The organism is Arthrobacter terrae (genome assembly GCF_015708085.1).
GTDB classification, from domain to species: Bacteria; Actinomycetota; Actinomycetes; order Actinomycetales; family Micrococcaceae; genus Arthrobacter_M; species Arthrobacter_M terrae.
Window position 1 is genome coordinate 230,509 of the sequence record NZ_JADNYM010000001.1, and the last position, 52,337, is coordinate 282,845.

Consider the following 52,337-nt stretch of genomic DNA (forward strand, 5'->3'; position numbering starts at 1 on the left):
TGTGCTTGGCCTGACGTCCTACGTTCCCACCTTCCTCGAAGGTGCCCTGTCGACCTCGCCCATTCTCGCCGGCCTGGCTCTGGCTGCGCTGACCCTCGGCTGGCCGATCAGCGCCTCACAGGCGGGGCGCTTTTACCTGCGGATCGGGTTCCGCCGGACGGCTCTGATTGGCATCAGTCTGACAGTCCTTGGGGCCGCTGCACTTGTCCTCACTGCGCCCCGGCCCAGTGTCCTCCTCGTGGCCATCAGCTGCTTCATCGTCGGACTGGGCCTGGGCCTCGTGGCCACACCTACGCTCATCGCCGCCCAGGCGAGCGTGGAATGGAATGAACGCGGAGTAGTCACCGGTGCTAACCTGTTCGCCCGGTCCGTCGGCAGCGCCCTGGGGGTCGCCGTCTTTGGCGCGGTAGCGAACGCGATCTACGCCGGAAAACCCTACGGCAGCATAAGCCCGGATACCATCATCTCAGCTTCCACCGCAGTGTTCGTGGCCGTATTGATAAGTGCCGTACTGACCGTCATCGCCGTCTTCGCCATGCCCATCAGCAAAAGCGGGCCCGCCACTTCGACGACCCAAACCCAAGCCCGGGGAACCACCCCGTAAGGATCACCAGAGCAGCTGCACCCCGCCGGCACAACCAACCCGGATGGTGCGCAGCCGCAGGGAGGCGCTGGGCGGATTCAGTAGGTGTAGAAGCCTTCGCCCGTGGAGATCCCCAGCTTGCCCTTGTCGATGTAGTTGTCCTTGAGGTACTTAGCGAAGGCCAGCGACCCCACGTCCGTGGAGGACGCGGCGATGTTGTACGCCGTTGTCAGGCCAACGACGTCGTAGATCTGGAATGGTCCGCTCGGCGCTCCGGTGGCAATGCGCCATGTTTTGTCGATCGTTTCCGGGCTGGCGACACCCTGCAGGAGCAGGCTGGCTGCGGCATTCAGCAGCGGGACCAGCAGCGAGTTCAGGACGTAACCGGCTTTTTCCTTCTTGATTTCGATCGGCTCCAGCCCGCTGTTTCCGGCGAACTCGACGACGGCGTCGAACACGGTCGGATCGGTTTCGCTCGTGCCCATCACCTCGGCGATGTTCTGCACCCAGATGTTATTGGCGTAATGAATGGCGAGGAAGCGATCGGGGCGGCCGGTGGAGTCTTTGAGGTCACTCGGCAGCAGAGTTGACGAGTTTGTGGCGAAGATGGTCTTGGCGGGGGCCAGATCGCTGAGCCTGCGGAAAAGGTCCCGCTTAAGCTCAAGCAGTTCGGGTACGGCCTCAATCACGAGGTCTGCGTCGGCGACGGCGTCACCGAGGTCGGCGGTTAGGTGCAGATTCTGCAGAGCCGCTTCTGCTTTGCCACCCTCGGCACCGGCTACCTGCTGTGCCTGGTAGATGCCTGCGAGGTGGGCGAAGCGGGACCGGGCCTTTTCGAGGGCCTGGTCGTCAATGTCGTAGGCGGTGACAGCGAATCCGTGAAACGCGGCCTGGTAGGCGATTTGCGATCCGAGCACTCCGGTACCGAGCACGGTCAGCGTCCTGATTTCGGTCATTCGGGTTTTTCCTTTCGATGGGGTGGTTACAGGCGTCCGGGGTGGACGGACCCGTAGATACTGCGGATCCAGATGGTTGCCAACACCTCCAAGGCACGGGACTCCGCGATGGCGGGGCTCTCCTGGTTGATGACTGCGGTGATCACCCGCTCGTTCATCAGGTTCAGGCTTACTGCCAGGTCGTAGGCGTCGATGCCGTCGGGCGCGGCGCCCCGCGCCCGCTCGGAACGGATCACCTCGGTTGAGAAGTCGGCCCAGGACTGCATCGACTTCGACCAGAGCGCACGCACCTCATCGTTGCGCGCGCGCGCGGCGATGGCCGCGGTGGAGACGCCGCGGTGGGATGCGAACACGTCGACGAACATGCCGATTGAACGAGTCCAGGAGCCTGCGGGATCGCTGTGGAACTCCCGCGGCAACGCGGCGATCCGGTGTTCCACCTCGGTGATGACACGGTCCAGAAGAGCCAGCAGCACCTCGTCTTTGGAGGAAAAGTAGAAGTAGAACGTGGGCCGTGAGATGCCGGCTCCCGCGGCTAGATCCTCGATCGAAATATCATCGAAGACCCGCTCGCCAAGGAGCGCCTCGGCCGTAAGAAGGATCGCGTCCTGGCGCTCATCGCCCGAGACCCGTGCGGTACGTCTTCCTCGTTGAACCATGCGCCTATCCTAGCCCGAACACTCAACACGGTGTTGACTGCGCCGACACGAAGTCGATAACTTGGCCTCATGAACGAACACGTAGATGTGCTGATTGTCGGCGCCGGGCTAAGCGGTATAGGTTTTGCCAGCCGCCTCAAACGCGAACTACCCGGGAAGAGCTTCACAATCCTCGAGTCCCGCGCAGCAGTGGGAGGCACCTGGGATCTTTTTAGATACCCGGGCATCCGCTCTGATAGCGACATGTACACGCTCGGCTACTCCTTCCGGCCCTGGGCCGGTGCCAAGGCGATCGCCGACGGCGGATCTATCCGTGAATACATCGAGGCGACGGTCGTAGACGAAGACCTCGCATCGCGGATCAGGCTGCACCACCGGGTCGTGTCGGCCCAGTGGTCCAGCGAAACTGCGCTGTGGACGGTTACGTCAGTCATCACGTCAGAGGGTGAATATCGCCGCGACGATGCTGCGTCGTCCGCCGGGCAGCGCGTGAATTTCACCTGCTCGTTCCTGTCGGTCTGCTCGGGCTATTACCGCTATGACGAAGGCTTCACCCCGGCCATCGAAGGTGCCGGGACCTTCACCGGATCGATCGTCCACCCGCAGCACTGGCCTGCTGATCTTGCTTACGATGGCAAGCAGGTGGTGATCATTGGCAGCGGTGCCACCGCGGTGACACTCGTGCCGTCGATGGCCGGCTCGGCTGCCAAAGTCACCATGCTGCAGCGCTCCCCCACCTACATCGCCTCCGTGCCGTTACGGGACCCCCTGGCCGAGCGGCTCCGAGGCAAGATGCCGGCGCAACTGGCTTACGGCGTCGTACGGGGGAAGAACATTCTTTTTTCGATGTTTACGTACCAGCTCAGCCGACGCCGGCCGGAAACGATGAAGGCAATCCTGCGCAGGCGCGCCATCGCGGGGCTGCCGGCGGGCTTTCCCGTCGACACACACCTGGCCCCGTCCTATGCACCATGGGACCAGCGGCTCTGCGCAATCCCCAATGATGACCTCTACCGCGCCATCAGTGCAGGCACTGCCGACATCGTCACCGACCAGATCTCGCGGATCACCCCGCGCGGGATTGACCTGGTCTCGGGCAGATCAATCCCGGCCGACGTGATCGTCATGGCGACAGGACTGAACCTGCTCGTGATCGGCGGGATGACCCTCGCCGTCGACGGCGAGCCGGTGGAGGTAGGCAAAACCTTGACCTACAAAGGCATGATGCTCGACGGCGTTCCCAACTTTTCGCTGACCATCGGCTACACGAACGCGTCGTGGACCCTCAAGGCGGACCTGGTTGCAGGCTACATCTGCAGGCTGCTGAAGTACCTCGACCGTAAGGACCTGCAATCGGTCACACCGATTGCAGACGCCGGCGCCGCGAATGCTGAGCTGACCTCCCTGATCGACCTGAAGGCCGGTTACATACTTCGCGACGCCGGTGACCTGCCCAGGCAAAGCACCGGTTCGCCCTGGCGCCTGCACCAAAACTACGTGCGGGACTTCGCCTTGCTCAGAGTCGGCAGAATGACGGACCACGTTCGTTTCGGCCGGGACGGGAAGCAGGGGAGCACACCGGCGCGGACACCGTCAGCGGCCCGCCCGGATCCCTTCGACCTCCCGGGAACAGGACACATCGAAGTCGCCGACAGGCGCCTGCGCTACCGAAAGACCGGCACCGGAGACCCTGTGCTCCTCCTGCACGGCATCGGCCAGAGCCTGGATGACTGGAGCGAACAACACCAGCGGCTCGCAGCACATCGCACCGTTTACAGCATTGACTTACCCGGCTTTGCGTACTCCGAACGGGCCCCCGGTCCCGCGACTTTGGCGAAGCTGGCGGACGTCCTGCCCGGTTTCCTCGACGCCGTCGGGGTGCACGAGCCGATACCTATCATTGGCAACTCGCTCGGAGGTGCCGTCGCCATGAAGTTCGCTGCCGACCACCCCCGCCGCGTCTCAGCCCTCATTCTTGTCAACAGCGCCGGATTCGGGCAGGATGTGGCACTGGTGCTGCGCCTGCTCACCTTGAGGCCCCTCGCGGCTGCGCTCATGCGTCCCAACGCGGCAGCTTCACTGCGCACCGTCCAGTCGATCTTCTATAACAAAGAGCTGGTCACCGAAGCCCGCGTCAACCACGCCTTCGCTTTGTCCCAGCGCGCCAGCCACCGCCAGACAGTGCTGGACATCGCGCGGGATCTTGGTACGATTTCGGGCATCAGGGCACAGTGGCGGACGGACCTCATCGAGGCGTTGGTGCACTCGGACATTCCAATGCTGTTGGTCTGGGGCGACCACGACCGCATCCTCCCCTACGCCCATCTGTCGGCAGCGACGGCAGCACTGCCACGCGCCGAGTCATACGTCTTTCCGGACACCGGACACATGCCCCAGATCGAACGCCCCGAAGAGTTCGCCGCAGTGGTTGGAGACTTTCTCGCCCGGGTCTCGGCGGGCCGCCAGGCGGCAAGCAGCTGACGCCTATCACCGGACCGGAACGGGCCGGAGCACCCAGGATCCTTGTGTTCGCCGGCAGCGCCGGCAGGCCTCGCCGGGCACGCTGCGCGCCGTCAGTTGGACACACCCCCCGGTCCGCCTGACACGATTGAGGTATGACTGACCTGTTCTCTGCCCTCGCGCCGGTACTGGCCGTACTGCTCGCGGCTATCGCCGCTCTGGTTGCAGCCGCCGTACTCCGTTTCATTCTGAACCGGGTTTTCCGGCGCGTTGCGGGTATCCGCGGGCAGACCACCCGCGCACGGAACCCCTTCCGGGTAACCGTTGCCCTCGTCGGTGTGCATATCGGCCTTGGCATCACATCGGCGGGCGAGCAGTGGTTTGCGCCGGTGGACTTCGTCGTGATGATCGGGGTGATCGCCGCGGTGTGCTGGCTGGCCATTGTCCTGCTGCTGGTCGGTGAAGCACTCCTCCTGACCCGGTTCCGGACCCCAGCGCAGGACACGCGGCGCACGCGCCGGCTCGAGACCCAGGTGACGCTCGGCCGCCGCGTCGCCGTTGCCCTGATCGTCACCCTGGCGGTGGCCGGCCTACTGCTGACGATTCCCGAGGTACGGGCATTGGGGACCGGCATTCTGGCCTCTGCAGGGCTGATCTCCATCGTGGCCGGCCTGGCGGTGCAAAGCTCGCTGACCAACGTCTTTGCCGGCGTGCAGCTGGCGTTCACCGACGCAATCCGGATCGACGACGTCGTCGTGGTCGAAAAGCTGTGGGGAAAGATCGAGGAAATCACTATGACCTACGTGGTGGTCCGGGTCTGGGACGAGCGGATGTTGATCCTGCCGTCGACCTACTTCACCACGACACCGTTTGAGAACTGGACCCGCACCAACTCCAAGATCATGGGCACCGTGGAGCTCGATCTTGACTGGCGGGTGCCCGTCGAGGAATTGCGCGCGCAACTGGCCTTACTGCTCAACGGCACCGATCTGTGGGATGGCCGGACCGGTGCTCTGCAGGTGACGGACGCCACCGGCGACTTCGTTCGCCTGCGCATTCTGGTCAGCGCCGCGGACAGCGGCTCCCTCTGGGACCTGCGCTGCCTGGTGCGTGAATCCATGGTGGCCTACCTGCAGACGACGCACCCCGGCGCGCTGCCCCGGCACCGCTGGCAGTCGGTCCAGACCAGCCCGGACGACGACGGCGGCGCACCTACCGCCGAACGTGCCGTGGCGGGCAATGGAGACCACGCCGGCCCCGGCGGATCCGCCGTCGGGAATGCGCGGCACGGCGGCATCTACGGCGGTTCCACCAGTGCCGAACAACGCAAACAGCAATTTTCCGGTCCCGGTGAAAGCGCCTTTGAGGAGCGGGAACGCCGTTCAGTGGGCAACCCCGCGTAAAACAGCCGGGCCAAATGTTCTCAGGTTGTACGTCGAATGTGCCCGCCTAACTATGGTCTCGGATCCGGACCCAAATGGAGTGCACGGTTTCCCGGACCCGGGCGATCAAGGTGTCTGTGCGGGCAGGTAGTGGTTGCCCGCGTCGCAGCAGGGTGCCGTGTTGTTCATCGATATGGGCGGTGCGCTGCCTGAGATCACTTGATGTGGTGTCCCGTGGGGGAAGTTGGAGCTGGGTTTCAGCGGGGATACCGGCTTGGAGTTCGCGGCCGCGTTCGAGTTCGGTGTTGAGTTCGGCGCCGAGGAGCAGCGACATATTGACGATGAATACCCAGATCAGGAAGATGATGACTCCGGCCAGAGTGCCGAAGGTTTGGTTGTAAGGGGAAAAGTTTCCGACGTAGTACGCGAATCCGGCTGATGCTGCGGCGAGGAGCACAATAGCCACGATGGCGCCGAGGCTGAGCCAGCGGAATCGTGGTTGTTGGATGTTCGGGGTTGTGGCGTAGAGAACGGCTACAAGCACCACAACGGCGGCGGTAAGGACCGGCCATTTTGCGACGTCCCACACGCTGACAGCAGTGTTCCCGATGCCGAGCGCTTCACCGATGGCGTGCAGGATTGGGCCCGACACCACCACAATCGTGGCGCTGAGGAGAACCAGGGCGACGAGCAGGACGGTGACTGCGAGTTGGGCAGGTTTCCGTTTCCAATAGGGGCGGCCTTCGTCGACCTCGTAGATGCGGTTCATCGCCCGGCCGAATGCGCTGACGAACGCCGAGGCGGACCACAATGCTGCCAGCACACCGATCACAAAGGTGAGGCTTGCGGTGGAGGCTGTCGCCATATCGTCCAAGGGTTGCCGGAGGACCTCGGTGACGGCTTCGGGCGCGACTTGATTCAGTAGCGACAGAAGCCGGTCAACTGTGGCCGGCCCGTCGCCGATAACACCAATGAGCGACACGATCGCTAAGGCTGCAGGAAACACCGACAGGACGGCGAAGAATGTCAGCCCCGCAGCGGCGTCAATGCCGCCGTCTTGACCGAATTCATGGATCGTCCGACGAAGCAAATACACCCAGGTCTGTTTGTGGATCTGGGTCGGCCATGATGCTTTCGCCGCATCGTCCGGTGGCGGCGGGTTCGTGGGCATGATTCACTGTATCCCGCCCGCGGGATGTGCCTACCGAAGGTGGATGCAAGCAGAGCATTCGGATACTGCACCCGTGTGTGAGTCAGCTCCTGGTGGTGATTGCTGCGCGGGCGAGCACGGCGGCACCTACGACCCCGGCATCGTCTTCCAGCTCGGAGACAACGAATTTGAGGTCGGGGTTAGGCTGCAGCATCCATGGTCTAGCCGCGTTGAATAGCCGCTTGGCAAGGTCTTGACCGAGCTTCTCAGCCAGGCCGCCACCGATAACGACCCGGTCCAGATCGAGGAGGTTGATCGTGGAGCCAACCGCGATGCCGAGGGTCTCGATCGCTGAATCGAACAGTTTCGCGGCGAGCTGGTCTCCGTCCTCGAGCGCTTGGGCCCAGACCTTAGAGGTCAGCTTCGATTTCCCTTCGTCGTCGCGGGTCGTGAATAAGGATGTCTTCCAGCCGGCATCGACCATCACCGTGGCGACGCCGCGCATCGATCGACGTCCGGCATAGGCCTCTGCGCACCCGCGGCGACCGCAGGTGCAGAGCGCACCGCCGGCCAGGACAATGACGTGGCCGATCTCGCCGGCTGCTCCCCGGCTTCCGACGTAGGGCCGGCCGTCGAGGATGAGGCCGCCGCCGATCCCGGTTCCCATCCAGAGACCGAGGATATTCCGTCCGCCTCGTGCCGCGCCCGCGGTCCATTCACCGAGCAGACCGACGTTGGCGTCGTTTCCAAGCGTGACAGGTACGCCAAGTTGATCCGATAGTGGTCCGATTAGGTCGACGTCTTCGGTCCAACCGACGAGGTTGGGCACGGTGAGGGCCCGCCCTTCGTGGACGACGCCGGGGATACCGACTCCTACGGCGATGGGCTGCGCGTCCAGGGATCCAACGAGTTCGGTGATGACCTGGAGGACATCCTCGGGCCCACCTTCAGGAGTGGCGGCTTTAGCCCGCTGGAGTACTTGATGACGTTCGTCGACTGAACCGACCTCAATGTTGGTGCCGCCAACGTCGACCCCAACGACCACCGAATCTTTTTCACTCATCCCATATCGTTGCACTAATTCGCCTGCAGAGCAGCTTTACCGCAGGCTCGACACACTGCTCACCGATATCGCCGGCCTCTTCGCTGGTCACCGAACCAACCCGGCGCACCCGCTGGGTTGTCACCGTCGAAGGCGAGCGTACGGACCCTGTAGAAGTAGCCATTTAACGGGTGTAAACATCAGTCAACAACCCTTGTCGACACCCCGGGACTGCGGTGTATTCTTTCGCTTAAAAGCTATTGCGGTTCCGTTCAGTTTCGGCACGGGAGCATGAGGACAATGACAACTCCAAGTGGGCAGGTCTCATCGTCGGCAGGGCAACTGATCATTGCCCGGCTCGAGCGCCTCCAGGTGTGGTCGCTGTCCTGGGTTTTCATAGGCATCATAGGCTTGGGCTTCCTGTTCACGTTCTACGACATTTTCGACATTAATGTCTCCTTCATCCAGACCTGTGTGGCGCTCAAGCCCGGTTGCACGCCCGTCAACGCACTGGATGCGCTGCCGCTGCCGGTGCTGCTGAATCTGGCGGGCTATGTGGTCGGCACCCTGGTGCTCAGCCCGGTGGCGGACAAAATCGGCCGCCGCAACATGCTCCTGATCACCATGCTGATCACCGGGCTCGGTTCGCTGTACAACGCGTTCTCCACGGACTACGTCAACTTCAACGTGGCCCGGATCATCACCGGAATCGGCATCGGCGCCGACCTCGCCATCGTCAACACGTACATCAGCGAGGTTGCCCCGCGGCGGGCCAGGGCAAAATTCACCACAATCATCTTCATCATGTCCGCACTTGGCGCCCTGGCCGGCATCTGGCTGGGCCTGATCCTGACCACACCAGCCACCCCATGGCCCAACGGTCTGCCGTTCGCCGTGGCATCGCCAGGTTTCGAGACCGGCTGGCGCTGGATGTACGGGGTAGGCGCGCTGCTGGCGGCCGTTGCCATCGTCCTGCGGTTCGAACTGCCCGAGTCACCACGCTGGCTGATCGGACAGGGCAGGGACAGGGAAGCAGACATCGTGGTGTCAGCTATGGAGGCGCGCGCGCTACGGCACGGCCCGCTCGCCGAACCCGTCCTTGAGACCGCCGCCCCGCAGATCCTCCCGCCGTCGAAGGTGCCGTACCGCGACCTGTTTTCCAGTCCGCTGTACCGCCGGCGCATCCTGCTGCTGTTCATCATGTGGTTCATCGGCTACATCACCGTCTATTCCTACGCCTCCGGATTCACCAGCGTGCTGACCTCCTTGCACTACTCACCGCCCGAGGCCGGGGTGATCGCCGCCGTGGGCACGTTCGGCTTCGTTGCTGAAGCAGTGATCATGTCGTTCATTGTGGAAAAGCTGGAACGCCGCTACTGGCTGCCCATCGCCGCCGTCGTCACACTGGCCGGAGCGTTCCTGGTGGCGCTTGCCGGCACCAACATCGGACTCGCCTTCACCGGCGCCATCTTGATCTTCGCCGGTTTCAACTTGTGGGTCTCACCCACCTACGCGCTGACCGCCGAAAGTTTCCCGACGCGGGCGCGCACCACGGGGTTCGCCCTGGTGGACGGCGTCGGGCACCTCGGCGGCGGCATCGGGGTCCTGGTCATCGCTCCGATTCTGCCGAAAATGTCCATCCTGGGCGCGCTATTACTGATTTCCTCGTTCCTGATCGTCGCGGCCATCCTGGTCCAGTTCACAGCACACACGCGCAACCGGCCACTGGATGAAATTTCGCCATAGCTTCCAACCGCACCACGTTCAAGACACGGTGCGGATTGCCGGTACGCGAAGATTCATAGCCATACTTCACGCAGAAGGGAGCTGCCGTTCAATGGGGACACTTCTCGGCGATTCTACTGAGCCGGTATGCGCCGTGGTGACCGTCTCGATCAGCACGATACCAACCTCCTCCTCAGCCACGGGATTGTGCTGCACCCCTTTCGGCACGATAAAAAATTGCCCAGGATCCAGCAATACCTCGCGATCTCCCTCCAGCTGGATCCTCAGGTGTCCGTAGACGACGAGGAACATTTCGTCCTCGTTGTCGTGCGCATGCCAGACAAGCTCACCGAGGAGCTTGGCGACCTTCACGTATTGGTCGTTGACCCGCCCGACTACACGAGGAGTCCAATGGTCTTTGACGAGCTCTAACGCCTCGGCGATACTCACCGGGTCCATAATCTGCATTGCCCAAGCTTAAACGCTATCCGCGGCCGGCGCGGTCATCCCATTTCTGTTCACAAAGGACCCTAAACCTCCGGGCTATCCGCCCGGAGGTTTGGGCGGGAGATATCCTTGGACAGGTTGCGGCAGGCCCGAGGATGGCCAAGCACGGCGGTAAATGCCCTTCTTCGGCGCAGCTGCGCAATGACCCGGAAAGGAACGCCATGATTGACCAGGACGGGCCGGTACGCCGGGAACAGCTGGCAGTAAATGGAACCGACCTGTCCTATCTGGTCTCCGGGGACGAGGGAGCTCCGCCGCTGCTGCTGCTGCACGGAACGTTTTGGAGCCGGGTCTGGCAGCCGGTGCTGCCGGCGCTGGGCAAAGTCCGGCGGTGTATCGCCCTTGACCTGCCCGGCTTCGGCCGCAGCAGCGGTGAGCTCGACGTCGGCCGGGCCACCATCCCCGCACTCGCCGCGACAGTCCTTGACGCTGCCGACGAGTTAGGAATCACGGATTTCGACCTGGCTGCACACGATATAGGGGGCGGGATCGCCCAGCACATCGCTGCGACCAGCGGCCGGGTGAAGAGCCTTGTCCTGATGAATTCGGTGATGTTTGATTCCTGGCCCGTGCCCGCCGTCTTGAGATTCCGGGATCCGGACGTTCGTGCGGCCACCAGCGGCACAGACCTGCTCAGCGCGCGCGAAATCTCAACCCGCGGCGCCGTCGCCCGGCAGCTGCGCCAGGAAGAAGTTGACGACTATCTCTCGCCGTGGCGTGAGCCGGCGCGGCAGCGGTCATGGATGGCAATGGCCGCCGCCGCCGATCCGCGCTACACCATGGACGTGGTCCCAGCCCTGCAACGGGCCGCGATCCCCACACGCCTGGTGTGGGGCCGGGACGACGATTTCCAGAAGGTCTCCTTCGCACGCCGGTACGTCAAGGAAATCCCCAACGCCGAGCTGACGGAAGTTCCCGGCAAACACATCCCGACCGAGGACTCGCCCAAGCAGGTAACCGAAGCGATCCGCAACCATTTGGAGGCCCACCAATGAAAGACCCCGACATCCGGTTCTACTTCGATCCGGTGTGCCCATTTGCCTGGATGACCAGCAAATGGGTGCGCATGGTCGCCCGGCAGCGTGATTATCAGGTGGAATGGCGGTTCATTTCGCTCCGGCTGATCAACGCCGACGTGGACTACGACGCCCGCTTTCCGGAAGGGTACGATGCCGGACACACCGCAGGCCTTCGGCTCCTTCGCGTGGCGGCTGCCGTCCGTGCCGACCACGGCCCGGACGCTGTCGGCGCCTTCTACGAACAGCTGGGAGCACGGGTTTTCGATTCCGCCCCCGACCCGGGTCTTGACACACCCGAGCTTGACCACCGCGGCACCCCGGACTTCGTCGGGCCTGCTCTGACCGACGCAAACCTGGACCCCTCGTACGCCTCAGCGCTGGAGGACTCATCGTGGGACGCCGTAATCCGGGCGGAGGGAGAGGAAGCTCTGGCACTCACCGGCAGGGACGTCGGCACACCTATCCTCCACTTCGAGCCGCCCGCGGGGATCGCGTTTTTTGGACCCGTGATCAGCAGACTTCCCCGCGAAGAGGATGCTGCGGCCTTGTGGGACCACGTAGTGGGCCTGGCGCGCTTCCCGGGGTTCGCTGAGATGAAGCGCAGCCTGCGGGAACAGCCCCAACTGCGCAGCTTCGGCGTCCGGGAAGACGAGGCCGGGCTGCAGGAGGACTGGCACGGCGGAAGCCGCCGCACCCACAAGTAGCGGCGCCGCCTGCCTGAAGTGCCAGGGAGAGAAGGGAACTATGACTACTGGATCCGATAGCGGGCTTGGGAGCAGATGGTCGGCCTCGGCGACGCAGACGTGGTCATGGTCATGGTCAGGGGAATCGACATTCAGCCGTCGCGGGCCACACTTACCAGGTCTACGGCTATCGGGCCGACCACCGACGGTTGTGACGGGTGCTGGGGCATCGATGAGATCTCCTGGCTGGCCGGCGTGCATTGTCTGAGCCGGTGACGCCTCGGAGCAAGTGGGCCTCGGTCCGCAGCGTTACCGCGGCCGCGGTGACTCCGCTGGCGTCGATTCTCGGGTCGGGGCTTCTGATTATTGTGCCTATTCTCGAGCGGGCACTTGGCGTTTTAGCACTCTTCGGTGCGATTGGGATCTGTGCGTTTGCATGGCTCGTGGGCACCGTTATACGACACAACGTCACCGTAGTAGGACAGCAGAAGACGGACGGCACTCTCAACACGACGACGCGGCGACTGGGTCGGCTTGGAGATGCGCTGATCATCGTCGCTTACGTTATTTCCGTCGCCCTCTACCTGCGGATCATGGCGCAGTACATGGTGGGCTTCTTCATCCCCGCTGATTCGTCCATCCTGGAACCGGTCATCGCCTGCATATCAGTTGCGTTAATCATCGCAATCGGCATCTTCCGGGGATTTAAGGGACTTGACCGGCTCGACCGGATCTCCTTGGCCGCGGTTCTCCTGCTCACCACAGTCCTGGGAGCTGTCCTCCTCATACACGACGGCGTCCTGCTCGGCTCCTCTGGTCTCCGGCTACCACCTCTACCACCGGTGGGGCCGCTGGAAGCCCTATTGATTTTGGGTGGCCTGGTGATCACCGTTCAGGGGTTCGAAACTGTGCGTTACCTCGGCAACCATTATGATGCCGTCACCCGGGTACGTGCCTCACGCGCAGCGCAACTGGTGTCCTCATCGATTTATATCGGTTTCGTCGCCGTCGCCACTCCCGTCATGGGGCTGGGAACCGCTGCGGGCCCCGACACCACCCTGCTGACCATCACCGATCGCATCGCCCCATGGCTGGCACTGCCTCTGGTCCTCTCCGCAGTTCTAAGCCAATTCAGCGCGGCAATAGCCGACACCGAAGCAGCACGAGGCAACCTAACTGGTTTAAGCAGTTGGTTTACGGGCGCCAGGCCTTACCTGATCAGCGGTGCGGCCGCGATCGCTATCGCCGCCATGATTCCCACCTTTACCCTGGTCACGATCGCCTCCCGCGCCTTCGCGGCATACTACGCCGTTGAGGCCACGATCGCGTTCCGGACTTCCTCGGGGTTCTTCCGCAGGTGCAGCTTCGCCCTGCTCGCGCTCATCCTCCTTGCAATCACACTCTTCGCAAAACCCGCCAGCTAGGAATGCAACCCCTTTGCAGGAAGTGCTGTCCCGTGCGGCATTGGGCGATACGGACAGATCGCACTGAGGTTTAGGACGGAGGACATTCATTTGGTGCAAAGGGCTAGTCATGCAGGAGAACTTGGTAGAGATTGTGGTCCTGCCATTTCCCGGCAATCTGCAAATACCGCGGTGCCATCCCGATCTGCCGGAAGCCCGCCTTCGTTAGCACCCGCTGCGAGCCGACATTGTGCAAGAGCGTACTCGCTTCTATGCGGTGCAGTCCGATCTCGTCACGTACCGTTTCGACGATCACCTGGGCTGCAGCGGATGCCAGTCCTCGGCCCGAGTACTTGCTGTCCACCCAGTAACCCAGGCCTGCGCTCTGGAATGGACCGCGCACGATTCCAGCCACGTTGAATCGGCCGACGAGGGTATCGCCGGCGAACAAGCCAAAGGGATATCCCTCCCCGGCATCAGTGGCAACGAGGCGGTTGGCAATGTCCGCAGCCTGCCACGCCTGGGTGTAGTACTCATCGGAACGCACCGGTTCCCAACGGGAAAGATACGCACGGTTGCGCACATACGCAGCGGTAAGCTCCGACGCATCGCTGCTTCGCAGTAAACGCATGCTGACATCTTCACTAAGCTGGCGCGATTCAAACATCAGCCAACATTACCCGCGTTCATCGTTCCCTTTGTCTATCGAAAGTTGATGCAGCGGTATCCAGTGCTGTAATACGACAGCCATAGCGCCGATCCTGCGTGACCTTGCTAGTGTTCCATGATGACCCTATGGGTCTCCGGAGGGAAGCTACGACTGGCAAATACGGCTTCAGGGTACGACCGGTCCGAGTTGGTGTCATCCGAGGAGGTGGTACCGCTGGTTTGGGCTAAGTGGTGACGCTCCTTCATAGCATGATGAGGACGCCAAGAGTAGAATTCGCGCATGTATACCCGGGCCTCGGAATATGCACGTACTGACGCAACCAACCCCGCCCAACACAGAGCGGGCCGGCTCTGTTTAGTCCCAGAGGAACACCGAACCCTGCGGGCAAAAACAGTCAGCCGACCGCACTCAAGGCGCGCCTCTTCGGCTTACTTGTCGCCGCCGTCGCACTGTCCATCAAGCTTGACCCCTGCAGGGAGAAAATTATGTCGCGTCCGCGAAACCGAACTGCCGTCGCTGCTTTTGTAGTGGCTGTCGCCTTGACCGGCTGCACGGCCACACCGGCCCCCACGACCACCCCGCCGCCGTCCGCCACGCCGAGCGCCCCGCCCGGGGCCGGCCCGGCGCCTTCCACTGCTGCGCCGTCCGTTCCTCCCGTAGCCACCCCGGCGCCTGCCACTACGCCGAACGCCCCGGCAACCACCGGCGCGGCGCCTACTCCCACACCTGGCCCCGAGGCCTGGTCGACCGCCGATGCCAGCCTGCCGGCAACCGGTCCTGCTAACACAGGCTCATACCTGACGAACATCAGAGTTGCCGGCCATCCCGAAGGCAACTTCGACCGAATTGCCCTCGACTTCGACGGTCATGGCCCGGAACTGCGGGCCCATTATGTCCCGGAGGTTTTCCACGATGCCTCCGGTCACAAGGTTGAACTCGACGGCGGAGCTTACGTGCAACTGGCGTTTGGGGCCGCCGCTCATAATGAAGCAGGTGACCCGACGCTCCTGGCAGCACCATATCGAGCGGACTCTACGGGGCTGCCGGGGCTACGGTCCTACGCCATGAACGGTGACTTCGAAGGCGTGTTGTCCATCGCTTTGGGGCAAGCCACCCAAGCCGGCTTCAAGGTTGGACAAGTAAACTCCGGTGGCACCACTACCATCTACGTGGACGTCCGCCGGCCGTAACAAAGCCGCCGGCCCGCTGCGCCGTTCATCGCGTTGCTCCCATCCGGGGCGATTTGTCGGCCCCATCCTGTCCTGCACCCGGGGTCCTGGAGCCAGAGGTGCCCGGCGCTGCGGAGGATTCGGCACCAGCGCACCTATCCCCTCGCGGTGGGGCACCTTCCGTCCGGCGGCGAAGGACTCCGCCTTCTCGGAGCGGCCGGCGACGTTGGTGGCGGATCCACGGACGTTTCGTCGTCGTCGTCCGCGATGATGCGGCCCTTGTCCACAGTGACGCCGCAGGTTTTCAGACCCTTCCCGCGCACTTCAACCTCCGACCTGCCAAAGCCGAACGCAGTTTAACCGGTGCTGCTTCAGGAGCATTCGGCCGCACCCTGCAGCACCCTTGTCCCGCCCCGACCCGGCAACTACACTGATCACCACGAAGCGGGCGTCCGATGGAGTCAGTTACGGAAAGGCGCAGTCATGTCCTCGAAAACAACCCAACGTGTAGAACGTGTAGAACCTATGAAAGATGTAGCGGTTCCTGGTGTTAATTCGGAAACGGGCGAGAATGCGGTGCCGCTTACGGAGATAGGCATCGGCCAGCCGCTGAGTCTGAAGATCCGGAGCATCTTTCCGGGCAGTTCGAGATGGCACGAAAGGGAGCGGATCGGCGGGACGCTTGTCACCTCCGCGGTAAAGAACCCAATACTAAACGGGGCGGCCCCGATGGCGCTCCACTACTACTTCAAGGACGCGTCTGCGGGCGAAGCGCTCATCCCTTCCCCGACAGGCGGAGGCTCCAGCGTGGTCTACTACTCACCCGGAATGATCCACAGCTCTGTTGACGTCGAGGTCCGCATGGCGTTCGACCGGTTCGACCCCGCAAAGCTGCAAGTCTGGACAGACGCCGTCGGAAAAGCAGCCGACCTGCCCATCTTTGCCGCCATCGGTGCCGGGGGCGCCGCAGGTATGGTGTACGCCGCCAGCAACGTTGTGAAGTTCGCGGTCAGGGCCTTCGATGGATGGTTCGACAATGAACGTGACTGGATTTCGACCTGGACGCTGCCGATTGATGAGGCGGGGCTAATTCCGGCCAAGGCGGCCTATGTGCTCTTCTACGGAGACCGGGAAGCCCAGACAGTACAGGGGCCGGGGGGTTCCATCTTCGCGAGTGAATTCGATTACCGGGGAGATCAGTTCATCGTAGATCAACACACCGGAACGCTGCGGTACAAGGCTGAACCAAAACGGCAGGTTCTCGAGGGAGACCCCTACATTCTCGCGATCGTGAACGGCGCCGAGCAGCCTGCGCTGAAGAAATGGGCGCCGTCGGCGGTCAGCACAATCCTTTACGAGCGCTTCTTCGGAATGGAAAGCGACGGCGGGGCCGGGGACCTCCTTGAGGTCGTCAAGGCCTTCAACGATATGGCGATGGCCAAGCAGATCTCCGAACTGGACGCAGCGCTGAAAAAGCTTCCGGCAGCGGAGCGAAAGGACTCAGATCTGCAGAAGAAACGCAACGGGGCCCTAAAGAACATTCAAGACGATGAGATCGCCGGGATACTGAAGAAGTAAGAACCGTTAGGCACGGAGTTTCAGCGCCGCTTCGCGGTCTTTCCGATATGTCCGCGGACCGCCAAGACGCAGGCGGGCCATCGGACCCAGTGGGCGCTGCCAACGCACCGGGACCCCGACAACTCTTCGACGTAGCGTCGCCGGACTTGGCAAAACCATGGCCGTCCTGGCCGCACTCGGAATTTCCCCGACAAGCATTGCCGCCCGGTCCCCAACACCACCCGAGCTCGCCGCCACGAACGTCCCCATCCGTGAACGCAGCCTCACCACAGCAGGAGCGGCGTAGAACCTGCCGGTGAGCAAACGAGACTGTATCCGGGCTGCATGCGACTTGGCTTATTCAACGGCCTAACCGTTATCGCTTGCCTTGCCGAAGTCCGGGATGACCAGTGAGATGAGCCGCAGTCACCGCGTCGCGATGACTCGCTCCAACCGAAGTAGAGACATTCCTCCAGCAGGTACTGGAAGCTGATGACACGCCTTGCTGCTTTAGACCATGCAGACTTAATCCAGATCCCGGATGAACGAGCACGTTTCCGGCGGAGCCAGTCACGGAGCTCTTCCCGGGTTTCGAGGGCGACCATCGGTACGGCGACGTGTATGGTTGCAGGCGCCAATTCCTGGTCCGAGGAATCCTTGTATGGAGCGGCCTGCTCCTCCTGTCACCAACCCCAAACATGGGCGCTATCAGCGGACCTTCGAGCGGTGCTGCCACCTGAAAGTCGATTTTGATCAGCTGGGACCAAGTCGTCCGCCGGACTCAGTCAGGATGATCGCTTGCCGTATGAGGTCCCGCAAACCGTCCGGCACCGCTTGTTCTCGAAAGATCTGCAGTCTGCGCATGCTGCTTCGCCCTTCGGAGCCCAGCAGCCCAGCCGGATCGGGCAGTTCCGCGCCCTGGTAGAAGAAGACGTTGATCCAGTCGCGGGCAGCATAAATTTTTACAATCGCGTGGCCGTGCAGGCTGAAGTATGGGTGGCCCCACTTGATGAATTCGTCCAGCGCACCGAATCCGCGGATCATAACAATGACGGCTTCGGCGGTTTCGCGAGGCCACGGCCCAGGCAGGTTGTCGAGGTAGACGACGACCTCGGACTTCATGAGTCGGAGGTCACACAGATGCACGCCGCCCGCTTTGAAAGCAACGGCTGCAGCACGTGCTCCAGACGGGACAGGAACGTCATGCACTCATCATACGGAGCCTCGAGCTGGTTCAGTAGCAGTTCCCGGCGGTTTCACGGGTCAACGTGCTGGGCGATGTTGAGCACCGTTCCGTCAGGGGCGCGGACGAAGAACCGGCGGATGCCCCAAGGCTCTGTGGTCAGCGGGTGAACGATCTCGTAGCCCCGTTCGCGGGCCAGCGCATAAGCATCGTCGACGTCGTCCACTTTGACTGTGAGCACCGCGTTTTCGGAGGCCGTGGCGTCCTGCGACACGAGCTGGATATGCTCCCCTGAAACGGGTACGACGAAGCGGGTGACCCAGTTCAGGCCCATGTCCTGGGCATCAAGCCCAAGATAGCCCTCATAGAAAGCCTTCGCTTCTTCGATGTCGGGTACCGCGAGGTCGATCGTCACCCGGATGACGCGCATGTCCTTCTCCAGTCGTCGGCGTGCTCCTTCCAGCGTGCCACCAGGCTCCGGTATGTGTCCACCGAGGAGAGAACCGAGCGCCAGTCGTGCCCGAGGTGATGCGGTCGATTGCGGGATATCATCGAGGCTGTGCTGCTCGACGACGAATTTTCGACCATATTGATCCCCGTCTCTGACCAGACTCTGGAGCAGCTTGTCGTTGCAGCAACGACTGATGCCACCGCGGACGAGGTCACGCCGCCGCTTACCCCTGGCGGTGAGTGGACTTCGGAAAGAATCGAATGGCTCCGCCACTACCACCGCTCTAACAGTGCCGGGCCTAACGGGGCTACCGGCGAATCGACGTGGGCTGTTGTTGCATCAGGCGTCGTGTGTGGTTCCGCACGGCTGAAAGCAAATGATGAAAAAGGAGTTTTTGAGACCGGTATTTGGCTAACGCAAACCGCACGGGGACGCGGCGTCGCGCGGGCTGCCATGGCCGGCATCATCGAAAAAGCTGCCGAACGCGGTGCCCGTGAAGTGATTGCTGATACGGCCGCTGGAAACCTCGCGGCACAGCGGTTACTGGACCATTTGGGATTCCAACTTAGCCCGAGCACCGAAACCGGCCGCGTTGAAGCCAAGCTCGAGCTGACCTCCCCAACAATTGTCTGAGCCCGCGTGCAGTCACTTTTCCTCTGTGGAATGTCATCGCTGCGGCAATTTCGAATCCCGGGCTTTATCCAAGGCATGTCCCCCGGGCCCGCTGCTGGTTTCGGTTTTATTTGCGGGTGGCCACCCAGATGCTCCTGGTGGTGCGGGGTTCCAGCGCCATGTCGTCCAAGAGCTGCTCAATCAGGTCTGCGACGGCGGCACGGTCGTCCCCGGTCAATGCTTCCAGATGGCAGAAACGAGCGAACCACTGCTGCGCGTACTCACGTGCCGCCGGGGTAACGGATGCGGTTGTCGTCACCTCGGACTGGGTGACAGCAAACCCTGCGGTTTCAAGGACCGAGGTCCAATTCGGGTGATGGTTCCAGCCTTCAGCTGCGGCAGCGGCGTGGCAACGTTGCTCCAGTAGTGCGCCTTTAGTATCGCTGAGGAACCGGGGTAGAGCGGCAAGCTCGACGACGGCGAGGACCCCACCAGCTGCCAGCGTCCGGTGGATCCCCGACAGAAGGCGGGCGGGGTCGGCGACGTGGTGTAACGAGGACGACGCCCATACCAGGTCGACCAAATTCCCGGGCGTCGGATCCGCCGCGCTCAAGGAGCCGACTAGCGCTGGGAAGCCCTCGTCAAGGTCGGCCTCGACCACGGCGAAGCCCTGCTCGCGCAGCAGCTCGAGCATTTGCGGGTCGTTATCCACGCACGTAACCGCGGCGTCCGGGTAACGCCCGCGCAGAAGCCGACTACCCGCGCCGGTGCCGGCGCCGAGGTCAACTACGCCGCGCGCAGCTCTCACCCCGGTCCTGTCCAGGACAGCTGCAAGATTGGCGCTGAACACCTCGGCGTCCAGATCAAGGACGCGGTGCTGGTCATAATTGTCAGATCGCGCATGTGACCGGTGGGACTGGTGGCTGTCGTCTCGATTCTGCTGGTACTCCACACTCGTTACCTTTCTGCTGTGGCCACAAGGGGCACAGCGCTGTTTTGCTGCTCGAAATCAAAGCTCCGGCGCCAGTAACCCAACGGGCTCTTAGAAGTGACTGCTTCCGAGGCGGCTGAAAAAGGTCTGAAAAGCCCTTGAACGGTCCATCGGGCTTCTTCTTCGATAAGATCGGCGTCGATCCTTGCCCCGGCCAGGACACCGGGGGACTCCAATAGCGTGGATCGCGCCTCCTTCCGCGTTGTATCGGGCCAGTACCCCAATTCGTTGCCCGCGAATTTCCCAGCCATGACGATAAGGGCAGTGCACAACACCCTCTCCTCATTGCTCCGTACCCGAAAGGGGAACGGCTGTGCGGTCAGGCCGGCCGCTGCTACCTCTTCGAACTCGGGCTCGCCTCGTTACAAGGGTTTGTTGCACGCAAGCGCTAACTACCTTCGCTGGCGCACAGCCCTTGCGGGCTGCTCTCCAGCTTAGCCCCGGCCCAGTCCTCGCCGGGTGGAGCAGAGGCTCGCCTGCGGACGACGAGGATGGCCGCGAGTCGGTTGATTCCGAATGACAGCAGGATCAGCCCTGTGGCGTCTGCCAGATTGGCGCCGAGAGCACCCGCCAACGCGAAATCTGCGATGCGGATGACGATGAAGAGGCCCCACAGGAAAATGCCTGTTCCGGTGAGCCGATACTGGAGTTGGCCGCCAGCGCTGCGGAAGTTAGTGGCGTAGCCCATGGCCGTACCGGTGAAGGCAACAAGGCCAAGTTCAGCTACGACCAGCCAATCCGCCGTACGCCAGCTAATGCCTCCCGACAGCTCGAAGAGCAAGTAGACGATTCCGGCCGCGATAATCAACGTCGTCTACTGCTTGATTGATGTCGGCCCAGTTCCAGCTCAATGGATCCTCTACCTCATCACTTGTGATGTGCTTGGAATTTATCACTAGTGCTTCAGTATGGGTATGAACGCAGCAGAACTTCACCGCCTCGCACGCCATGTCCGCACGATCGCGCTGCGTGCGACAGAAAACACCGGACCAGACCGCGTCAACGCCGGTGAATTGTCAGTACTCGAGGACGTCGCCCGAAATCCTGGTGCGACGGTTTCCGGGATTACGCGCCGTACCGGTCTCGCCCGGAGCCTGGTATCCCGCATCAGCCGCGCCATGGCAGACGCTGGAGCCATCAGCATCACTGCGGACGCTTCTGATCGCCGGAAAGTACGTGTTGATCTCACTCCACGCACCCGAGCAATGATTCTTGATCGTGCCAACAAACCGATTCTGAAGGCAATCGCCGCCAGCACACCCAAGCTCTCCCCCGATCACCAACTCGCCCTCGAACGTCACCTCAGCGAGGCAGAAAGGTTGCTCCGGCTCGGCGCTGAATCCTAGGGCGTCTCATAATCCTAGGGATACGAAACCGGCAGGCTACGCGGCACTCCCCCGGATCAGGATCGAAGTCGGCGGCAAAATCTGGAGAACCGCATGCAGGACGGCTGAGCTTTTATACCCTGCATGTGATGGGTGACGTTTTTATCCAAGACGCCGCTGTGGCGCGGTTGCTGGATTGGTCGTTGAGCCGCCACAACGGCGGGAAGTCCCCCGGCGGGGTGTTTCAAATTCGGAGGTCATGATGTCGCGTGAATTGGTCTGGACCGGTTTCATGTCCCTTGATGGCGTGGTGGATTCGCCGGGCGGCGGAGCTACGAAGCGTTCGCCCCATTTTGGCCCGCGTCTGAAGATCACGCAGCGTACAAGGACCTGCCGAAGTATGTGGTGTCCACCACGCTGCGCCAGGATTCCCTCGTCAATGGCTGGGGCACCCTGACGATCCTGCGCTCTGTCGACGATGTCGCCGCCCTCAAGGAGACGGACGGGGGCGCCATCTTCATTCACGGCAGCGCGGAGCTGGCCCGGAGCTTGTCTGACGCCGGACTCATCGACCGGTACAACGTGCTCGTCTTTCCCGTGCTGCTCGGCGCTGGCAAGAACGTGTTCAGCCGTGCCGACAGGGAGCAGCAGAAGTTAGTGTTGCGTGACTCCGCCGCATACTCGAATGGCGTTGTGAAGGTGGTATACGAAGTCGCTCAATGATGCCCGCGTGCCAGGCGGTGATACGTAGTAACCGTGGACGAAGAAAACGTCGCCCAAGGTTTCACCCGATCGCAGGGACTGTTGGTCACGACTCACCATCGAGAATCTCCCGCAACCTGCGCGCAAATGCTGCGGGCTGACCAGGATATCCGGCGTCTTCCGCAGCGAAGCCCCCGTGGTGGCTCGGAAACACCAAAGCTTCCTGCCCGAGCAACTCCGCCATGGCCACAGCGGTCCGTCCTGTGAATAACCCTTCCGACTCTTCTCCGACACCGATGCGGATGCGGGTCGCCGAGTCTGTCAGCGCACCGCGGTCAATTCGATAGTCCGTGACTGCGCGCGAGCGTTGCGAAAGAAGTGGATCGTCACGCGCTCCGTCATCATCGGAAGACATCCCAAACATGGCCGGATCGGGCGCGGTCCTGGCGAAGTACTCGTCCGTGTACTCTCCCCGCCATGACGTCATCGCGATGAACGCTGCCATGCCGGCACCAAATCCGCGCGAGTTATAGGCCTCACGAACCGCAGCGAGGGCACGCTCTGCCGCTACCCAGTCAGGCAAGACGCTAGGCAACGGCGGCTCATGGGCAACAAGTGTCACCACATCATCCGGATAAGCGGCAACCAGCGCGAACGCGGTCACGGCGCCGCCGCTGCTGGCGAACAAGTCCACCGGTCCCTCACCCAGCGCTGTGATCACCGCGTGAACATCCTCCGCCTGAATGACGGGCGCGTTGATCACACCGCCGTCCTTGCGAACACTTCGCCCAAGCCCACGCGGATCGTAGGTAACCACGACGCGCTCAGGAAAATACGAGGCCAACGCCCGAAAGCCACTTGCGTCCATGGGCTGGCCAATCATGACAAGCGGCGGTCGGCCATCCGCGCCAGGACGGCCACCCACAACGTCATAGACAATCTCTGCCGCACCTGTATCGACGGTGTAAGTATTCATGACTGGCTCGCCTCCGGCCGGTATCAGTTGTTGCTCTCACTGAAACTTACTGCGTCATGGATAAACGATCCACCAACCACCACACACACGCGCCGGTAGGTGGCAGCGTCACAGCGGAAGAAGGAAGCGCGCCCGAATGAGCACCAGGCCGAGCGAGCGCCATCACTCGCCGTGCACCATCCCTTGCAGATCCTGCCCTAGAGCCGTCACCAATCCCCGAATCATCAGCGCTGGCATACTCACGGTCAGTCACAGGGGCCGCCATCGGGTTGTGCCGCAATTTTTGCGGCAGTGTTCTTCACACTCGTTCGATGACGCCACGCACCCGTCAATACGGGACCGGGGTAGTTCGCTAGAGCGGCTCGGCGCTCAAGCGCGCTCCCTACCCCCAGGGGTGCACCGGTGCGGCTTCTCCACCGGTCATACCGGCCAGCATGGTGCGGTTCCGCGCTCCGGTCTTGCGTAGGATCGAGCCGACGTGTTTCTCGATGGTCTTCACGGAGATGCCGAGCTCGCGGGCAATCTGCTTGTCCGCCATGCCGCGGATCACCATGTCGTGGACTTCCTCTTCACGGGCAGTGAAGGCATTTGCCCCTGACTCGGACTCCGTGGACGAGGAGCCTATCAGGTGATCGAAGATGTCACCTTCCACGAGCGCCTGTCCCTGCCCGGCAGCGACGAGGACGCGGGCAATCGTATCTCCGCTCGCCCGCCGGTTGATGAAGCCGCGCACACCGGCCTGGCGCGCTGAGCGCACCTGCTCCACGGTGGGATTGTCCGTCAGCACCACGATTGCTACACCGTGGTCCCGCTCGCGGATCCGTGCCAGTACGCCGGAAGTGTTCTGGTGAACCATATCCAGGTCCACCAGGAGAACGTCCGGACGCAGCAGCTCGAACGCACACAGACATCAGCCAACGGGGCACAGCCCAACCTGTACACCCGGTACCCGGGTGCGACGCCAGCACGCGCTGGCCGGCACCTGAATGCCAAAGATCGTGCGCCCAGTTGACCGACGGTAGCCTGTGCGCTTGTTTCCTCCGGGGAGAGGCCACCGGGGCGTTTCCACTTTCCGCCTGCTCAGCCTAAGGTCGAATTGATAATTCCAATGGCGGGCTGCGCTCCACGTAGGCCGCACAGGACGCCGGGATGCACTGACACATCGAAAGGACCATGGGATGATCCGGATGCCGACCGCCTCCCCCACCACTACCGGTCTCAGCCGTAGCTGTCCGCACTGTTGGTGCTTCCGGCGAGAACCGTCGTCGTGCCCGCTGCGTCGATCACAGCAGCCGCCGCGGTGATCGCACAGGTCCTCACTCAGTCACCGGCCAACCTTGGACGAGTGGGGGCGGAAAAGTGTCATTAGCGGGCAATTGGTCCGGCGGCCCATCGTTTACCGACGTGAAAGTTGCGTTGGTACTTATCTCCACAGCGATCGTGGCGATCTCCGTAGGCCCGAGCATCTTCTCGAGCCTGTGGGGCCGGAAATGGCGAAGGACAGCCGCTGTCGCCGGAGCCGGCATCGTCGTGTTCTACAGTGTCTGGATCCTCTACCTCGCCCGTACATTACCCTCCGAAACCGTCGCCAATAATTGGAACATAGCGTGGGCTGCCTTGGACAGCTTCGAAGGACTTGCAGCACTATTCAGCGCCGTACTCCTGCACAAACACAGCAAATACGCAGTGGTAACCACGACAGCGTTCTCGACGAGCCTGTGCATTGATGCACTCTTTGCCATCACCACAGCTTCACCGGGGATGCCACTGACCGTGGCTATCCTCCAGGCGGTTCTCATCGAACTTCCCGTCGCCACCCTCGCCGCAGTACTCGCCCTGAAACTCCTCAACACCGGCGCATCCGCCCCCTCCACCCCGCCCGGACCGCCAGGGCCCGCGACGGGCGGAACATAGCCAAAAGACGGGCGTACGCGACAGGGTATATGTTGACACCATTAACACGCCCGGCGCGACTCCGCTGCAACTTTCAGGGAACTCATCGAGGCACAAGTCTTCGAGTTGACCATCAAAATGCCCGCCGACTACACCACGGCATCCCTCAAGGCCAGACGACCATTCCACCAGCGAAGCCTGTTGCTCAAGGCGGCGGAGCCGCCGGACCAATGAGGCATTGGACCAACCGAACGAAACCTACGGGCGTGCCCATGTGCCGGGCCAACCCCGCACCGGCAAAGTCACCGGTAGCCGAGCCTTAAGAGCCGCGGCGAGACCCGTGAAGCGATCGAGTCAGTGGGGACCTTTGGCTCTACTGACGCCACCTTGGGCACCGCATAGTGGTAGACAAGGAAAGCGGTGCCATGACATGACTAGCAATTTAAGTGTTGACAGAAGGAATGCACCCTCAGGCAATGTCCGTCGAGGAGTCGCAGGCGCCGTTGTCGCACTGGTGTTGGGTACCCTGCTTGCGCTGCTCGGTAGCGGCGGAATCATCGGCGGCGTGGCCTCAGCTTTGGTAGCTTCCCGACAAGGACCTGACGGTTACTTCGTTTCCCCCACGCGTGCCTTCGCCACCAATTCATACGCACTCTCCACTCCCCCTGCCCAGATCGAGGCGGATTCCGTACCTTTTGATCTTGGCAGCCTCCGGATTAGCGCTGCATTTACGGCACCCGATGGCCAGGTGTTCATTGGCGTTGGAGCAAAGGCAGACGTGGAGAAGTACCTCAGCGGCGTGCACTCAACGCAAATCATCGGCATTAAAACCTCGCCGTTCCGAGTGAGCTATAGCGATGTCCCGGGGTCCGCGGTGCCAACGCCACCCGCGGAGCAAAGCTTTTGGGCCAAGCAGGCTTCCGGAAGCGGTACACAACAAATCACCACGGATTTGCGCAGCGGTGATTGGGTCGTGGTGGTCATGAACGCCGATGCCAGCGCTGGTGTCACAGTGAACATGCAGGCCGGGTTCCGCTCCGAGTTATTCGGAACTCTCACACCTGCTTTGTTCATTGGTGGGGTCGCACTTGTGATCATCGGAGCGGGATTGATCGCAATAGGTGCCGTGGGCCTCGGCCGGCGAGTCTCGTCCTCCAAGAACGCACAGGCCGCCGGTCTGACCGGGGAACTAGATGATTCCCACCGTATGTCGGGTGCGGGGCCCTTGGAATTGGCGAAGTCCGGCCCCATGCCCTCCGCGGGGATTACCCACCAGAAACTCTATCCCGCAAGCCTGTCCGGAGAACTGGACCCGCAATTGTCCCGTGGGCTGTGGCTGGTCAAGTGGCTCCTGGCAATACCTCATTACATCGTTTTGTTCTTCCTGTGGTTTGCTGTCCTGGTCACCACCCTCGTTGCCGGAATCACCATCCTCTTCACAGGCCGTTACCCGCTTGCACTCTTCAACTTCGCCGTCGGTGTCCTCCGATGGAACTGGAGAGTGACTTTCTACGCCTACTCGGCGTTGGCTACGGATAAATATCCGCCCTTCACTCTCGCGTCGGCCGACTATCCGGCAGACTTTGAGGTCGACTATCCTCAGCAGCTCTCTCACGGGCTGGTCTTGGTAAAATGGTGGCTGTTGGCCTTCCCTCACCTGCTCATAGTTGGCATGTTCAGTAGTGCCGCGTGGCCGGCATGGAGTCTCACCGACACCTGGTCATCGGACTACTACCGCGCTGCAGGGCTCTCCTTGCTCGGCGTTCTGGTGCTCATCGCCGCTATTATGCTCCTGTTCACGGGCCGATACCCCCGAGCGCTGTTTGACTTGATCATGGGAGTCAACCGGTGGATCTACCGTGTGGCCACTTATGTTCTCCTTCTGCGGGATGAGTATCCACCCTTCAGATTGGATCAAGGTCCGCAAGAACCAGCTGATTCAGCCGTGGGATAGCGAAGCCTCGCCATCCGGGTTCCTCGAGGCCGCCCCCACCGTCGCTACCATTAGGAACGTGCGCTGATGACTGGGGGCAGCACCCAGCAGCAAGCCGAAATTTAGTTCGTCGCCGAGAGCGAACAGAACCAGGTTGATCACGGCGACAAAGCCGCGGGAAGAACAAGCGCACGGGCGTAATGGCCACGTGACACCCTCCACACCAGCAAGGAGCGCAGCTATTGCCGCTCGGATGCTCCCGAAAGGCCGGTGATCGAGGCAAGTTCCCCATCACAGTCGCGCGATCCTTGGACTGATCACTCCTGAATCCGGTTGGGCGGGTGCCGAAAAAACCGCGTAGCGGTCCTTTCCCCGAAGACGCAGTCATCCGGCCGTATCATGAGCACCGACCTCCGGAGGGTCGGCCGCGAATATCTCCGTAAGAATACCGGGATCAGCCGGCTACCAGCGATGGGGACTGGATGAAGTCCAGGCTGCAGAGGTTCCCATCAAGTTTCTCGGAAGCTCTGATATTGCCTCCTGTGCTAGTCCTGAGAATGCGTTCTGCCTTAGCCGCGCCCGAATTTATTGTCCAGTGGCGCACCCTGCAGCACGAGGAGTCGTTTTGCATCGCGTGGGTTACGGACCGGGTAGATTGTGGTGCGGTTCGCCATCGTCAGGGCCTTTTTCCGGTACCCCCGGGTGAGGCTCTTAGAGGGGTGTCCGCCAGCTGCGCCGTTCTTCACGCTATTGGTTGCAGTTCGGTAATTTGGTACCGGAAGAATTCGCTGTCCGGCCATCGATCGGTGCCGAACCCCCAGCCAAGTCGGCCGGCGCTCGGGATCGTCAGGCCACCGAAAGTGCGATAACCGGTGATTTCGCCGCCGAATGGATGCCACTGGAAGATACCGGTTGAGTCTGGATCACCCCAGCGGTCAAATACCAGGCTCCGGATACGTCCATCCGGTCCGATGGTGTAGTCCACCTCCACGGGCGTGTTTCCGAGCAGATGATGCACGCAAACATGACTGTCGCTGGTGGCGGACCACGTCGCTCCGAACCGGGGTAACAGAGCCGCTGGAACCCAGATCGCTTCGGCGCCTCCCCTACCCGCAGCGCTCCTTGATACGTCGGAACCGGACCCATGAGCGATGTTGAACAGCCCAGCCAATTTCCAGTCCATGCCCCCCACATCATCGAGATAGCGGTCCGAGCCGGTGATGATCCGGGCCACTCGTGCAGCCCAGATGAAACCCTTGTGGGGGTCAAGCAGCTGCGTGGCCCGAAACGGCAGCCATCTGCCCAGCTTGATCCTTCCCTGCATCTGAAGCCGCACGGCACGGACCAAAGGGGTTCCGGGGCGAATTGCTGCGGTGAAGTGGCGTCGGACCGGTTCGGGCAACCCGGAAAGTTCCCCGCTATTGAAACATCCAAGGGGAGAAGTCTTTTGCGTCAGTCGCTGTTCCCACTCGGCGATGCTTTGCGGCCTGCGTCGACTGAAGCTCATGATGATTCAGCCGCAGTGGAAGGTGCCCATACTCGCTTGGGACGAAGCCATAACCACAGGATCACCGAGACGGCCACAATGATGACTCCCATCGGTGCCAGAATCGTCCAACCCGTTGCGCGGTCATGAGCCTGTGCCACAAACGGCGTCAGGAAAATCGGTAAAGCGGTCAGCCCGAGGAAAATCAGGGCACCTGCTGCTGTTGCATAGCCCAGCCAGTGGTCGCGCAGCAAGGCTAACCCACTGGCAAAGACCCCAGGGAGGAAGATCGCCAAATCCAGGACGTGTACCGGGTTCGTGGGAATGTTCCAGCTAACAGCGGATGCCGATGGCCGACCTGTCAGCAAATCGGGGACGATTTCGCTGAACCAGAGAACAGCGAACAGCACGGCTGTGAACAGCAGAAACCATGCAGGCAACCGCCCCGCAGTACCGGTGAACAGCGCTTTTACATCCGTTGTGTTCACGGCAGACAACGCACCAGCGAAAGCGAAGACAGCCAGCCCCAGCACGGCCACCCAAACCAGAAACAGTGGACCGAAGTGGATCGAGAACGCGTAAATCGCGTAGTTGTACGCCGTAAAAACCAAGAACCCAAGCAAACACAACCAGGACCTCAGCGATCCTCTGAAGGCGAGGACTCCCAAGACCACGGTCAGCGGTACGACCACGAAGAGATTCACAAGATCCTGCGCAATAACAGCATCGAAAAGCGTCGCGCTTTCCTTGCCATAGATGCGCTCGGGCATGACGAGACCCGTGATGCTCCCCGCCGCAGCGAACAACGCCGCACAGATTGATAGCCAGAACCACAGCGGAGGAAGACCAGTGGTGGTTTGACGTGTTTGCCCGGTTTGGTATGGCGGCGACGACGTGCTACGTGCGAACGGGTGCTTCACGGTGGCTCCTTTCCCATTACGAAGGGTCCCAACCGCTGGGTCCCGGAATGCTGGCGTTCACCCGGAGATCCTCAAGGAGCTGCCCTTTACATCTTGTCCAGTTCCCTGCGGGGCAACCACGGCACGACACCGAGGAGAACTAAGATAAGCACGAGTTCCAACACCCCCTTCGTGAAAAGAATCCCCTGCAGCCAGCTGAACCCCTGAATCATGACGGTTTCAACCAGGATCCATATGATCATCGCAAACCCTGCCACAGCAGCCCACAAGTACGGGGACACCCACCGCCGAAAGGGCGTTGAAGCCGGCCACGACGATCAGGGGCCGCCATGCAATTCCTGTCAGGACATCCACTGGCACGTCAAGCCTGCTTCCTCAAAGTTCTTCGCAAGTCTTCATCACGACGCTGTCGGTGGTCCACACACTACGGGTCCAGACGCCTGGCGCATAGCATTCGCAGCTAAACCGTGCGCAGCTCGAATCCGACGATCTTGTTGGTATGCCATCATCGCGTCAGACTCTCTTTCCATGACGTGATTGCCGACGACGACCCAGGTGGCCGCCTCGCACGGCATCTGTTCGGGGTCGTCGAAGGGGCCGCCTAGTCTCGACTCCCTACGGATGAGCTAGGCATCGAGGCATCCGTCATCCTAGGTGGTTCCAGATACACAGTAGGACCTATGGCCCTGCTCAGCGCAATAGTCGCGGGATAGGGTCGGCTCATGACGAATCACGGGAATGGCCACCAGGTTGACCGGCAATTCATTGAGACGCTGCCTGGCATTGGTCTCAGCTTTGGAGCTGGTGCCGGAATCGCCGTCGGAGTTGTCATCGCCGGCGGACCTGGCATAGCGATCGGTATAGCCTTGGGTGCGGGTCTGGGCCTGGTGGTCGGATCACTGGCAAAACTTTGGTACCAGAGGTCCTGACCCCTGTCGGTGCATGCGCAAACCGGGCCCTCTACGCGCGGCCAAACAAGCCACCAAGTTCCTGACCGGACCAGCGGCAAGACAGCGGTGCCGGCCCGCGATGCGGATACAGAGGCGCTGTGGCCTGGGCACACCCTCGAAGTCCTATGATTCTCCGATATGCCGAATCACCGCTCACGGACGGTATTTCTGTCGACGCAGATCTTGTTTTCGAAGCTGTGAGAAGCCCAATCTGTCGCGGTGATGTTGCAGAGCAGCGCTGATAACCGCTTCAACTCGAGGTGGATCGTATGACATGACGAGAACGGTGACACCGATGCAGCCGCAGATGTATCTCCCCGTGGTCTTGCACGCTTTCGCACTCCTGGGGAGTTTGTGCTTCTTGCCGTCGAGCCAGTATTCGGCATGCCCTCGGGTACTGTTCTTACGTGGATCTGCACCGGGTTCTTACTACCGTGCTCTGCATGGCTGGTGCGATCGGCTTGGTGTTATGGGCGCTTCATCGGACCAATTTAAGGCCGCGCAGGGACCACGGCAGCGGCAATCTGTACGGTTTCCAAGGCAGACGCTGCAGCAAGCAGAGCGAACGCCAACAAGACTCCCGTGTTGCGCTGGGTGATGGTCGTCTTTGAATGTGAAGTCCTGACCCGTTGCGTGGTCCCGCGGATCGCCCACCATTTCTTGATACGCCATCTACTAATCGAGGGGGTGGCTGCGACCGCAAGGACGTAGGCCATGATCTCGTAGACTCCAGAACTGCCGAACGCGCCGATTGAAGGTGGCATCCTCACGGGCATGGGGATAGTGAAAGAGTTGGTCCCTACGATCACGGCAAGCACAGCTACGAGCAGCAAAACGCTTATGTAGCCGAAAGGATAGCCGCGTTTGGTGGTGATGAGGTTGGCTGGCACCAGCAAGAGCGCAGTAACCGCCAGATTGAGGCCTAAAATGCGCATCCACTCCAGCCACACGCTGCCTCCTGCCAGGCCAGTCCCCGCGAGAGCCTGCGTGCCGGTGCGACCGGTCAGCAACCCCTCCGGCAACAGCCAATAGCTCATAGCCCAGATCCCAACGAACACAACGGATACAACTGCGAGCAGTGTCAAAAAGCGAACGATCAACGTGTCGTGAGTGAGATAGCGTCTGAGCATGGCCGTCTCTCCCCGCGCTGTGCACCGAACGCAAGGCGCGTAAGATGCGCCCAACGATTTCGGCCAGTCTAGTGTCGAAACCACCAGGTCGGGCATAGGGCACCTTCAGAATGGTAATAATTTGACCACATGCGTCAGAGCATCACATGACCGGTTGGAGTACCCATTTTCGGGCGCTCGTGGCCCGCGGCCCGCGTCGCGTGCGCGCTTTGACCAGTTGCCGGCGGGCATCGGCTCGGGACCAGCCAACCCCGGCCACCGACCGGTCCAAGACCACGCCTTTGGCCTCCTTCGAAGCCCGGAGCACTCCGCGGCTTCCTTGTTCGTGACTTCCCGGCGCGGACAGCGTCAACTCATCACTCGTCCCTCCAGCGCACGGAGAGTGCCCGCCGTGATAAAAGATTTCGCGAGCATTTCTTAGATAAGGCACGAACCCCATTTTGCGAGCTCTTTCCACGACCCTCGTTGGCCCCTTGAAACCTTCAGGTCCTGATCTTATGCTTCCCTTCTATAAGGGGTCTGGGGTCCTGCAGAACGAAAGGACCTCAGATGCGTAGACAACCGGGAGCCATGCTCGCCGTGCTCACGGCCGTGACCACCGCTCTTTTGGGGCTGGCAGGCTGCGCCGGAGAGCGTTAGGCCTTCATCCAGCTGGCGAAAGGCGCCACATCCAAAGTTTCCGCCGCACTGGGGCGGGAGGCCAGCGAGATCAAGCTTGCCTCTTCGGACGTGTCCAGCCTGGCCTCCCGATACGGCGCGGCTGCCGAGGACGTAACCGCCGTCACCGGCCAAGCGGACACATACCGGGGCTGGTCGCTACCGCAGAAAACCGTTGACCACATGGCTGACGCTGCCAAGATGGCGAAAGACAACGAGGCCATCTCCGCTGGCGTCGGCGTTGCGTGTGACTGGATGATGGGGAACATCACAACTCCGGCCCAATTCCGGAATTCAGTGGCGAAGGCCGGGATCGGAATGACTTACACCGACTTGGTTGCATTCCGGGCGGCCACCAGCGACCTAGCCGAAGAGCTGACGACGATCAAGGATCAGGGTTCACCAAAGGACAAGGCGGCGGCGGCCTTGCTGTGCTACGTCTACCAGGCTGTCCCGGTGAAGTAGCACTCGAATGCGACTCGTCGTTGGCCGAAAAGTTTACGTATTGCGGAGACTGTTCAGGTTCGCAGGCCGCGCCGCATTGAAAGCGTGAATGGCGCGGCGGGGCCATGGTCCTTCGCGACGCTACTTGTGATGTGCAGCAGCTGATTCACGACCTCGTCGTCCCGCCCGGGTCCTTCCGAACAGGAGGGGCTCGTTTCGGAACTAAGTGTCCCTTACTCCTGACGTGAAATGGACCAGATTCTCGAAAATCGCTGCACATCTCACGGATCTGTAGGGACACTCCGCGACAGTTCCCATGGTGTGCCTGCCACTCGGAGCAGTTAGCTCAATATCGGCAGATCCCAGCCTCGATCGCAGGAACCCCTCAGTTCCCACGGACCGCCACTACACGTCAGTACCTGTTCAGCATCATACTTTGATCCCCTGAATGCAGGATCCTCCGACCGCGGGTTTCGCACCGTGTACAGCCTGACCGGCTCGGACGGGTACATCGGGCGGACCCTCGATTTCAAGCTGCTCGAGGAAACTCGCGGCCTGGATGGCGACCTGTATCTGCGCGCGTCGAACGAAGCCGTAAATGTCCAAGACCGCTGGATTGGTCTTCGCCAAGCTCGTCTTTGAGCCAGCTGGAAGTGACATAGAAAGCCTTATTTCCTTCGCTTCCGTTGGCCTGAGCTTCCTGTTCCGTCCGCTGGGCGCCTTCCTCGCCGGACATTTCGACGACAGGATCGGACGGCGGGCCTTGTTGGTGATCACCTTGATCATGATGGGAGCAGCCACGACATTAACCGGCTTGCTCCCCACCTGTAGATCGGCCGGGATCGTCCCTCCGATCCTCCTGTTAAGGCTTCGCATCCTGCAGGGGATTTCCGCTGGCGGCTAGTGGTGCGGCGCGGTCCTGATGGCCGTCGAACACGCTCCCCGGACCAAACGCGGCCCGTTCGGTTCGTTCCCACAGCTGAGTGTTCCGCTGGGGATGCTGTTCGCTTCAGACGTCCTTGCGCTCATGTCCGGACTCATCTCCCCCGGCCAGGCCTTTGTTGAGCGTGGTTGGCGCGTTCCGTTCCTGCTGAGCTTCGTCCTGATCGTCCTCGGATACATCGTGCAGCGCAGACGAGAGCCCGGTCTTCGAGGAAATCGCCAGGAAGAAGAAGCAGACACGTTCCATCGTTGTCATTAATGCATTCAAGGTCCCCGTCGAGACCGGGTCCGAACTGGAAGCGCGCTTTGTTGCCCGCAGGCACACGGTGGACGCCTCCCCGGGCTTCGAGGGGTTCCAGCTCCTGCGCCCGGTCACGGGGTGGGGGACCTTTACTTCGTCTACACGCAGGGGGCCACCCGGGATGACTTTGAGAACTGGCGGTCCAACCGAGCCGCGCACGAAAGCTCCGCCCAAGCGCCGGTGGCAAGCGGCATAGACCTGCTCAGGTTCGAGGATGTGGACCTGGCTCAGCGATGCGCCGCGTTCACGCTTGCTCGGCACTGACCGTGTGTGCGCGGCGCGGCGGGGCGTGGGAAGGGATCGGATTTTCCCAATTGTCCAACCCCGGGGCGACCCCTCCCTATGCTCGCGTTAGGGGCCGCCTGTTTCCGATCTGACATCGGCGGGGTGTCCGAGGAAGACGTCGGGAACACCTTTACAGGGTCCGAGACGCCCGCGTTTGACCTACTGAGACGGCGGGCCGGGGCTGGCCGATGAACCGGACCGCTCCGCGCTTCTATTGCCCCTGACCGCCCGGGTGCACATCACTGGTGATGTGCCGCCCCGGGCGAGTAGCGCAACTAAAAACGTGACCGGGATACTAGACGTGCTGGCCCTTCAGTAGTGGGGTGAAGAATCTGGCTAGTTCGTCGGTCGCGGTCAGCGGCAGGATGTTCGCCACGTACTGGTCCGGGCGTACGACGACGACCACGCCGTCGCGGGACAGCCCTCGCGTCTGGAAGATGTCATCACCGTCGACAACGCCGTAAACCTTTTCGAGGTCGGTGAGCTCGAATGGCCCGACCTCGGGCTTGAACACTTCGGGCACGGCGTTGATGTCGATGTCCTCGTGCCTCTGCTGGTAGATGACCTTCACGTCGAACCAGGCGTCGGCGTCGAGCCCTTGGGGGGTGGCAGCCAGCGGAGATTCCGGAGCGTCTGCGAGCCACTGCGCCAAATCGGTGGTGGGCGAGGCGGCCCCGGGCTTGGCCGCATCGGCGAAGACGTAAATGCGCCAGCGGCCGTCGGCGGTGGCCTGGTGGCCCAGGTGCAGGGCGTTGGTGTCACAGACGCGCGAGACACGCGCGGACTTGAAGCGCTTGCCAAGCGGGAACCCTGTGGCCAGGTCCTGGTGTGCGTCATCGGAGGTGAGCAGCGAGGGCGTGTACTGCGTCATGAACCCGGCCGGGAACTCGGCAGTGCGCACGTAGAAGTCCTCCAGCTCCGTGGGGTTGGCGAATTCCTCGGGCTTCTTAGCCATCATCGTCGACCATTGCTTGTCGAAGTCGATGAGATTCTTAGCTACGACCTGGCGCTCGGTGGAGTAAGTGTCCAGCAGCGACTCTGGGCTCCGGCCCTCGAGCACGTGACCGAGTTTCCAGCCCAGGTTGAAGCCGTCCTGCATGGAGACGTTCATGCCCTGGCCGGCCTTGGCGCTGTGCGTGTGGCACGCGTCGCCGGTGATGAAGACGCGCGGGCTGCGGGTGCCGCGGTCCTGCGCCAGGACGTCGTCGAACCGGTCGGTGAGGCGGTGGCCGACCTCGTAGACGCTGTGCCAGGCAACGCTGCGCACATCCACGGTATAGGGGTGCATGATCTCGTTCGCCTTGGCGATGATCTGCTCGATGCTGGTCTTGCGCACGGCGCCACGGTCGTCTTCGGGCACCTCACCCAAGTCCACGTACATCCGGAATAGGTGGCCGCCCTCGCGCGGGATCAGCAGGATGGATCCGCCATCGTGCGACTGGATAGCGCACTTGGTACGGATGTCGGGGAAGTCGGTCTTCGCCAGCACATCCATGACGCCCCAGGCATGGTTGGCAGCGTCGCCGGCAAGGGTGCAGCCAATCGAGGCGCGGACCTTGCTGCGCGCGCCGTCGCAGCCAACAACGTACTTGGCGTGAATGATGCGCTCGGTGCCCTCGTCCGGTCCGGCGCTGCGGACCAGCGTGACCTTGACGGGGTACTCGCCCTCGTCGGTGACCTCGAGCGTTTGGAAGTCCCAGCCAAAGTCGGGGGTCAGGCGGCTGGGCGAGTTCACCGCGACCTCGGCGAAGTAGTCGAGCACACGGGCCTGGTTGACGATGAGGTGCGGGAATTCGCTGATGCCGGTGGCGTCGTCGACGGCGCGGCCGCCGCGGACGATGTTCTTGGGGTTCTCTTCGCCCGGGCGCCAGAAGTTCATTTCGGTGAGCCAGTAGGCCTCTGCAATGATCCGCTCGGCGAAACCGAACGCCTGGAAGGTCTCGACACTGCGGGCTTGGATGCCGTCGGCCTGGCCGAGCTCCAACCGCCCACCGCGGCGTTCCACGAGGCGGGTGGTGATGTCCGGGAACTGGGCGAGCTGGGCCGCGATGAGCATGCCGGCCGGGCCCGAACCCACAATGAGCACATCCACCTCGCCGGGAAGCTCCTCGGGACGGTCGACGCCGGTCCCGGCCGCCGTCTGGATGCGGGGGTCACCGGATACGTATCCGTGGTGGTGGAACTGCACAAGAATCTCCTCACTGCACTGTGGGCGGCGAGCTCACCAGCATCACCAATAGTTCGTTATCTGAACATTCCGTTCTAATAACGCACACTAAGCATAATTGTGTGGGCTATCTCACGCAAGTCCCGAACGAGGCCCACTAAAAAGTGCCCGCGCCATGTCTTGGCCGGATCGGCAGTCAACCCCAGCAGTTCCACCTCGTCGTTGGCCACTTTCCAAGACAACAGGTGGGGTCCTTCGGCATCAATGACCAGACAGTGGCGATGAGCATTGCCGGCATCAATTCCGCCCCACATCTGCGGCATCACCGCCTCCAAGCGCCTCGCGAATAGGTGCGTCCTGCGAAACTACAACTGTCACGGAATCATCCACCAACAACATAAGAACAACAACCAAAAATGGTGGGACCAGGCACGACGGAGCCCGCGCAGTCGTGACCGGGCTGACGTAGAAGAGGGCCGTCTACTGGCCGGCCCTCTCCGTTTTTCCTTCACAAAGGAAAAACTTTGCCGCACTGACACGTCCGTGATGTTTTAGCGCCGCGGAATTTCATGGCAATGGAACTCTGAACGTCTCGACAGTGAAATCGAGAAGTGCCTGCGCGCGGGGACTGAGCCGGGAGCCTTCGAGCCAAATGCCCGACATGGTGGTGCGGCTGGCCGGCGGCGCCAGCGAGCGTACTGCAACGGGAAGTCCTTCCAGGGTGATCGGCGCCCAGTTCGGACGCGACATCAAAAGCCCGTAGCCCAGGCCGCGGCCTACCAGCGCCTGGACGAGGATGATCTGCGGCATGTTCGCCACGATTCTCGGCTGAAGGCCGCGGTCAGCAAAGGCCCGGTAGGTATTTGCCGGGCTGGGGCTGGCGTCGTACATGATCAGCGGTTCAGGGGCCAGCTGTGCCAGGTCCACGGTTTCCTGTTGCGCCAACGGATGGTCAATGGGAAGTACCGCCTGCAGCTCGGTCTCGTAGATGGTTCGGCGTTGGAATCCCGGCGGCAGTTCCATGTCGTAGACGATCGCCAAATCCAGCCGGCCGTTCTCCAGGGCGGGCAGCAGGTCGTCGTGGGTGCCCACCACGACCTCCACGTCGACGCCAGGGTGGATGCGGGGGAAGCCGTCCAGGATTGCAGGCAGCACGCTGGCGGCGAAGCTGGCGAAGCAGCCCAGCTTTACGGGTCCCTTCAATTGCCCTGCAGCACCTGTCATCTCGGCCAGCAGATCCTCCGCCTCTTTCAGCAGTACGCGGGCCCTGGACGCAAAGTATTCCCCTGCAGGGGTCAGCTGCAGGCCCCTTGCCTTGCGGCGGATACACAGCTGTTCACCCACTGCGCGTTCCAGCCGGGTGATTGCCTGGGAAAGCGCCGACTCGGAGAAGTGCAGTGACGCGGCCGCATCACTGAGTGTGGGAAACTCCGCCAGCGCAACGAAAAGCTCCAGCTGGCGGAACGTGAACTTTGACAAACCGTCCTCTTTCATAAAACCGAATTACTATGCCTGTATTTATAAGTTTACTCACGGAAATATCTCTGTGACACTGGTTACATTCCGTTAGCCGGGACCTGCTGCCGCGTTGGTGCGTGTGCCGGGCCGGCCGCTATCCCGGACTAAAGTCAAGGACAACAAACCCATGAGCATCACGAAAGCCTCCGACACGCGGCGCACGCAGCGGCGCGTCGCGTTTGCGACCCTGATCGGCACCACCGTCGAGTGGTACGACTACTTCATCTACGCCACGGCCGCAGGCCTGGTTTTTGCCCACCTGTTCTTTGAGCCGGCCGGCGCCCAGATCGGCCTGCTGCTCTCCTTTGCCTCTGTGGGCATCAGCTTCCTGTTCCGCCCGCTCGGTGCGTTCCTTGCCGGCCACTACGGGGACAGGATCGGCCGCCGGGCCATGCTGGTCCTGACCCTCTTACTGATGGGCACCAGCACCATGCTCATCGGCGTACTGCCCACGTATGCCACGGCAGGTGTCTTGGCCCCGGTCCTCCTGCTGCTCCTGCGCATCCTCCAAGGCGTCTCGGCAGGCGGCGAATGGGGTGGCGCCGTCCTCATGGCTGTTGAGCATGCGCCCGCCAACAAGCGCGGCCGGGCCGGTTCGTTCCCCCAGCTCGGCGTCCCGCTGGGCCTGCTCCTGGCCTCCGGCGTCATGGCGCTGATGACCGGCGTCATCGCACCGGGAGATGCTTTCATGGCCTGGGGCTGGCGCATCCCGTTCCTGCTCAGCTTCGTCCTGATCGGCGTGGGCTACTTCGTGCGCCGTGCGGTGGAGGAAAGCCCCGTGTTCTTGGAGATCGCGGAAAAAAAGCAGCAGCCCAAAATTCCCGTCGTGGAGCTGTTCCGCAAGCATTGGCTCCTCGTCATTCTGGCGGCCCTGGTTTTTGTCGGCAACAATGCCGCCGGCTATATGGCCACGGGAGGCTTCATCCCCAGCTACGCCACCAACCCCGACGGCATCGTGGGCCTGGCAAAGACGCCCGTGCTCATCGCCATGACCTTTGCCGCAGCCACGTGGCTCATCTTCACCGCACTGGCCGGAGGCATGTCCGACAAAATCGGGCGCAAGCGCACCTATGTGATCGGCTACATTGCCATGGCCCTGACCGTATTTCCACTGTTCCTGTTGATCAACACCGGCGAACTCTGGGCGCTGTACCTGGCACTGCTGCTGCTCACCTTTGGCCTCGGCCTGACCTACGGCCCGCAGGCCGCCTGGTACAGCGAAATCTTCCCGGCCTCGGTGCGGTTCTCCGGCGTCTCCATCTCCTACGCCATCGGCGCCATTCTTGGCGGCGCGTTCTCTCCCTTGATCGCCCAGTGGCTGCTTCAGGCCACCGGCACCAGCCTCGCCATCTCCGGCTACCTGCTGCTCACGACTCTCATCGGCCTGGCCGCGGTCATTATGCTCAAGGACCGCTCCGGGATCGACCTCAGGATCACCAATCAGGCCGAGCAGGAGGTTGGCGCCACCATCTTTGATAAGCGTCAGCCGGTTGCAGGCGTAGGCTCCGCGCCGGCCTGAACGCAAACCAAGCACGACGGCGGCACCCAACTTTCGGTGCCGCCGTCGTGCTTGGGAACGAAGTCCTCGTCCGTGCGCAGCAGTTTACTCAAGCGGGCGGGCGGCCACCTGCCCGTCCATGTCCGTTATCTGAATTCGATGTCCCACTATAGAATGAAGGGAAAAGGTGGGGACTGCCACAACGACGGCTGACGCGGCCGGCGACTGAATAGGATCCAGACGTGAGTACAGAAGCAGTACAGAACCACCCGGCGAAGGCAGCAGCCCATTCCCAAACCCTGTCCCGCGGCATCCGCGCGCTGGAAATCCTGGCCGAGGCCCAGTCTCCCATGACCATCGCCGAACTGTCGGAGGCGCTGGGAGTGCACCGCTCCGTCGCCTACCGAATCCTTCGCACGCTGGAGGACCATTCACTCCTGATCAGGGACGACGCGGGTCGGGTCCAGACCGGACCGGGACTGGCGGTGCTGGCACGCGGCGTGTCCGCGGACCTGCAGACGGCCGCGCTCCCGGAACTTACGGAGCTGGCCAATGATTTATCAATGACGGCCTTCATTGCCGTGTGGGACCACCGCGACTGCGTCACCCTCCTGACTATCGAGCCACGGCATTCCGGCGCCACCCTGGCCCAGCGTCCGGGAACCCGGCACTCCTTCAGTTCCGGCGCGCCGGGCATTGCCATCCAGTCCGCCATCAGCGAGGACGCGTGGGCGCAGCTGGCGCCCGGCCTGCCGTACCGTCACGAAGCGCGTGCCGCGCGGGCCGCCGGGTTCGCCACGAGCCATGACGAAGTCCTTCCCGGGGTCTCCGCGATCGCCGCACCCATCCACGTACCCGGCGGCATGCCGGCGGCCATCTGCGTGATCTTTCTAGGGCGCGGCCCGGAGCCCGACGCCATCGGCGCCCGTCTGGGCACTAGCGCGCGGGCCATTGAGGCGCAATTGCAGTAGCGTCACAGCGGCAGCATCCAGCCCCGCAACGCATGAGCAATCCGCTGGCAGGAAGCCTGCGGCCCCCATCGGAATAATCCTTGACGCGTTTACAGGTTTGTGATACTTATCACACTATGACCGTGGAAAAGGCCGTGCGGTTCGCGTCCGGCCCTCGCGATCCAGACCACCCTGACATCAAGGGAGTTAAAGATGGCTGCGCGTAGTGTCACCATAAATTTTGACAACACTACCGATGTGGCGTTGATATTCCCCACATCCCATCTCGATCACGGCATCTGGGGGACCAAGCCCCCAGCGCGAATCGAAGCCGGCGCGTCCGCGTCGTGGGAGGGCGAATCTTCGGGAGTGGCCACCGGCACCGAAGGGTACGCGGACTTCAGCCTCGAACTGGGACCGGGCTCCACCGGAACAATACACGTCTACTTCGACAACCCGTTCGTTGGGAGCAACAGCTACGATCAGTCAGCGCCGGCAGCTTATGCGCTGAACCGAGTGGGCGACGGCTCCGGGAACGACTCCACCGCTCACTGGGTGTTCGCAGACGCCTCGAGTACGGGCGACGGCATTGCCGATGACTGGAAGATCAATGGCACCACTGTCGACCCGGGGAATGGGTCCGGGCCACAGTTCATCGACCTTCCGGCCATGGGCGCGACCGTGGGCAAACCGGACCTCTTCGTGCATCTGGACTGGATGGCAGACAAGACTCACAGCCACGCCCCGACCGACGCGGCCATCAGGACCGTCGTCGACGCGTTCGCGAACGCGCCATACATCAGCCGCAACGGCTCAATCGGGATCAACCTCCACGTAGACGCCGGCCCCGCCAGCACACTGAACTTCGCAACTGGCACCAAGTGGGGCGCACTGAGCCGGGCCGCGGCCGTCGGCCACGTGGTGCAGCTCGGCACAACGAACCCGGACTCCTCGGGCAACATCAACTACAACTGGACCGAGTTCGACAAGCTCAAGAACCGGGTCGGGGGCTTCTTCTCATCCGGGCGGACGGGGATCTTCCGCTACTGCGTCTTCTGCCATCAGATCGGCTCCGTGGGTAACAGCGGCGTCGCCCGCAGCATTCCGGGTTCGGACCTCATCGTCAGCCTGGGCACATTCGCGTCAGTCACCGACACTAATGTCTCGGGCACGTTCATGCACGAACTGGGACACAGCCTGGGCCTTCAGCATGGCGGCGGCGATAGTGTGAACAACAAGCCTAATTACGTCAGCATCATGAACTATCTTTGGCAGTTCACCGGTGTGACGCGGAGCGGGGCCTCGCTGATTGACTACTCGAACGCCGCTCTGATTGCCCTCACGGAATCCGCCCTCAACGAGACAATCGGGCTGGGGCCCGGGTCCGCCGGGGTCGCCATCTCCCATTGGGTACCAGGCGTGGCACCCAATCCGGGCGCGTTCGTGCAGGTAGCCGACGCCTCCGCGCCAATCGACTGGGACGGCGACGGCCTCACCACGAAGACGAGCGTCAGCGTTGACGCGAACAACGACGCGGCGCAAGGAACTCTCAGCCCTTTTAACGACTGGCAGAACCTGAAGCTGAAGGGCGGTGCAGTGGGAGGATCCGGCTATGAGCCGCCAGTACAGTCCACCATTGTCCAGGAGCTGACTCCCCAAATGCTGCCGGTCATCCTGCCGGCAGACACCACGCCGCCGATGACCACGGCCACCCTCACCGCCGCACCGAACGCGGGCGGCTGGAACCGCGCCGACGTTTATGTCGCCCTGACCGCGACGGATGACATCTCGGGAGTCGCCCGCACCGAGATCACGATCGACGGGCTTGGCTCAGCCGCGTATACCGCTCCCCTGCTGATTACCGCCGAAGGCGTGCATGACGTCGCCTTCCACTCAATCGACCGTTCACAGAACATCGAGGCCGAGAAGCACCAGAACGTCAGTATCGACAAGACCGCCCCGGAAGTAGTCATCAGTTATGACCCGCAGGCCGGGGACATCATCGTTGAGGGACGCGATTCCCTGTCCGGCACGGCCGCCGGCCCGGTGCCGCCCCGGGCTCGGGTGGACGCGGAATGGACTGATTTTGGTTCAGATGTTGCTCAGATCCGCACCTATTGCATCGACGACCGGGCCGGCAACGTCACTACCCTCTACCTCAAGGTGCGTTGCTCGCCGGTGGCCATTGAGGCGAGCGTGCTGGGCATTGCCTACGACGACCAGCACCGCCGCGGCGACGATGCGCAGGCAGAGGGGAACTCTTATTTGCACGGCGGGCGCGGCGGGCGTTTCTATCGGGAGCGCAACACGCTGGTCTTCGAGCGTGTCCTCGGCCGCAACGTGGCCGCACCTCTTGCGGGCGTGCGGCAGGTGGTCGCGATCGGCGACGGCGAGAGCCGGTCGATTGTGCGGACACGGTACGACGTTCTCGACGACTACACCCTCCTGGCGCGGGAGTATGGCACGGTGAGCTGCGTACCGGACGGGAGGCAGTGCCCGAGCCAAGATCACGAGTCCGGCGAAACCGATTGTTCCGGCACGACCGCGGCCCCTGAAACGGCTCCGGGATCAGCAGCCGGCACCGAGACGGACCTCCGCGGGCTGCTGATCCTGCACATCGTCAGCAGCAACGGCAGGCTCGCCGTCCAGGAATAATCCTCCTGCCCCGTGGCCAGAGCGGATTTCACCCATCACGCAGATCGCCGACCATCACGCCGCCGATCCGGCCCAGCAGGGTGGCGTTGAACCTGCCATGATGCGGCCGGTGAGCGTGCGCTTGGCGCTCACCAGGCCGGGCACTGGCGTCAGACCTCGGGAAGGGTGCAGATGTGCCCGTCGGCGTCCACTGGGTACCCGCAGAGCGGGCACACAGGACGCCCTGCACCCACGACCTCACGGGTACGCTGGGCGAATGCACGGGCGGTGCCGACCGGCATTCGCACCAGCAGTAATTCGGACGCGTCAACGTCATCTTCATCAAGCGATTCATCGTCGCCATCAGCACCGACATCAGCGACCGGGTGAGCCTCTATGACGATCTGCGCTGTCGTCGGGTCCCAACCCAGGCTCATGGCGCCCGTGCGGAACTGCTCCTGAACGGCCTCAAGCGGGTCATTGTCGACGAGTTCAATGGGAGTACTGGTGGGAATGCTGAAGGGATTGCCCTCAAGGGTGATGAGCTGGTCGAGAATTTCGTCGATCTTCTCGGCGAGCAGAGCCGACTGCTGCTTCTCCAGGGCAACACTTACGATCTGCGTCCCTGTCCGCACCTGCAGATAGAACGTGCGCGCCCCCGAAACGCCAAGGGTGCCGACGACGACCCGATCAGGCCAGGCGAACTCGTGAACAGTTGTAGGCATGTAAGCATTTTAGGCTCATCACGATCACGGCGCCTTATCCTCACGAATCCGGCCCAGTCCGGCACCCGCACGAAACGATCCGACGCCCACGGCGGCCGACGGCCGAGAGGTCGCGATTGTGCTGGTCAATAGGAGTACAGCCGTCAATGGCCAGGCCGTCTTCGGCAAGCCCGAGGTCACGGTGCCGTAGTCAGTACGCCCAGCAGTGATCCCGTTTCGAGGAGGAATTTCATCTGGATGGCGATGGCGTCACACAGCTAGTGGTCGGGGCTTCGGCCGTGCCATGATGCAAGTACCATACGCGAAGGAGCCAGACTATGACCGCCTGGAAAGTGCGCGACTTCCACCCGACAGATCTGGAAGGGATCCTGCACCTGTGGGAGACGCTGAAATCCGCCGGCCTGGACCCCGTCTATGACCTGTCCGAGGTTCTGGCGTCCTGCGAAAAGGACCACAGCGTCGTTGCCGTTCTGGGTGAGGACCTGGTGGGCGCGGCCGTGGGCAGGGCCGCACATGACCAGGGCTGGATCGTTTTTTTGGCGACCTTGCCGCAGTGGCGGGGTCGCGGGATCGGCACCGCGCTGCTGGCCGGGGTCGAAACCCGGATGGCCCCGCTGGGGTTGACCAAACTCTCGGCACTGATGCCGGACACAGAGACGCGCGTTGAGGCGTTCCTGAGCCGCGGCTTCGAGGACAAGAAGAACCTGAGGTATTTCGAGCGGCGGATCCCACTTCAGCGCCAAGAACTTGGTCCGCTGGGGCAACTCGGAGGCCGGCTGCTTAAGCGCAACCTCTGGGAGAACGTCGCCGGCATGAGGCGGGAAAAGGATCTGCTGGAACGCCGGCTGGTCCTGCCCTTGGCCCATGCCGAGCTCGCCGAGGAATTTGGCGTCGTGCCGCCGCGCGCCGTCGTCCTCTTCGGACCGCCCGGAACCGGAAAGACCACCTTCGCCAAAGCCATCGCATCCCGGCTGGAATGGCCGTTCGTGGAGGTCTTCCCCTCCCGGCTCGCGGCGGATCCGGGCGGGCTTGCCGGCGCGCTGAGAGAAACTTTCCTGAAGATTGCCGAGCTTGAACACGCCGTAGTGTTCATCGATGAGGTGGAGGAGATCGCCTCGCACCGCTCGGGTGAGCCGCCGTCTGCCCTCCAAGGAGTCACCAACGAGCTGCTGAAAATCATTCCCGCCTTCCGCGAGCAGCCCGGCCGCCTTCTGGTCTGCGCCACCAACTTCATCCGTTCCCTGGACTCGGCCTTCCTGCGGCACGGTCGCTTCGATTATGTGATTCCCATTGGTCTGCCGGACGCGGAAGCGCGCCGGGCCATGTGGGAGCGTTTCATTCCCACCTCCGTGCTGGAACAGGTAGAAGTGGAGCTGCTGGTGGAGCGCAGCGGCGGATTTTCACCGGCGGACATCGAGTTCGCTGCCCGAAGCGCGTCGCAGCGGGCGCTGGAAAAGGCCATTTACCAGCACGACGGCGGAATCGCGCGGCCAGGTGCTACTGGTGATAGCGCCGGTTTGGACCTGAAGCGTGGCCCGTCCACGGAGGACTACCTTGGAACCATAGCCGACACCAGGGCCACGGTCAGCGACGACGTCGCGCGCCAATTCCTGGAGGACATCGAGCGTCTGGCCCGCATGTAGGGCGCCGGGAATTTTCAAGCTGACGGACGAGGCGCAATGTCGGCTTGAGGACAAAACAGACGGACCCGCTAAGGAAGCACCACAGGGCAATTGCTACGGTTCTCATTTTCTATTTTCGATTCTGATACGCGCCGCACGGACCCTGGCCGCTGCCCGTGGAGAGTACCGGCGCTACACCGAAAAGTGTGATGCCCTCTTCAGGTCCGCATGGAACACAATGTTCGGCCAGCACTGTGATTCCGCGGTGTTCCGGGCCCGCCACAATTACTGCTGCGACGAGCAGGCTGAAGCGTTTCCACGTTCATCCTGAGCCATCGTGCGGACGATGACCGGGCTGTCATGAGCTGTCTTACTCGGTGTTCGCATGCGCGGCCGCCGCGGCCGCATTATCGATCTTCCGGCGCGTTGCCAAGAGCAGGCAGACGACGTCGAGAGCCACGTGCGTGACCTGGTCAAAGAGGCTGGAGAGCGGCTGAACGGTCATGGCCTCACCCGGGCAGCGGTATTTTGTGGCCGCGGGGAGCACCAGCACCGTCGCTGCCGGGGAGGCGAGCGGCGAGTCAGGATCAGTTGTGACGACGTGCACCATAGCACCGACCGCGGCCGCCTGCTGCGCCACCCGGACCGTGCCCGCCGTCGTGCCTGATCCCGAAATCGCCACGAGCACGTCGCCGCGTTGTACCGACGGTGTGGTGCTTTCCCCGACGACATGCACGGGCAGGCCCAGATGCATCAGGCGCATCGCAAATGCCTTTGCCATCAGGCCACTGCGGCCCTCACCGGTGGCGAAAATTCGCGAGGCACCTGCCAACACGTCAGCCAGGCGCTCAATATCCTCCCGCTTTACGCCCTGCACCACGGTGGTGATTTCGGAAAGGACGACGTCCAACAAGTCCAGTTGCTGCTCCCCGGGGTCGACATTGGTTTCATTCATCGCGGTGCCACCTCACGCTCGGCTGTGTCAGCGGCGGCGCGGACCGCCCGTGCGGCCGCTGCAGGATCCGCTGCGCCGGTGATTGCCGAACCAACGATGGCGCGGAGGTTCTGGACTCCGCCAAGCGGAGCCAGTTCGTGCGGTCCGAGGCCCCCGGCAACGGCCACCGGGCGTCCGGAAGCCCACGGTCCTAAGAGGTCGCCAGGCTTGGCACTGGATTGCTGCGCGTCCTTGCCGATATGCGCGGCCAGTACAACATGAAAGGGCAACCGGGCTGCCAACGCAGAGCGCCGCGTTTCCGGCACAACCATCAGGTCGACGACGGCTTCCAATTGACGTTCCTCAGCCACCCGGACTGCCGTCTCAACGGTGACGTCCTCCGCAAGGGCCAGTACCGTTGCCGATGATGCACCGGCGTCGTAGGCCAGGCCAAATTCAAACGCAGCGTCATCCACGGTCTTCAGGTCGGCCAAGACCGGCTTACCATCGGCTGCCTGGACAAGCTGGGCCACCGCGTCCATACCGTAGTGCTTGACGAGTGAGGTGCCCACCTCTATCCAGTCCGCGTAGGGGGCGACGGCTCGGGTGATGTCCACTGCCCGCCGTAGTGTCATCCGATCAAGTGCGATCTGCAGCTGCACTGCTTACTTCCGTTCTGTTGGGTAAAGCCTTCATGGTTCGATTAACGGTGCTGGTCCTCAGCCGAGTCCGCTGGAGGCAGGCTCCCCTCAAATCCGGGCGGCCGTCGCGGGCGGTTCCGCCAGGAAAGCCGCGAGCTCTGGCCGGTCAGGAAGACCATCCTTGTCGCCGCTGCTGGTGGTGGCAAGCGCGCCGATCGCCGCCGCCCTCTCGAGCGCGGCCTCGACCGACAGCCCGTCCAGGTGCGCGCTGATCAGACCTGCGGCGAACCCGTCCCCGGCGCCGACGGTATCGACCACCTGCACCGGGAAGATCGGGCGGTCCCATCGGCCGGTAGCAGTGTACAGCGACGCGCCCTGTACGGCGGCCTTCACGACGACGCGCTGCGCCCCGCGGTCCAAGTAGAACCTGGCCACCTGGTCCGCGTCCGCATCGGGCAGACCGGACAACAGCCGCCCCTCGGTCAGACCGGGCAGAACCCAATCCGCAGTGGCGGCAACATCGTTTGTCACACGGATCATTTCTTCCGGCGATCCCCAGAGGCCTGGCCGGAGATTGGGGTCAAAAGAGACCGTCATTCCGCGTTCCCGGGCTATTGTGACGGCCCGGAGCGTGAAGGCCCGCGTGCTCGGTGATAGTGCGAGCGGGATTCCGGTCACATGGAGATGGCGTCCCGAGGAGATATAGGCATCCGTGGCCGGCGATGGCGCCAAGCGGCTGCCCGCCGAGTTCCTCCGGAAGTATGCAACCTCGGGGTCTCCGCCGTCCGCGTGGCTCTTGAGCTGGAATCCCGTCGCGGCCTCTGGGTCGAAAAAAACCGCAGCCGTGTCGACGCCATTGTGGGCCAGTTCCGCGACCGCAAAGCGGCCAAAATGATCCTCCCCCACGCGCCCCACCCAGCCGACGCGATGGCCCAGCCGGGCGAGACCGATGGCGACGTTCGTTTCCGCTCCAGCCAAGGCACGGCTGAAATTCACCACGCTCTCCAGTGGACCCGACTCGGTAGCGACGAACATCGCCATCACCTCCCCGAAGGTGACGACGTCCATAACCGGGCCGCTCACGACGCTGCTCCAGCGGCCGCGAGGACGGGTTCCGCAGCCACGGTATTCTCCAACCGGCCGAGCAACGGCGAGCTGGCCGAGACCCGGTCGCCGGGGCGAATCCTGCCGACGGCACCGGGCGCCCCGGTGAGCACGACGTCCCCGGGGCCCAATGTCATGAAGGAGGTGATGTACACCAGCACCTCCACGACGTTGCGCCCCAGGTTCGCCGTGCTTGCGGATTCCAGTGGCACCGCGTTAATGCTTAGGGTGAGCTGCACATCCGAGAGATCAAGCGCGGTTTCGACCCACGGTCCCAGCGGGGTCCAGCAGTCGAAGCCTTTGGCTCTTGTCCAGAGCGGATCGCTCCCCTGAAGGTCGCGGGCAGTGACATCGTTCGCGAGCGTAAAACCAAGCACGTGCCGGGGTGCATCCTGCGGCGTCAGGTGCCGCGCCGTCCTGCCGATCACAACGGCAAGTTCGGCTTCGGCGTCCACCCGTCCGATGCCTTGGGGAATCGGGATTGCGCTCCCCGGACCGGTCAGGGCCCGTGCCGGTTTGAGAAAGGCCTGAGCCGGCAATTCCCGATCTGCTGACCCAGTGTTGTGCGCCATGCCCACCACGTTCATCGGTGTGGCCGGCGCCAGCAGCCGCGCGCCCTTCAGCGGCACCCTCTCACCGGTGGCAACCGCCCCGCCCGGCCACGGGTCCTCGATCAGCCCCAGCGTGGTACCGTCGACGACGGCCCACCTGGGGCCGCCGTCGTGCTCTACTCGAACGAGCCTCATGCACGTCCTCTTCGGCTCTGGCCGGACAGCGGCGACTGCGCACCGGGGAGCGTTCGTGAGGCTGCAGCGGGGCGCACCCACAGCATGATTGCGGCCGCCGCAGCAAGGGACGCGGCCATCAGCAGGAAGGACGCTGAGGAAGATCCGGTGAGGGAATCGAGCCAACCGACCAGGTAACTGCCGATGAATCCGCCGATGGCACCGAAGGAGTTCACCACGGCAATGGCCGGCGCCGCGATCGCCTTCGGCAGGAACTCGGAAATGTTCGCAAAGTACGGCCCGTAGGGGGCGTACATGGCGGCGCCGGCGATAATCAGCAGCGGGAAGGAGAGCCAAAAGCGGTCCGGTCCGAGAAGATATGAGCCGTAGAAGGCAACAGCCCCCAGCGCGAGCCACGGCCAGACGTACCGGTTGCGGTTTCCCGAGCGGTCAGAGGCGCGGCTGTTGAACACCATGACGATGATGGCGAGCGCATAGGGGGCGCCGGAGAGTAAGCCCGTCAGTCCGATGCCCTGGCCCGATCCTGCCTTGACGATGGTCGGGAGCCAGAAGACGAACCCGTAGACACCCAGGCTCCAAAGCAGGTACTGGATGGAGAGAAGAACGACGTTGCGGGAGCGAAGTGCGGCGCCCAGGCCACCCTCGACAGGGGCGATCGACTTTTGCTCGGCTTCCAGGGCATTGACGACCTGGTCGCGCTCCTTGGGGTTGAGCCACTTCGCGTCATCCGGACGGTCGGCCACCAGCTTGCGAAAGACGAAGGCCCAGATGATCGCCGGGATGCCCTCGAGGATGAACATCCAGCGCCACGAGGTCGCCTCGATCAGGAATCCCGACACTACCGTCAACCAGAGGACCGTCACGGGATTACCCAGGATCAGGAAGGTGTTTGCCCGGCCCCGCTCGGCTTTGGTGAACCAGTGAGCCAGAAAGATGACCATGGCCGGGAGCACGGCGGCTTCGACTGCGCCGATGAGGAACCGGTCGACGATCAGAAGGGTCACATTTTGGATTACACCCTGGGCTGCCGCGAGGACGCCCCAGAGAATCAGGCTCCAGAAGATCAGTGTGCGAACGCTGCGCTTTTCCGCGTACTGCGCTCCTGGAACCTGGAAGAGGAAGTAGCCGATGAAGAATGACGCGCCGATCAGCGCGGAAACACCGCCGGTGATCCCTAGATCGTGCTTCATCCCTCCGGCGACGGCGATCGAATAGTTCGATCGATCCAGGTACGCAAGGCTATAAGTGACGAAGGCTATCGGCAGCAGCCGTGCCCAACGCTGGTGGCCCAGAACGTCTCCCACGGTGGTACCCGGGTTGGGCGAGCGGCCAGCTCTGCTAGATCCCTGGGACTGATGCGCCCCTGATTGCGTGTCCATATTGGCTCCCTTGCCGTGGTTGGGGATTATCACAACTCCCATATGATGGAAGTAACTCCCATAAGATAGAAATAGCATGGCTTCCTCTGCATGCGCTTGTCAAGGAAATATTCCATCCTTCGGGCGTTGTTCCCGTATGGTGGGAGTAGTGACGGATACGGAGGCGGAGATGAGCGAAACTTTTACCGAGGTCGATGACCCGGCAGACGCACGGAGAAGCAGCGGGCGGGACATGGTAGCCAAGGCTCTCAGTTTGCTAAATCGACTCGGCGAACACCCCCACGGCGCCGCAGCCGCCGAGCTGGCCCGTGAGTGCCAGCTTCCGCTGAGTACCGCACACCGTCTGCTGGGCTCACTTGTCCGCGACGGCTTTCTGGAGTTCGAGTCAAAATCGCGTCGCTATACCCTGGGCCTACAGGTTTTCGTGCTCGGGCAGTCCGTGGCCCAGGCCCGCGGGCTGACGGGGATGGCGCGCCCGATCCTGGAGGAAGTCTCAGCGCTCACGGGCGAAGTAACGCTGATGGCGGTCCGGGAGGGGGATCAGCAACTGTACGTCCACTCGGTCCAGGGGCCCCAAGGCGTCAGCGTTATCGGCAGGCCGGGTACCCACGGTCCACTGCACTGCACCGCCCAGGGCAAAGTCTTGGTCGCCATGGCTCCCCAGGCCGTCCGCGAAGACCTGTTGAGCAGGCTCGAGCTGACTGCCAAAGGCCCCAACTGCATCACCGACCGCCAGCATTTTCGCGCGGCCATCGACGAAGTGCGGACCCGCGGCTGGGCTCTGGCTGACCAAGAACACGAGGTCGGCATCCGTGCCGTGGCAGTCCCTGTTCCCGGGCCGGATGGCGTGGCACTCGCCGCGATATCGACCGCCGCGCCGGCTTACCGGACCAGCATCGAGCAGCTCATCGAATACGTGCCGGTGCTCACTGCGGCCGCCCGCCGGATCGCTGTTCGGATGCCGTCCCGCTGATCCCCTGCTCAAGCGCCCGGGCTCCCAGCATCTCCCGCGTTCTCGAGCGGACGGCCATCGCGCACAGGACGCCGGGATTCACTGATACATCGAAAGGACCATGGGATGATCCGGATGCCAACCGCGTCCCCCGCCAATACCAGTCTTCGCCGTGGTTGTCCTTGCTGTTGGCTCCACACCCTTATCCGGCCTGTCAGTTGGAACCACTCACGAGACAGTTCACTAGGCCACGGCGTCGCTTCAGTTGAGCTGAAAAATGATTCCGGAACCTACAGCATCGGGCCAGTTCAGGTCTGACGGAGCAACAGCTTCAACCGCGATCATGGACATTGACCGGGCAGAGTTCCACCGCAGTAGGTTGGCGTTGCCAGGTCTCACAAGCGACTTGGATCAGCAGAGCGAGTGTTTTCCCGGCCTGTGATCCTAAAATTGCCGCCGTTAGAAATGCCAGCGACCGCGACCGGCTGGCTCACCGTGCACTTGCGGGAGTGCGACTAAACGAATTTTGCACTTTCGGGCTGGACTGGACCCGTTCTTGAAGAACGTCGCCGCCAACCATCCGGCCACCGCTTCATTCACAAATCGTCCTCACCGGCACGCTCGGGCTTGCGGCCCGCCATGATGTCTCCATAGCAACCAGATCCGGGCCCCCGCCCAATCCAGATCGCTGCTAAGAACATTCGAGCTGCAGCAAGATGCGGTGTCACGAAGCTGAGCATAACCGCCCAAAGACGTTGCTCCCGGGCCGGGCCGGTGGCTTCCCCGGTCGCCTTCGCCCAACCGAGAACAGGCCCGACGCCTTCCTCGATCATGTCAAAGACGGTCTCCGTAATAGCGATGCCGCCTGGCTGGCCGACTTGGGGGCGCACGGGCTGGTGCGTGCCTCGTTTGTGGCGCCGCCATCAATCCGTGAACTGCGCCAGCTGACAAGGACACAGACCATCATCACGGCTGAACGCTCTAAGGAAATTCAGCGCCTGGAAAAGCTGCTCGAAGATACCGGCATCAAACTCTCCTCTGTAGTCTCGGACATTGTCGGGGTTTCGGCCCGTGCGATGCTGGAAGCACCAGGACTCCTGACATGAGATGGTCGGCTGTGTGGCTATGCCCTGCGTTCTCGGGGTTTCGTTGCCTGGGCGAGTGTTAATTTTGCCCTTTTTGTTATATAATTGGGTAGAGGAAATAATCGGTTGTTGAAGGGGTGGGATGATGGGTGTGATGACTGCCCAGGCACCCCTTCCGGTAACTGTTGAGGCCGGTGCCGTGCCGGTTGGTGCGGCGGCGTCGCTGCTGGAGGATG

50 protein-coding genes and 3 pseudogenes (1 of these 53 running past the window's edge) are annotated in these 52,337 nt (G+C 62.5%); 26 read left to right on the plus strand and 27 right to left on the minus strand.

Annotated features, from left to right (window positions below; translation table 11 throughout):
• Positions 1–604 carry the end of an MFS transporter gene (locus IV500_RS00975; RefSeq protein ID WP_230854323.1) on the plus strand. The gene continues 785 nt to the left of window position 1, outside the view, so 604 of the gene's 1,389 nt are visible here — the last part of the coding sequence; its start codon lies off the left edge, out of view; the stop codon is at positions 602–604.
• 77 nt (positions 605–681) lie between these two features.
• Here IV500_RS00975 and IV500_RS00980 read toward each other — a convergent pair whose 3' ends face one another.
• Both IV500_RS00980 and IV500_RS00985 read right to left on the minus strand, forming a co-directional pair.
• A complete protein-coding gene (locus IV500_RS00980) occupies positions 682–1,539 on the minus strand; it encodes a 3-hydroxyacyl-CoA dehydrogenase (protein WP_196394947.1) in 858 nt (285 codons plus the stop codon).
• A 26-nt stretch (positions 1,540–1,565) separates the two neighbouring features.
• Positions 1,566–2,198, minus strand: coding sequence for a TetR/AcrR family transcriptional regulator (locus IV500_RS00985; protein WP_196394948.1), 633 nt, complete (start codon positions 2,196–2,198; stop codon positions 1,566–1,568).
• A 69-nt stretch (positions 2,199–2,267) separates the two neighbouring features.
• Here IV500_RS00985 and IV500_RS00990 point away from each other — a divergent pair, with 69 nt between their 5' ends.
• Together IV500_RS00990 and IV500_RS00995 are read left to right on the plus strand one after the other, a co-directional pair.
• Complete coding sequence (locus IV500_RS00990; RefSeq protein ID WP_196394949.1) at positions 2,268–4,679, plus strand: alpha/beta fold hydrolase; 2,412 nt, start codon at positions 2,268–2,270, stop codon at positions 4,677–4,679.
• Between the two features lie 134 nt (positions 4,680–4,813).
• Entirely contained in the window at positions 4,814–6,061 is a 1,248-nt protein-coding gene (locus IV500_RS00995) for a mechanosensitive ion channel family protein (protein ID WP_196394950.1), read from the plus strand.
• Positions 6,062–6,107: 46 nt separating this feature from the next.
• Here the strand turns inward: IV500_RS00995 and IV500_RS01000 are convergent, their stop codons facing one another.
• Positions 6,108–7,211 carry a YihY/virulence factor BrkB family protein gene (locus IV500_RS01000; protein ID WP_196394951.1) on the minus strand — a complete coding sequence of 368 codons (1,104 nt, stop codon included), beginning with the start codon at positions 7,209–7,211 and terminating at the stop codon, positions 6,108–6,110.
• A gap of 82 nt (positions 7,212–7,293) precedes the next feature.
• Positions 7,294–8,253 (minus strand): ROK family protein, encoded by a 960-nt coding sequence (locus IV500_RS01005; protein WP_196394952.1) that lies wholly within the window; start codon positions 8,251–8,253, stop codon positions 7,294–7,296.
• A 279-nt stretch (positions 8,254–8,532) separates the two neighbouring features.
• Here IV500_RS01005 and IV500_RS01010 point away from each other — a divergent pair, with 279 nt between their 5' ends.
• Entirely contained in the window at positions 8,533–9,978 is a 1,446-nt protein-coding gene (locus IV500_RS01010) for an MFS transporter (RefSeq protein ID WP_196394953.1), read from the plus strand.
• Positions 9,979–10,044: 66 nt separating this feature from the next.
• On the opposite strand, the gene IV500_RS01015 is transcribed toward IV500_RS01010, so the two are convergent.
• Complete coding sequence (locus IV500_RS01015; RefSeq protein WP_196394954.1) at positions 10,045–10,425, minus strand: cupin domain-containing protein; 381 nt, start codon at positions 10,423–10,425, stop codon at positions 10,045–10,047.
• A gap of 200 nt (positions 10,426–10,625) precedes the next feature.
• Here IV500_RS01015 and IV500_RS01020 point away from each other — a divergent pair, with 200 nt between their 5' ends.
• From IV500_RS01020 to IV500_RS01035, 4 genes are all read left to right on the plus strand, one after another.
• A complete protein-coding gene (locus IV500_RS01020) occupies positions 10,626–11,459 on the plus strand; it encodes an alpha/beta fold hydrolase (protein ID WP_196394955.1) in 834 nt (277 codons plus the stop codon).
• Complete coding sequence (locus IV500_RS01025; protein WP_196394956.1) at positions 11,456–12,187, plus strand: mycothiol-dependent nitroreductase Rv2466c family protein; 732 nt, start codon at positions 11,456–11,458, stop codon at positions 12,185–12,187. Before IV500_RS01020 ends, IV500_RS01025 begins: the two co-directional genes overlap by 4 nt.
• Positions 12,188–12,262: 75 nt before the next feature.
• Positions 12,263–12,442: a hypothetical protein gene (locus tag IV500_RS01030; protein ID WP_196394957.1), complete on the plus strand. Its 180-nt coding sequence runs from the start codon at positions 12,263–12,265 to the stop codon at positions 12,440–12,442.
• Positions 12,439–13,590: an Aq_097 family APC-type transporter gene (locus IV500_RS01035; protein WP_196394958.1), complete on the plus strand. Its 1,152-nt coding sequence runs from the start codon at positions 12,439–12,441 to the stop codon at positions 13,588–13,590. Before IV500_RS01030 ends, IV500_RS01035 begins: the two co-directional genes overlap by 4 nt.
• 103 nt (positions 13,591–13,693) lie before the next feature.
• Here the strand turns inward: IV500_RS01035 and IV500_RS01040 are convergent, their stop codons facing one another.
• The gene (locus tag IV500_RS01040) at positions 13,694–14,236 is read right to left on the minus strand and encodes a GNAT family N-acetyltransferase (protein WP_230854298.1); all 543 of its coding nucleotides are present in this window, start codon (positions 14,234–14,236) and stop codon (positions 13,694–13,696) included.
• 488 nt (positions 14,237–14,724) lie between these two features.
• Here IV500_RS01040 and IV500_RS01045 point away from each other — a divergent pair, with 488 nt between their 5' ends.
• From IV500_RS01045 to IV500_RS21850, 3 genes are all read left to right on the plus strand, one after another.
• Positions 14,725–15,429: an AMIN-like domain-containing (lipo)protein gene (locus IV500_RS01045; RefSeq protein WP_196394959.1), complete on the plus strand. Its 705-nt coding sequence runs from the start codon at positions 14,725–14,727 to the stop codon at positions 15,427–15,429.
• 462 nt (positions 15,430–15,891) lie between these two features.
• Positions 15,892–16,986, plus strand: coding sequence for a hypothetical protein (locus IV500_RS01050; RefSeq protein ID WP_196394960.1), 1,095 nt, complete (start codon positions 15,892–15,894; stop codon positions 16,984–16,986).
• Positions 16,987–17,143: 157 nt separating this feature from the next.
• Entirely contained in the window at positions 17,144–17,272 is a 129-nt protein-coding gene (locus IV500_RS21850; RefSeq protein ID WP_281063947.1) for a hypothetical protein, read from the plus strand.
• Here IV500_RS21850 and IV500_RS22465 read toward each other — a convergent pair.
• From IV500_RS22465 to IV500_RS01060, 3 genes are all read right to left on the minus strand, one after another.
• The gene (locus IV500_RS22465; protein WP_512699630.1) at positions 17,250–17,570 is read right to left on the minus strand and encodes a hypothetical protein; all 321 of its coding nucleotides are present in this window, start codon (positions 17,568–17,570) and stop codon (positions 17,250–17,252) included. The two genes, IV500_RS21850 and IV500_RS22465, sit on opposite strands and share 23 nt — an antisense overlap.
• A 148-nt stretch (positions 17,571–17,718) precedes the next feature.
• Complete coding sequence (locus IV500_RS01055) at positions 17,719–18,087, minus strand: DUF1801 domain-containing protein (RefSeq protein ID WP_196394961.1); 369 nt, start codon at positions 18,085–18,087, stop codon at positions 17,719–17,721.
• A gap of 134 nt (positions 18,088–18,221) precedes the next feature.
• The gene (locus IV500_RS01060; protein ID WP_196394962.1) at positions 18,222–18,578 is read right to left on the minus strand and encodes a VOC family protein; all 357 of its coding nucleotides are present in this window, start codon (positions 18,576–18,578) and stop codon (positions 18,222–18,224) included.
• 108 nt (positions 18,579–18,686) lie between these two features.
• Between IV500_RS01060 and IV500_RS01065 the strand changes: the two genes are divergently transcribed.
• Complete coding sequence (locus IV500_RS01065) at positions 18,687–19,232, plus strand: GNAT family N-acetyltransferase (protein WP_230854299.1); 546 nt, start codon at positions 18,687–18,689, stop codon at positions 19,230–19,232.
• 106 nt (positions 19,233–19,338) lie between these two features.
• Here IV500_RS01065 and IV500_RS01070 read toward each other — a convergent pair whose 3' ends face one another.
• Together IV500_RS01070 and IV500_RS01075 are read right to left on the minus strand one after the other, a co-directional pair.
• A complete protein-coding gene (locus tag IV500_RS01070; RefSeq protein ID WP_196394963.1) occupies positions 19,339–20,163 on the minus strand; it encodes a class I SAM-dependent methyltransferase in 825 nt (274 codons plus the stop codon).
• 427 nt (positions 20,164–20,590) lie between these two features.
• On the minus strand, positions 20,591–21,010 hold the full coding sequence (locus IV500_RS01075; protein WP_196394964.1) for a hypothetical protein: 420 nt from the start codon (positions 21,008–21,010) through the stop codon (positions 20,591–20,593).
• A gap of 106 nt (positions 21,011–21,116) precedes the next feature.
• Between IV500_RS01075 and IV500_RS01080 the strand changes: the two genes are divergently transcribed.
• Positions 21,117–21,548, plus strand: a complete 432-nt coding sequence (locus tag IV500_RS01080) for a MarR family winged helix-turn-helix transcriptional regulator (RefSeq protein ID WP_196394965.1) — start codon at positions 21,117–21,119, stop codon at positions 21,546–21,548.
• A gap of 369 nt (positions 21,549–21,917) precedes the next feature.
• The gene (locus IV500_RS01085; RefSeq protein ID WP_312875780.1) at positions 21,918–22,250 is read left to right on the plus strand and encodes a dihydrofolate reductase family protein; all 333 of its coding nucleotides are present in this window, start codon (positions 21,918–21,920) and stop codon (positions 22,248–22,250) included.
• 85 nt (positions 22,251–22,335) lie between these two features.
• Here IV500_RS01085 and IV500_RS01090 read toward each other — a convergent pair whose 3' ends face one another.
• Positions 22,336–23,205 carry an alpha/beta fold hydrolase gene (locus IV500_RS01090; RefSeq protein ID WP_196394966.1) on the minus strand — a complete coding sequence of 290 codons (870 nt, stop codon included), beginning with the start codon at positions 23,203–23,205 and terminating at the stop codon, positions 22,336–22,338.
• 382 nt (positions 23,206–23,587) lie between these two features.
• A complete protein-coding gene (locus tag IV500_RS01095; protein WP_376770175.1) occupies positions 23,588–24,112 on the minus strand; it encodes a LuxR C-terminal-related transcriptional regulator in 525 nt (174 codons plus the stop codon).
• Positions 24,113–24,609: 497 nt separating this feature from the next.
• On the opposite strand from IV500_RS01095, the gene IV500_RS01100 reads away from it, so the two are divergent.
• Together IV500_RS01100 and IV500_RS01105 are read left to right on the plus strand one after the other, a co-directional pair.
• Entirely contained in the window at positions 24,610–25,119 is a 510-nt protein-coding gene (locus tag IV500_RS01100) for a hypothetical protein (protein WP_196394968.1), read from the plus strand.
• Between the two features lie 409 nt (positions 25,120–25,528).
• Positions 25,529–27,052 (plus strand): DUF4389 domain-containing protein, encoded by a 1,524-nt coding sequence (locus IV500_RS01105; RefSeq protein ID WP_196394969.1) that lies wholly within the window; start codon positions 25,529–25,531, stop codon positions 27,050–27,052.
• Between the two features lie 721 nt (positions 27,053–27,773).
• On the opposite strand, the gene IV500_RS01110 is transcribed toward IV500_RS01105, so the two are convergent.
• The 3 genes from IV500_RS01110 to IV500_RS01120 form a co-directional block, all read right to left on the minus strand.
• Positions 27,774–28,538, minus strand: coding sequence for a DUF6544 family protein (locus IV500_RS01110; RefSeq protein WP_196394970.1), 765 nt, complete (start codon positions 28,536–28,538; stop codon positions 27,774–27,776).
• Positions 28,535–29,437: a hypothetical protein gene (locus IV500_RS01115; RefSeq protein WP_196394971.1), complete on the minus strand. Its 903-nt coding sequence runs from the start codon at positions 29,435–29,437 to the stop codon at positions 28,535–28,537. Before IV500_RS01115 ends, IV500_RS01110 begins: the two co-directional genes overlap by 4 nt.
• An 86-nt stretch (positions 29,438–29,523) precedes the next feature.
• Positions 29,524–29,679: a hypothetical protein gene (locus IV500_RS01120; protein ID WP_196394972.1), complete on the minus strand. Its 156-nt coding sequence runs from the start codon at positions 29,677–29,679 to the stop codon at positions 29,524–29,526.
• 480 nt (positions 29,680–30,159) lie between these two features.
• Between IV500_RS01120 and IV500_RS01125 the strand changes: the two genes are divergently transcribed.
• Positions 30,160–30,366, plus strand: a complete 207-nt coding sequence (locus IV500_RS01125; RefSeq protein WP_196394973.1) for a hypothetical protein — start codon at positions 30,160–30,162, stop codon at positions 30,364–30,366.
• Positions 30,367–30,878: 512 nt separating this feature from the next.
• On the opposite strand, the gene IV500_RS01130 is transcribed toward IV500_RS01125, so the two are convergent.
• Positions 30,879–31,424 carry a hypothetical protein gene (locus IV500_RS01130; protein ID WP_196394974.1) on the minus strand — a complete coding sequence of 182 codons (546 nt, stop codon included), beginning with the start codon at positions 31,422–31,424 and terminating at the stop codon, positions 30,879–30,881.
• Positions 31,425–32,246: 822 nt separating this feature from the next.
• On the opposite strand from IV500_RS01130, the gene IV500_RS01135 reads away from it, so the two are divergent.
• The 3 genes and pseudogenes from IV500_RS01135 to IV500_RS21225 all read left to right on the plus strand — a co-directional run bounded on the left by IV500_RS01135 (position 32,247) and on the right by IV500_RS21225 (position 34,125).
• Positions 32,247–32,639: a hypothetical protein gene (locus tag IV500_RS01135; RefSeq protein WP_196394975.1), complete on the plus strand. Its 393-nt coding sequence runs from the start codon at positions 32,247–32,249 to the stop codon at positions 32,637–32,639.
• A 589-nt stretch (positions 32,640–33,228) separates the two neighbouring features.
• A pseudogene (locus IV500_RS01140) lies at positions 33,229–33,814 on the plus strand (MFS transporter); the annotation flags it as partial.
• A pseudogene (locus IV500_RS21225) lies at positions 33,806–34,125 on the plus strand (antibiotic biosynthesis monooxygenase family protein). The pseudogenes IV500_RS01140 and IV500_RS21225, both read left to right, overlap by 9 nt.
• A 316-nt stretch (positions 34,126–34,441) precedes the next feature.
• On the opposite strand, the gene IV500_RS01145 reads toward IV500_RS21225, so the two are convergent.
• From IV500_RS01145 to IV500_RS01155, 3 genes are all read right to left on the minus strand, one after another.
• Positions 34,442–36,334 (minus strand): FAD-binding monooxygenase, encoded by a 1,893-nt coding sequence (locus tag IV500_RS01145; protein WP_196394976.1) that lies wholly within the window; start codon positions 36,332–36,334, stop codon positions 34,442–34,444.
• Positions 36,335–36,408: 74 nt separating this feature from the next.
• A complete protein-coding gene (locus IV500_RS01150) occupies positions 36,409–36,636 on the minus strand; it encodes a hypothetical protein (protein ID WP_196394977.1) in 228 nt (75 codons plus the stop codon).
• A gap of 244 nt (positions 36,637–36,880) precedes the next feature.
• Positions 36,881–37,792 (minus strand): LysR family transcriptional regulator, encoded by a 912-nt coding sequence (locus IV500_RS01155; protein ID WP_196394978.1) that lies wholly within the window; start codon positions 37,790–37,792, stop codon positions 36,881–36,883.
• Positions 37,793–37,958: 166 nt separating this feature from the next.
• Here IV500_RS01155 and IV500_RS01160 point away from each other — a divergent pair, with 166 nt between their 5' ends.
• From IV500_RS01160 to IV500_RS01170, 3 genes are all read left to right on the plus strand, one after another.
• The gene (locus tag IV500_RS01160; protein ID WP_196394979.1) at positions 37,959–39,350 is read left to right on the plus strand and encodes an MFS transporter; all 1,392 of its coding nucleotides are present in this window, start codon (positions 37,959–37,961) and stop codon (positions 39,348–39,350) included.
• A gap of 221 nt (positions 39,351–39,571) precedes the next feature.
• Positions 39,572–40,300 carry an IclR family transcriptional regulator gene (locus tag IV500_RS01165; RefSeq protein WP_196394980.1) on the plus strand — a complete coding sequence of 243 codons (729 nt, stop codon included), beginning with the start codon at positions 39,572–39,574 and terminating at the stop codon, positions 40,298–40,300.
• A gap of 192 nt (positions 40,301–40,492) precedes the next feature.
• Positions 40,493–42,934 carry an OmpL47-type beta-barrel domain-containing protein gene (locus IV500_RS01170; RefSeq protein WP_196394981.1) on the plus strand — a complete coding sequence of 814 codons (2,442 nt, stop codon included), beginning with the start codon at positions 40,493–40,495 and terminating at the stop codon, positions 42,932–42,934.
• A 149-nt stretch (positions 42,935–43,083) separates the two neighbouring features.
• Here the strand turns inward: IV500_RS01170 and IV500_RS01175 are convergent, their stop codons facing one another.
• Positions 43,084–43,638, minus strand: coding sequence for an Rv2134c family protein (locus tag IV500_RS01175; protein WP_196394982.1), 555 nt, complete (start codon positions 43,636–43,638; stop codon positions 43,084–43,086).
• A 317-nt stretch (positions 43,639–43,955) separates the two neighbouring features.
• On the opposite strand from IV500_RS01175, the gene IV500_RS01180 reads away from it, so the two are divergent.
• A complete protein-coding gene (locus IV500_RS01180; protein WP_196394983.1) occupies positions 43,956–45,281 on the plus strand; it encodes an ATP-binding protein in 1,326 nt (441 codons plus the stop codon).
• Here IV500_RS01180 and IV500_RS22225 read toward each other — a convergent pair.
• From IV500_RS22225 to IV500_RS01210, 6 genes are all read right to left on the minus strand, one after another.
• Positions 45,223–45,387, minus strand: a complete 165-nt coding sequence (locus tag IV500_RS22225) for a YrhK family protein (protein ID WP_196394984.1) — start codon at positions 45,385–45,387, stop codon at positions 45,223–45,225. The genes IV500_RS01180 and IV500_RS22225 overlap by 59 nt on opposite strands.
• Positions 45,388–45,630: 243 nt before the next feature.
• Complete coding sequence (hxlB, locus tag IV500_RS01190; RefSeq protein WP_196394985.1) at positions 45,631–46,215, minus strand: 6-phospho-3-hexuloisomerase; 585 nt, start codon at positions 46,213–46,215, stop codon at positions 45,631–45,633.
• A complete protein-coding gene (locus tag IV500_RS01195; RefSeq protein ID WP_196394986.1) occupies positions 46,212–46,856 on the minus strand; it encodes an orotidine 5'-phosphate decarboxylase / HUMPS family protein in 645 nt (214 codons plus the stop codon). The genes hxlB and IV500_RS01195 overlap by 4 nt, the downstream gene beginning before the upstream one ends.
• An 87-nt stretch (positions 46,857–46,943) precedes the next feature.
• Positions 46,944–47,918 (minus strand): sugar kinase, encoded by a 975-nt coding sequence (locus IV500_RS01200; protein ID WP_312875778.1) that lies wholly within the window; start codon positions 47,916–47,918, stop codon positions 46,944–46,946.
• Positions 47,915–48,685: a fumarylacetoacetate hydrolase family protein gene (locus IV500_RS01205; RefSeq protein WP_196394987.1), complete on the minus strand. Its 771-nt coding sequence runs from the start codon at positions 48,683–48,685 to the stop codon at positions 47,915–47,917. The genes IV500_RS01200 and IV500_RS01205 overlap by 4 nt, the downstream gene beginning before the upstream one ends.
• Positions 48,682–50,064 carry an MFS transporter gene (locus tag IV500_RS01210; protein ID WP_196394988.1) on the minus strand — a complete coding sequence of 461 codons (1,383 nt, stop codon included), beginning with the start codon at positions 50,062–50,064 and terminating at the stop codon, positions 48,682–48,684. Before IV500_RS01210 ends, IV500_RS01205 begins: the two co-directional genes overlap by 4 nt.
• A 169-nt stretch (positions 50,065–50,233) precedes the next feature.
• On the opposite strand from IV500_RS01210, the gene IV500_RS01215 reads away from it, so the two are divergent.
• Both IV500_RS01215 and IV500_RS01220 read left to right on the plus strand, forming a co-directional pair.
• On the plus strand, positions 50,234–51,037 hold the full coding sequence (locus IV500_RS01215) for an IclR family transcriptional regulator (RefSeq protein ID WP_230854300.1): 804 nt from the start codon (positions 50,234–50,236) through the stop codon (positions 51,035–51,037).
• A gap of 833 nt (positions 51,038–51,870) precedes the next feature.
• A pseudogene (locus IV500_RS01220) lies at positions 51,871–52,104 on the plus strand (IS110 family transposase); the annotation flags it as partial.
• Between the last annotated feature and the right edge of the window lie 233 nt (positions 52,105–52,337).

Coding starts and splice junctions, on each gene's coding strand:
- IV500_RS01150 (WP_196394977.1), bottom strand. CDS start 36,636: ATGCCGCAGATGTGGGGCGGAATTGATGCCGGCAATGCTCATCGCCAC.
- IV500_RS01180 (WP_196394983.1), top strand. CDS start 43,956: ATGACCGCCTGGAAAGTGCGCGACTTCCACCCGACAGATCTGGAAGGG.
- IV500_RS01015 (WP_196394954.1), bottom strand. CDS start 10,425: ATGCAGATTATGGACCCGGTGAGTATCGCCGAGGCGTTAGAGCTCGTC.
- IV500_RS01090 (WP_196394966.1), bottom strand. CDS start 23,205: ATGAATACTTACACCGTCGATACAGGTGCGGCAGAGATTGTCTATGAC.
- IV500_RS22465 (WP_512699630.1), bottom strand. CDS start 17,570: ATGGTCGCCCTCGAAACCCGGGAAGAGCTCCGTGACTGGCTCCGCCGG.
- IV500_RS01025 (WP_196394956.1), top strand. CDS start 11,456: ATGAAAGACCCCGACATCCGGTTCTACTTCGATCCGGTGTGCCCATTT.
- IV500_RS01125 (WP_196394973.1), top strand. CDS start 30,160: ATGACGAATCACGGGAATGGCCACCAGGTTGACCGGCAATTCATTGAG.
- IV500_RS01020 (WP_196394955.1), top strand. CDS start 10,626: ATGATTGACCAGGACGGGCCGGTACGCCGGGAACAGCTGGCAGTAAAT.
- IV500_RS01010 (WP_196394953.1), top strand. CDS start 8,533: ATGACAACTCCAAGTGGGCAGGTCTCATCGTCGGCAGGGCAACTGATC.
- IV500_RS01215 (WP_230854300.1), top strand. CDS start 50,234: ATGAGCGAAACTTTTACCGAGGTCGATGACCCGGCAGACGCACGGAGA.
- IV500_RS01040 (WP_230854298.1), bottom strand. CDS start 14,236: ATGTTTGAATCGCGCCAGCTTAGTGAAGATGTCAGCATGCGTTTACTG.
- IV500_RS01050 (WP_196394960.1), top strand. CDS start 15,892: ATGTCCTCGAAAACAACCCAACGTGTAGAACGTGTAGAACCTATGAAA.
- IV500_RS01160 (WP_196394979.1), top strand. CDS start 37,959: ATGAGCATCACGAAAGCCTCCGACACGCGGCGCACGCAGCGGCGCGTC.
- IV500_RS01000 (WP_196394951.1), bottom strand. CDS start 7,211: ATGCCCACGAACCCGCCGCCACCGGACGATGCGGCGAAAGCATCATGG.
- IV500_RS21850 (WP_281063947.1), top strand. CDS start 17,144: ATGGCCGTCCTGGCCGCACTCGGAATTTCCCCGACAAGCATTGCCGCC.
- IV500_RS01210 (WP_196394988.1), bottom strand. CDS start 50,064: ATGGACACGCAATCAGGGGCGCATCAGTCCCAGGGATCTAGCAGAGCT.
- IV500_RS01030 (WP_196394957.1), top strand. CDS start 12,263: ATGGTCGGCCTCGGCGACGCAGACGTGGTCATGGTCATGGTCAGGGGA.
- IV500_RS01080 (WP_196394965.1), top strand. CDS start 21,117: ATGAACGCAGCAGAACTTCACCGCCTCGCACGCCATGTCCGCACGATC.
- IV500_RS01055 (WP_196394961.1), bottom strand. CDS start 18,087: ATGAAGTCCGAGGTCGTCGTCTACCTCGACAACCTGCCTGGGCCGTGG.
- IV500_RS00990 (WP_196394949.1), top strand. CDS start 2,268: ATGAACGAACACGTAGATGTGCTGATTGTCGGCGCCGGGCTAAGCGGT.
- IV500_RS01175 (WP_196394982.1), bottom strand. CDS start 43,638: ATGCCTACAACTGTTCACGAGTTCGCCTGGCCTGATCGGGTCGTCGTC.
- IV500_RS01110 (WP_196394970.1), bottom strand. CDS start 28,538: ATGAGCTTCAGTCGACGCAGGCCGCAAAGCATCGCCGAGTGGGAACAG.
- IV500_RS01105 (WP_196394969.1), top strand. CDS start 25,529: ATGACTAGCAATTTAAGTGTTGACAGAAGGAATGCACCCTCAGGCAAT.
- hxlB (WP_196394985.1), bottom strand. CDS start 46,215: ATGAATGAAACCAATGTCGACCCCGGGGAGCAGCAACTGGACTTGTTG.
- IV500_RS01060 (WP_196394962.1), bottom strand. CDS start 18,578: ATGCGCGTCATCCGGGTGACGATCGACCTCGCGGTACCCGACATCGAA.
- IV500_RS01120 (WP_196394972.1), bottom strand. CDS start 29,679: ATGATCATATGGATCCTGGTTGAAACCGTCATGATTCAGGGGTTCAGC.
- IV500_RS00995 (WP_196394950.1), top strand. CDS start 4,814: ATGACTGACCTGTTCTCTGCCCTCGCGCCGGTACTGGCCGTACTGCTC.
- IV500_RS01205 (WP_196394987.1), bottom strand. CDS start 48,685: ATGAGGCTCGTTCGAGTAGAGCACGACGGCGGCCCCAGGTGGGCCGTC.
- IV500_RS00980 (WP_196394947.1), bottom strand. CDS start 1,539: ATGACCGAAATCAGGACGCTGACCGTGCTCGGTACCGGAGTGCTCGGA.
- IV500_RS01130 (WP_196394974.1), bottom strand. CDS start 31,424: ATGAGCTATTGGCTGTTGCCGGAGGGGTTGCTGACCGGTCGCACCGGC.
- IV500_RS01170 (WP_196394981.1), top strand. CDS start 40,493: ATGGCTGCGCGTAGTGTCACCATAAATTTTGACAACACTACCGATGTG.
- IV500_RS01045 (WP_196394959.1), top strand. CDS start 14,725: ATGTCGCGTCCGCGAAACCGAACTGCCGTCGCTGCTTTTGTAGTGGCT.
- IV500_RS00985 (WP_196394948.1), bottom strand. CDS start 2,198: ATGGTTCAACGAGGAAGACGTACCGCACGGGTCTCGGGCGATGAGCGC.
- IV500_RS22225 (WP_196394984.1), bottom strand. CDS start 45,387: ATGAGAACCGTAGCAATTGCCCTGTGGTGCTTCCTTAGCGGGTCCGTC.
- IV500_RS01005 (WP_196394952.1), bottom strand. CDS start 8,253: ATGAGTGAAAAAGATTCGGTGGTCGTTGGGGTCGACGTTGGCGGCACC.